Origin of the sequence: Embleya sp. NPDC059237 (assembly GCF_042754105.1) — a bacterium.
In the GTDB taxonomy this organism is placed as follows: domain Bacteria; phylum Actinomycetota; class Actinomycetes; order Streptomycetales; family Streptomycetaceae; genus Embleya.
Genome location: NZ_JBHZAE010000002.1, coordinates 115,344 through 173,014 on the forward strand (window position 1 = coordinate 115,344; position 57,671 = coordinate 173,014).

The 57,671-nt window shown below is 68.8% G+C and carries 42 protein-coding genes and 1 pseudogene (1 of these 43 only partly in view); 25 read left to right on the forward strand and 18 right to left on the reverse strand.

The genetic code is table 11. The annotated features are described in order from the left end of the window. Window positions 1–1,354: the 5' portion of an ATP-dependent endonuclease gene (locus tag ACFXKZ_RS07615; protein ID WP_379997536.1), read on the reverse strand. The gene continues 527 nt to the left of window position 1, outside the view; 1,354 of the gene's 1,881 nt are visible here — the first part of the coding sequence; the start codon lies at window positions 1,352–1,354; the stop codon falls past the left edge of the window. Window positions 1,355–1,713: 359 nt separating this feature from the next. On the opposite strand from ACFXKZ_RS07615, the gene ACFXKZ_RS07620 reads away from it, so the two are divergent. Further along, window positions 1,714–2,487 carry a DUF5131 family protein gene (locus tag ACFXKZ_RS07620; RefSeq protein WP_379997538.1) on the forward strand — a complete coding sequence of 258 codons (774 nt, stop codon included), beginning with the start codon at window positions 1,714–1,716 and terminating at the stop codon, window positions 2,485–2,487. On the opposite strand, the gene tcmP is transcribed toward ACFXKZ_RS07620, so the two are convergent. The 3 genes from tcmP to ACFXKZ_RS07635 form a co-directional block, all read right to left on the reverse strand. Next, window positions 2,468–3,592: a three-Cys-motif partner protein TcmP gene (tcmP, locus tag ACFXKZ_RS07625; protein ID WP_379997540.1), complete on the reverse strand. Its 1,125-nt coding sequence runs from the start codon at window positions 3,590–3,592 to the stop codon at window positions 2,468–2,470. The two genes, ACFXKZ_RS07620 and tcmP, sit on opposite strands and share 20 nt — an antisense overlap. Window positions 3,593–4,295: 703 nt before the next feature. Beyond that, window positions 4,296–4,631: an EthD domain-containing protein gene (locus ACFXKZ_RS07630; RefSeq protein WP_379997542.1), complete on the reverse strand. Its 336-nt coding sequence runs from the start codon at window positions 4,629–4,631 to the stop codon at window positions 4,296–4,298. Further along, window positions 4,628–5,101 carry a winged helix-turn-helix transcriptional regulator gene (locus ACFXKZ_RS07635; RefSeq protein ID WP_379997544.1) on the reverse strand — a complete coding sequence of 158 codons (474 nt, stop codon included), beginning with the start codon at window positions 5,099–5,101 and terminating at the stop codon, window positions 4,628–4,630. The genes ACFXKZ_RS07630 and ACFXKZ_RS07635 overlap by 4 nt, the downstream gene beginning before the upstream one ends. A 92-nt stretch (window positions 5,102–5,193) precedes the next feature. Between ACFXKZ_RS07635 and ACFXKZ_RS07640 the strand changes: the two are divergent. Next, window positions 5,194–5,496, forward strand: a pseudogene (locus ACFXKZ_RS07640) (NADP-dependent oxidoreductase); the annotation flags it as partial. 40 nt (window positions 5,497–5,536) lie between these two features. Here ACFXKZ_RS07640 and ACFXKZ_RS07645 read toward each other — a convergent pair. Both ACFXKZ_RS07645 and ACFXKZ_RS07650 read right to left on the reverse strand, forming a co-directional pair. Further along, on the reverse strand, window positions 5,537–6,433 hold the full coding sequence (locus ACFXKZ_RS07645; protein WP_379998663.1) for a hypothetical protein: 897 nt from the start codon (window positions 6,431–6,433) through the stop codon (window positions 5,537–5,539). A gap of 30 nt (window positions 6,434–6,463) precedes the next feature. Next, the gene (locus tag ACFXKZ_RS07650; RefSeq protein WP_379997546.1) at window positions 6,464–10,933 is read right to left on the reverse strand and encodes a caspase family protein; all 4,470 of its coding nucleotides are present in this window, start codon (window positions 10,931–10,933) and stop codon (window positions 6,464–6,466) included. Window positions 10,934–11,266: 333 nt separating this feature from the next. Between ACFXKZ_RS07650 and ACFXKZ_RS07655 the strand changes: the two genes are divergently transcribed. Together ACFXKZ_RS07655 and ACFXKZ_RS07660 are read left to right on the forward strand one after the other, a co-directional pair. Then, window positions 11,267–13,273, forward strand: a complete 2,007-nt coding sequence (locus tag ACFXKZ_RS07655) for an NACHT domain-containing protein (protein WP_379997548.1) — start codon at window positions 11,267–11,269, stop codon at window positions 13,271–13,273. Between the two features lie 126 nt (window positions 13,274–13,399). Next, on the forward strand, window positions 13,400–13,678 hold the full coding sequence (locus tag ACFXKZ_RS07660; RefSeq protein WP_379997549.1) for a hypothetical protein: 279 nt from the start codon (window positions 13,400–13,402) through the stop codon (window positions 13,676–13,678). Window positions 13,679–13,904: 226 nt separating this feature from the next. On the opposite strand, the gene ACFXKZ_RS07665 is transcribed toward ACFXKZ_RS07660, so the two are convergent. The 3 genes from ACFXKZ_RS07665 to ACFXKZ_RS07675 form a co-directional block, all read right to left on the reverse strand. Next, window positions 13,905–14,465: a tetratricopeptide repeat protein gene (locus ACFXKZ_RS07665; RefSeq protein ID WP_379997551.1), complete on the reverse strand. Its 561-nt coding sequence runs from the start codon at window positions 14,463–14,465 to the stop codon at window positions 13,905–13,907. After that, entirely contained in the window at window positions 14,369–15,190 is an 822-nt protein-coding gene (locus tag ACFXKZ_RS07670) for a hypothetical protein (protein WP_379997553.1), read from the reverse strand. Before ACFXKZ_RS07670 ends, ACFXKZ_RS07665 begins: the two co-directional genes overlap by 97 nt. 102 nt (window positions 15,191–15,292) lie before the next feature. After that, window positions 15,293–15,673, reverse strand: coding sequence for a hypothetical protein (locus ACFXKZ_RS07675; protein ID WP_379997555.1), 381 nt, complete (start codon window positions 15,671–15,673; stop codon window positions 15,293–15,295). A gap of 735 nt (window positions 15,674–16,408) precedes the next feature. Here ACFXKZ_RS07675 and ACFXKZ_RS07680 point away from each other — a divergent pair. The 6 genes from ACFXKZ_RS07680 to ACFXKZ_RS07705 all read left to right on the forward strand — a co-directional run bounded on the left by ACFXKZ_RS07680 (window position 16,409) and on the right by ACFXKZ_RS07705 (window position 24,803). Further along, a complete protein-coding gene (locus tag ACFXKZ_RS07680) occupies window positions 16,409–16,603 on the forward strand; it encodes a hypothetical protein (protein ID WP_379997557.1) in 195 nt (64 codons plus the stop codon). Then, on the forward strand, window positions 16,566–18,464 hold the full coding sequence (locus ACFXKZ_RS07685) for a Shedu anti-phage system protein SduA domain-containing protein (protein ID WP_379997559.1): 1,899 nt from the start codon (window positions 16,566–16,568) through the stop codon (window positions 18,462–18,464). Before ACFXKZ_RS07680 ends, ACFXKZ_RS07685 begins: the two co-directional genes overlap by 38 nt. A 259-nt stretch (window positions 18,465–18,723) precedes the next feature. Then, window positions 18,724–21,441, forward strand: a complete 2,718-nt coding sequence (locus tag ACFXKZ_RS07690; RefSeq protein ID WP_379997561.1) for a hypothetical protein — start codon at window positions 18,724–18,726, stop codon at window positions 21,439–21,441. Between the two features lie 554 nt (window positions 21,442–21,995). Next, the gene (locus tag ACFXKZ_RS07695; RefSeq protein ID WP_379997563.1) at window positions 21,996–22,250 is read left to right on the forward strand and encodes a hypothetical protein; all 255 of its coding nucleotides are present in this window, start codon (window positions 21,996–21,998) and stop codon (window positions 22,248–22,250) included. 884 nt (window positions 22,251–23,134) lie between these two features. Continuing rightward, entirely contained in the window at window positions 23,135–23,389 is a 255-nt protein-coding gene (locus ACFXKZ_RS07700; protein ID WP_379997565.1) for a hypothetical protein, read from the forward strand. Window positions 23,390–23,705: 316 nt separating this feature from the next. Further along, window positions 23,706–24,803 (forward strand): hypothetical protein, encoded by a 1,098-nt coding sequence (locus ACFXKZ_RS07705; protein WP_379997567.1) that lies wholly within the window; start codon window positions 23,706–23,708, stop codon window positions 24,801–24,803. Between the two features lie 133 nt (window positions 24,804–24,936). On the opposite strand, the gene ACFXKZ_RS07710 is transcribed toward ACFXKZ_RS07705, so the two are convergent. From ACFXKZ_RS07710 to ACFXKZ_RS07730, 5 genes are all read right to left on the reverse strand, one after another. Continuing rightward, a complete protein-coding gene (locus ACFXKZ_RS07710) occupies window positions 24,937–25,578 on the reverse strand; it encodes a nucleotidyl transferase AbiEii/AbiGii toxin family protein (protein ID WP_379997569.1) in 642 nt (213 codons plus the stop codon). 10 nt (window positions 25,579–25,588) lie between these two features. Next, window positions 25,589–25,912, reverse strand: a complete 324-nt coding sequence (locus ACFXKZ_RS07715; protein WP_379997570.1) for a hypothetical protein — start codon at window positions 25,910–25,912, stop codon at window positions 25,589–25,591. A 252-nt stretch (window positions 25,913–26,164) separates the two neighbouring features. Further along, a complete protein-coding gene (locus ACFXKZ_RS07720) occupies window positions 26,165–26,419 on the reverse strand; it encodes a tyrosine-type recombinase/integrase (RefSeq protein WP_379998665.1) in 255 nt (84 codons plus the stop codon). 565 nt (window positions 26,420–26,984) lie between these two features. Then, window positions 26,985–28,751 carry an alpha-L-fucosidase gene (locus ACFXKZ_RS07725; protein ID WP_379997572.1) on the reverse strand — a complete coding sequence of 589 codons (1,767 nt, stop codon included), beginning with the start codon at window positions 28,749–28,751 and terminating at the stop codon, window positions 26,985–26,987. Window positions 28,752–29,238: 487 nt separating this feature from the next. After that, window positions 29,239–30,276, reverse strand: coding sequence for a hypothetical protein (locus ACFXKZ_RS07730; RefSeq protein ID WP_379997574.1), 1,038 nt, complete (start codon window positions 30,274–30,276; stop codon window positions 29,239–29,241). 1,035 nt (window positions 30,277–31,311) lie between these two features. On the opposite strand from ACFXKZ_RS07730, the gene ACFXKZ_RS07735 reads away from it, so the two are divergent. The 11 genes from ACFXKZ_RS07735 (at window position 31,312) to ACFXKZ_RS07785 (ending at window position 49,233) form a co-directional block, all read left to right on the forward strand. Further along, window positions 31,312–31,509, forward strand: coding sequence for a DUF5988 family protein (locus ACFXKZ_RS07735; protein ID WP_379998667.1), 198 nt, complete (start codon window positions 31,312–31,314; stop codon window positions 31,507–31,509). Window positions 31,510–32,122: 613 nt separating this feature from the next. Next, complete coding sequence (locus tag ACFXKZ_RS07740) at window positions 32,123–33,973, forward strand: ATP-binding protein (RefSeq protein ID WP_379997576.1); 1,851 nt, start codon at window positions 32,123–32,125, stop codon at window positions 33,971–33,973. Between the two features lie 510 nt (window positions 33,974–34,483). Beyond that, window positions 34,484–35,959: an acyltransferase domain-containing protein gene (locus tag ACFXKZ_RS07745; protein WP_379997578.1), complete on the forward strand. Its 1,476-nt coding sequence runs from the start codon at window positions 34,484–34,486 to the stop codon at window positions 35,957–35,959. Then, window positions 35,956–42,066, forward strand: a complete 6,111-nt coding sequence (locus tag ACFXKZ_RS07750) for an SDR family oxidoreductase (RefSeq protein ID WP_379997580.1) — start codon at window positions 35,956–35,958, stop codon at window positions 42,064–42,066. Before ACFXKZ_RS07745 ends, ACFXKZ_RS07750 begins: the two co-directional genes overlap by 4 nt. 45 nt (window positions 42,067–42,111) lie before the next feature. Continuing rightward, window positions 42,112–43,125: a 3-oxoacyl-[acyl-carrier-protein] synthase III C-terminal domain-containing protein gene (locus ACFXKZ_RS07755; protein WP_379997582.1), complete on the forward strand. Its 1,014-nt coding sequence runs from the start codon at window positions 42,112–42,114 to the stop codon at window positions 43,123–43,125. An 8-nt stretch (window positions 43,126–43,133) separates the two neighbouring features. Continuing rightward, the gene (locus ACFXKZ_RS07760) at window positions 43,134–44,594 is read left to right on the forward strand and encodes a cytochrome P450 (protein ID WP_379997584.1); all 1,461 of its coding nucleotides are present in this window, start codon (window positions 43,134–43,136) and stop codon (window positions 44,592–44,594) included. Between the two features lie 10 nt (window positions 44,595–44,604). Next, window positions 44,605–45,750, forward strand: a complete 1,146-nt coding sequence (locus tag ACFXKZ_RS07765) for a Rieske 2Fe-2S domain-containing protein (protein WP_379997586.1) — start codon at window positions 44,605–44,607, stop codon at window positions 45,748–45,750. A 31-nt stretch (window positions 45,751–45,781) separates the two neighbouring features. Continuing rightward, the gene (locus ACFXKZ_RS07770; RefSeq protein WP_379997588.1) at window positions 45,782–46,675 is read left to right on the forward strand and encodes a 3-hydroxyacyl-CoA dehydrogenase family protein; all 894 of its coding nucleotides are present in this window, start codon (window positions 45,782–45,784) and stop codon (window positions 46,673–46,675) included. Then, window positions 46,672–46,992, forward strand: coding sequence for an acyl carrier protein (locus ACFXKZ_RS07775; RefSeq protein WP_379997590.1), 321 nt, complete (start codon window positions 46,672–46,674; stop codon window positions 46,990–46,992). Before ACFXKZ_RS07770 ends, ACFXKZ_RS07775 begins: the two co-directional genes overlap by 4 nt. Beyond that, complete coding sequence (locus ACFXKZ_RS07780) at window positions 46,985–48,091, forward strand: acyl-CoA dehydrogenase family protein (RefSeq protein ID WP_379997592.1); 1,107 nt, start codon at window positions 46,985–46,987, stop codon at window positions 48,089–48,091. The genes ACFXKZ_RS07775 and ACFXKZ_RS07780 overlap by 8 nt, the downstream gene beginning before the upstream one ends. 8 nt (window positions 48,092–48,099) lie before the next feature. Continuing rightward, entirely contained in the window at window positions 48,100–49,233 is a 1,134-nt protein-coding gene (locus ACFXKZ_RS07785; RefSeq protein WP_379997594.1) for an HAD-IIIC family phosphatase, read from the forward strand. On the opposite strand, the gene ACFXKZ_RS07790 is transcribed toward ACFXKZ_RS07785, so the two are convergent. Both ACFXKZ_RS07790 and ACFXKZ_RS07795 read right to left on the reverse strand, forming a co-directional pair. Further along, window positions 49,211–49,873 carry a class I SAM-dependent methyltransferase gene (locus ACFXKZ_RS07790; protein ID WP_379997596.1) on the reverse strand — a complete coding sequence of 221 codons (663 nt, stop codon included), beginning with the start codon at window positions 49,871–49,873 and terminating at the stop codon, window positions 49,211–49,213. The genes ACFXKZ_RS07785 and ACFXKZ_RS07790 overlap by 23 nt on opposite strands. 141 nt (window positions 49,874–50,014) lie before the next feature. Beyond that, window positions 50,015–50,512 carry an RICIN domain-containing protein gene (locus ACFXKZ_RS07795; RefSeq protein ID WP_379997598.1) on the reverse strand — a complete coding sequence of 166 codons (498 nt, stop codon included), beginning with the start codon at window positions 50,510–50,512 and terminating at the stop codon, window positions 50,015–50,017. Window positions 50,513–50,821: 309 nt separating this feature from the next. Here ACFXKZ_RS07795 and ACFXKZ_RS07800 point away from each other — a divergent pair, with 309 nt between their 5' ends. The 4 genes from ACFXKZ_RS07800 to ACFXKZ_RS07815 all read left to right on the forward strand — a co-directional run bounded on the left by ACFXKZ_RS07800 (window position 50,822) and on the right by ACFXKZ_RS07815 (window position 56,712). Then, window positions 50,822–53,629, forward strand: coding sequence for an ATP-binding protein (locus tag ACFXKZ_RS07800; RefSeq protein ID WP_379997600.1), 2,808 nt, complete (start codon window positions 50,822–50,824; stop codon window positions 53,627–53,629). A gap of 111 nt (window positions 53,630–53,740) precedes the next feature. Further along, the gene (locus ACFXKZ_RS07805; protein ID WP_379997602.1) at window positions 53,741–54,433 is read left to right on the forward strand and encodes an alpha/beta fold hydrolase; all 693 of its coding nucleotides are present in this window, start codon (window positions 53,741–53,743) and stop codon (window positions 54,431–54,433) included. A 323-nt stretch (window positions 54,434–54,756) separates the two neighbouring features. Continuing rightward, window positions 54,757–56,082, forward strand: a complete 1,326-nt coding sequence (locus ACFXKZ_RS07810) for a flavin-dependent oxidoreductase (RefSeq protein ID WP_379997604.1) — start codon at window positions 54,757–54,759, stop codon at window positions 56,080–56,082. Between the two features lie 156 nt (window positions 56,083–56,238). Continuing rightward, window positions 56,239–56,712 carry a SpoIIE family protein phosphatase gene (locus tag ACFXKZ_RS07815; protein ID WP_379997606.1) on the forward strand — a complete coding sequence of 158 codons (474 nt, stop codon included), beginning with the start codon at window positions 56,239–56,241 and terminating at the stop codon, window positions 56,710–56,712. Window positions 56,713–57,216: 504 nt separating this feature from the next. Here the strand turns inward: ACFXKZ_RS07815 and ACFXKZ_RS07820 are convergent. Then, window positions 57,217–57,525 carry a hypothetical protein gene (locus tag ACFXKZ_RS07820; RefSeq protein ID WP_379997608.1) on the reverse strand — a complete coding sequence of 103 codons (309 nt, stop codon included), beginning with the start codon at window positions 57,523–57,525 and terminating at the stop codon, window positions 57,217–57,219. Between the two features lie 9 nt (window positions 57,526–57,534). Further along, window positions 57,535–57,666, reverse strand: coding sequence for a hypothetical protein (locus ACFXKZ_RS07825; RefSeq protein ID WP_379997610.1), 132 nt, complete (start codon window positions 57,664–57,666; stop codon window positions 57,535–57,537). Window positions 57,667–57,671 lie beyond the last annotated feature (5 nt).

A 57,671-nucleotide genomic window follows, 5' to 3' on the forward strand; every position in this document is an offset into this window, starting at 1 on the left:
GGGTTCCCTCACGCTGCAAGATGCGGCTGAACCGGAACAGGCGGACGCTGCCGACGTTGACGATGCTCACCCCGGCCTCACCGAACGAGCGCCCCGTGGCCTTCGCCAAGGCGGGCAGAAGGAGATTCTCGGCGTCCCCTTCCACGACGGCTACCCCACGCGCGAAAAAGAGGTTCGCCTTGGTCGCGTCGAGGAAGCGGGACAGGAACGCGTAGTCGGACGCGTCGAGTTTCGTCTGCCCGGGCGTCAGGGGGAACGTGGATCCGCGTGAAACGATCGTGATGCGTTCCACGGGCAGCGAGGCGGCGATATGCGGGCTGTGCGTGGTCAGGAGGACCTGCACCGCGGCACCCGGCGCCTCTGCCTTCTCGGTGAGTAGATCCATCACCCGGCTCTGGAGTTGCGGGTGCAGGTGCGCCTCTGGCTCCTCGATGAGTAGCAGGGGAGCCATTTCGCTGTTTCCGAGCAGGAGAAGTTCGGCGCCCATGAACAAGGCGTTGTTGTATCCCAAGCCGCGCCTTGTCCACCACCTGGTGGCCGCGTCCGCAGAGAACTTGAGTTCCAGGCGTTCCAGCGCACGCGGCAGTGTGGCGTCGCTGGACACGCCGATCTCGCTGCTGAGGTCATCCTTGCCGATGCCGAACTTGCTCAGGTAGTTGTCGTTGATGTCGTCACGTACACGCGACACCGCTGGGTTGAGCCCGATGTGGTGTTCGGCTCGTTTGAGGATCCCGACCAGCGTCGTGGCGGTGTCGGCCTCCGTGTCGAAGTCGCTTTTGCCTTCTTTCCGCATTGCCGGGTAGCTCGCCAGGATTTGCGAGAGCCTGGAGTTGCGTCCGGAGCGCAGCTCGCTCTCGGCGTCTCGCAGTGGCTTGAGGTAGGTGGCCTTCAGGAGCTCTCTCGCGGCTCCGTCCAGAGCCGGGCCGTCGCCCAGGGCTCCGGTCCTGGTCGTAACAGATATTCGCGACGGCTTCAGAGGATCCATGATCTGGGCTCGCAGGGTGATGCACAGGATGGCCTCGGCCCCTTCCCGCACTGTGAGCAGCTCCAGGAAGGTGGCCTTCTCCGCGTCGCTGAGCCCGTTGAAAGTGCAGGTGATCGAGAATCCGGGGGCGCGGCCGGGTCCACAGCAATGGAAGTCGTCTTCGCCGACACGGTAGAAGTCGGCGGACGTGGTGAGCAGGCACAGTCGAACCGCGTCGACGATCGCCGACTTACCGCTGTCGTTCTCGCCGACCAGCACGGTGACGCCAGCTTCCAAGACGACGTCCAAGGCCTCATGCGCACATACACCGACATCTTCGGCACACCCGAAGATACGAAAGTTTTCGGCGCGAACTCGCGCTAAATACACCTGAATCCCCCGAGAGGCGGCCCACTACCGCCCCTCCAGGGCGTGGGTGTGCGGGTCCCATCCCGGGACTCCCCTGCCCGAGACGGCAGAGCCAAGCCTACGACGGCCCGCAACACCGAATCGCCGACCACCGTCTCTGGCGTGTCGTCATTCGCTGACGATGGCCCACCGCGCTGTGCCTCACGATGGATGTCGGCTCCATAACGGTATGGGACCCGTCTCCCTGAAACCTTGACTCGAACACGTGCGCGAGGAAGGTTGAGCGTGTCCTGAAAGCCCTTAAATCGTTGAACCATTGACCCGGGTGCTGTAAGCCGCATCCGCGACACGCAGTCACCCCGAGGGGAGACAGGGTCAACATGGCCGACCACAGCAACATCGAATGGACCGAAGCAACCTGGAACCCCACTACGGGTTGCGATCGGATCTCTGTCGGATGCGACAACTGTTACGCACTCGCCCTCTCACGCAGGCTCAAAGCCATGGGCGCGGCGAAGTATCAGAACGACGGTGATCCGCGAACGTCAGGTCCCGGCTTCGGCCTGACAACCCACACGTCGGCGTTGGACGTACCACGCGGCTGGAAGGCTCCTCGTGTCGTATTCGTGAACTCCATGTCGGACCTCTTCCACGCACGGGTCCCGTTGCCGTTCATCCGCCGCGTCTTCGAAGTCATGACCGAAACTCCACAGCACACCTACCAGTTACTCACCAAACGGTCGCGGCGGCTGCGACGCCTCGCGGACAAACTCGAATGGCCGTCGAATGCGTGGATGGGTGTGTCGGTCGAGAACGAAGCGGCCATGACGCGTATCGACGACCTTCGCGAAGTACCGGCCGCAGTCCGATTCCTCAGTTGCGAACCGCTGTTAGGGCCTCTTCCCGAGCTGGACTTGACTCACGTCGACTGGGTGATCGCGGGCGGAGAATCCGGTCCCGGACACCGGACCATGGATCCGACATGGGTTTCCGCCATTCGCGATGCGTGCCGCGACGCCGAAGTTCCCTTCTTCTTCAAGCAATGGGGCGGCCGAACACCGAAGGCGAACGGTCGCCACCTGGAAGGGGCGCTCTGGGATCAGATGCCGCGCCGGGCAACGGCGGATTCGGTACCTAAGCGACAGGCGGTCTGACGGATTCGAACGCGATGTCCTCAGGAGCATAGAAGCGGACGATACCGTCGGCGGGCCACGGGGAACGGGCTTTGATCGGGTGCACGCGGATCGCGAGACCCTCGCTAGCCAAGCCGTCCAGCGCCTCGCGCAATTGACGCTCCACGAACCCCGCCTTCAGCGTCGAAGTGATCAGGCCGCCCATGGTCTGTTCGGACCCGGCGTGGTCGCGCAGCATACGCTCCAGCTCACCGACGTAGGACTCGCCAAAAAGGTCGGGTTGGTGCAGCGTCTCTGCGGCTGCGCCGGCGCCCGTGTAGGTGTCCAGTTTCCATGTGACCGGGTTCCAGCACTTCAGGCCCGCCTCGCTATGGGTGGCCAGGATGAGGTGATAGCGCGCGGTCTGCCTGGCTACTTCAATGGCGAACTGCCCGTACAGCAGCCCCTGCGCCTCGAGGGCGCGCCCGTACGCCCGAGCGAATGCGAGCTTACGGACGGCCGCCCCCTGCGCGGGGACTGCCGATCGCCATCCCTCGCCCCCGAAGTGACGATTCAACGCCGACGGCAGACTCTCCGATTCGCAGAACCGATGCATCTCGTCGGTAAAGCAAGTGAGTACAACCTCGTCATGTGGCCCTGCCACACACGCGAGCACCGCAGAGAATGGAACGCTGTTGATTTTGAAGGGGTCCAGAAGCCAGAGCACGGGACGCCGTGGGTCCGTACCGTGCGCCACCGCAGAGAGTCGCGGCTGTTGCTCGGTGAAGACACCGGGTTCGACCACGGTGATCCGAAGCTTGGGTGAGGTGGGCAACGAGGCAATTTGACACCGGAGTTCGTCCGTCCTGTCGGCGCGCTTCTCCAGGCAGATCAGATTGAGCGCTCCGAACCGCTGAAATGCGCGGTGCTCCAGGAACGTCTTGGCGATCAGAACCGGCGAACCGGGGAGGCCGTCCTCGTAGATTCCGGGGCCTGCGAAAGCATCGACGATGGTTGCCTCGGGAAACGACTGCAGAATCTTCGGCAGCCAGCACTCCAGATAGTGCCGGTACACCAGATGCTTGACCAAGGTGTGCGGATCGCTGGCCCACACGATCTTGTCGTCAAGATCCTTCTTGCGGCTCATCTCGCCCCCACAGGTAACCCTCGGACGTGTACGGCAGCTCGCCGCAAGCCCCCGGCTGCCTCCTTTTCGTCACTCAAGGGCTCGGACGGCCATCCACCGCGTGGACTTTGAGGTTTTCTCCATCTTTACGCGCACATAACCAAACACATCGCTTGCTCGATCATCGGTCGGTGCCCGCAGCAGACGGTCGCCGTGCTGCGTCTGCCCGACATCGATGAGCCGTGGGCGCACGTGCTCACCGCTCGATGACCCGACACCGGCAGTTTGGCGACAACGACCCCGAGTCTTCCTCGTAGGTCCGCCAGACTCGGTTCTTCGGCGGACGCCGGGGCGGCAGCCGCAGCAGCCTCCGCCGCAGCCCTATTCTGCTCGGCCGGCCGGTTCAGGGCCCGCTCGGCGATCACGAGCTCCTCCCACCCGGCCTGGACTCCTGCAACTGCTCGGCCAAATCCGCAGCAAACGCGCCCAGTTCACCCCCGGCCAGCCGTGTAGCTCGAACGGGGCCGCACCCCGGCGTGCGATGGTCGCCGCGGGCGCTGGACTACGCGTCCCGGGGGCCGCCGCCCTCCCGTGGGTACACCATCCTTTCCGGCTCCGGCATTCTGTCCCTGGGTCATGCGGCAAAGAAGTGGGAGTTCGTCGCAAGCCCGGCACCTAGCGCATACGAATGAGGCGGATCACGCTGCCAGGGCGACGGCGCCGGTCAACGGCCGATCGGGTTTTCGGTGGTGTAGAGGAACCGGGTGAGCGAGCGGTCGAGGAAGTTCTCCTCGTCGGCGGCGACGGTCGTGGTGAAGGCTTCGGAGGTGAACCAGCGGGCAGTGTCGTCGAACCAGACCTCGACGACGCCGTCGTAGTAGGTGCTGCGCAGGCCGGGGATCTCGTCGCCGGTGGGCAGGAGCAGAACATGGCGCCGGATCGGCACCGCTCCGTCCGTCACGCTCGCGATCAGCGGCAGGTGCTTGTGCGTCCAGTACTCCACGAACTCCTCGTGGGTGAGGTCCGCGCGCCGGGTCAGGAAGATGCTGATCTTGATCACGGAACTCCTCGCGACAGACTTGGCCGTTCTCGGTAACTTCCCATGCCAGTCAGACGAGTTGATAGGCAGACGGGCCGCAGAGCCTGGACTCGGTGTCCAGGGGCGGCGGGTTCGGGACCGGCGTCGAGCGCGTCGAGCACCGCGCGTCGCCGTTGGCTCTCGCCCACTCGGTCGGCATGTGGGTCGGTTCGATCAGCGTCTCCCCGGGCGAGATGAGCTTGTACTCGACACGGGGCGGCGCCTCGGCGTAGGCGTGGCAGGACGAGCCCGTGCGCCTCGAGCCGACGCAGTGTCCGGGTGAGCACCTTGCGAGAGATGCCGCCGATCAGCTCGATCAACTCGCCATGGCCTACTGGGCCCTTACCGAGGCCGTAGAGCACGACCACCGTCCACTTGTCGACGATCACCTCGACCGCAAGCCGCGCCGGGCAGTCGGCGAGAGCGGTGCCGCCAGGACCGAAACCGCTCATGGCACGAACGGTACCCGCGCCGCAGGCAGCTGCCGGTTCCTGTCGGAATACCTACCGTCAATGCTCTCGCCCCTTCCAAAACCAGGAGAGCCATGCGCACCATCGCCCAGCAGACGCTCGGCGGTCCCAACCGCTCACCGTCGTAAATGCGCCCAAGCCCAGCCCCTGCCAACCGAGGTACTCGTCCGCGTCAAGGCCATCGGCTGAATCCGCTGGAGGCGCCCCTGCCTGCCAGCGAGCCGCTGTTCGTCCTCGACTGGGACATCAGCGGCGTCATCGTCGAACAAGCGCCCGGGACATGGCGGTTGGGGCCCAGGGACGAAGTGTTCGGGGTGCCGTTGTTCCCTCGGGCGGCGAGCGCGTACACCGAGCGGGTGTCGGCGCCCGCGCTGCACAACAAAGGAACTTGGTACATATCTCGGCTGGTCTGCGATGTCATGGCAGTTCAAGTCCCCGGGCAATCGCGGTGCCGGTGAACTTGTCCGTGAGGTAGGCAGTGGCCTCGTGAGCATGGGATCCGTTGTGGACGACGGCGTTGATCACAGCCTCGCCGAACCATGGACGTAGATCCTTTTCGAGGGCGACCACGTCGCCGCCGTCGGCGACATTCGTCCACGCGAGGTGCCTGCTGCCCGGCCACACTCCTCGGGGTTCCGGATCGGTTGCGACCTTCCCGAGCACTTGCCGAAACCTGCCTGGGCCCTTCGACGCGGGGGCGGGGTCAAGCCGGTCGAAGATCATCGCTGTTCCCAACGGCGAACCGAGGGTCACCAGGGCACGGACTCCATGGCCGGACAGGGAACACAACACCTCGTATGCCACGACCGACCCCAGCGAATGCGCCACCACCACACGGGTGTCTGCAGTGATCGCCGTAGCCACGCGAGCACGCGCCGCCGCGCGAATCCCGGGTTCGAGGAGGTATCGGGTGGTCTGCTTCAAATCCGACACCAGCGCACGGAGCACCACGCCTGTGAAGTAGCGGCCCTGGGGTAGGGCCCGCAACGCGGCCTGCACCGAACGGGGCGCCAAGGTGTCCGTGTCCGGCGACACCACGTGCTCATCCACTGCAGCGGCCTTCGCCCACCACGCGAACAACAACTCGGTCTCGAAACCTTCCTCCACGTCCCGAGCTCCGTACCGAGGCTCGCCGACGGCCAGGAAATCGCCCTCCGGTCGGAAAATGTCCCCGTAGAACGCCACGGCCAAGTCGCCCACCGACAGCCCTGGATGCCCGGCGCGCCGCAAGCCGTCGAGGAGAGCCGGCCGCCAGCGTACCAACAACGATTCCTCGCCCAGCAGTTGTTGACCCACACCGTGTACGGCCACCACAAGACTCAAGGAGTCCCCCATCCGATCCGGCTATCTATCTGGCCCGAGGTACACACAGCCAGCTCGTTGAGGTGTACCTGCGGAGTGCAACTGGTTGGGCCCGGGTCGAGAAGGCGTGCGGCGCCAAACGGCAATGTCGTTGCCGAAGACCGTGATCAGTTGGTGATCGGCCCCGAAGGCAACAGCCAGGCACACGGATGGCATCACAAGTCGTTCGGTATTCGAGTGGTCGCGGAGATGCCGGGCCCGAGCGATCCTGTCGGCGAAACCGGCGACGGCGACGGGGTTACCATCCAGAACCGTATGGACCGCCGACCCCACCTCAGCGATGTACCGGGCCTGGGGTTCACCGGAGAATTTGCCGGTAGGGAGGCCCCGTACTCGCACGGTGCCGTCACTGGAGCCGGTAACGACGACAGGTATGCCGTCCACGACCAGGCATGCCAGCGCCAGCACCATGTCGCTGTGTTCGGTGAGAGGTTCGCCCAACGAGACGCCGGTGACAAGGTCCCACACCCGCACGGTGCGGTCACTTGAGCCGGTGATGGCGAGGGGCATGCCACTCACGGTCACGCACGCCACCGACGTCACCCAATCAGTGTGTCCGATAAGGGGTTGACCAATGGGGCTGCCAGTAGGGAGATCCCACACGCGGACCGTATTGTCGTTGGAGCCGGTGACGGCGACGGGCCTGCCGTCCACGACCGCACAGGCCACGGCGCCCACAGGGCTGCTGTGTCCGGTGAGGGGCTTGCCAACGGCACGGCCGGTGGCAAGGCTCCACATTCGCACAGTGCGGTCAAGGGAGCCGGTGACGGCCACGGGGCTGCCGTCCACGACCGCGCACGCCACCGACGTCACCGAGTCGGTGTGTCCGGTCAGGGGTACACCGAGGGGGCTGCCCGTGGCGAGGTCCCATACACGCACGGTGTTGTCCTGGGCGCCTGTGACGGCTACCGGTCTGTCGTCCATGACCGCGCACGCCACCGATGTCACGCAGTCGGTGTGGCCGGTGAGAGGTTCGCCAACGGGGCCGCCGGTGGCGAGGTCCCAGATCCGTACGGTGCTGTCATCGGAGCCGGTGACGGCCACCGGTCTGTCGTCCACGGTCGCACCCGCCACCGACGTCACCCAGTCGCTGTGTCCGGTGAAGGGTTCACCGAGAGGGCTGCGGGTGGCAAGGTTCCAGATCCGCACTGTGCGGTCGTCGAAGCCGGTAACGGCGACGGGCACACCGTCCACAATCGTGCACGCCACCGATAACACGGTGCTGGTGGTGTATCCGGTGAGGGGTCCACCGACAGGGCTGGCAGTCCCCAAGTCCCACATCCGCACGGCGTGGTCGTCGGAGCCGGTAACGGCAACGGGCACACCGTCGATAGCCGTGCACGCCACCGCGCTCACCGCGGCGGTGTGCCCCGTGAAGGGTTCACCGAGAGGGCTGCGGGTGGCGAGGTCCCAGACCCGCACCGAGTGGTCGTCGGAGCCGGTCACGGCGATGGGGACACCGTCCATCACCGTGCACGCCACCGCGCTCACCGCGGCGGTGTGCCCCGTGAAGGCTTCACCGAGGGCGCTCCCGGTCGCCAGATCCCACAACCGCACCGTGTGATCGTCGGAGCCGGTGACGGCCACGGGCCTGCCGTCCACGACCGCGCACGCCACCGCGCTCACCGGCCGGGTGTGTCCCGTGAGTTCGCCGACGAGACTGCCCGTCGCCAGATTCCAGACCCGCACTGTGTGATCGTCGGAACCGGTAACCGCGACGGACACGCCGTCCATCACCGTGCACGCCACCGAGGTCACCCAGTCAGTGTGTCCGGTGAGGGGCTCGCCGAAGGGGCGGCCGGTGACGAGGTCCCAGATTCGCATGGTGTTGTCGTCGGAGCCGGTGACGGCCACAGGCCTGCCGTCCACGACCGCGCACGCCACCGCCCTCACGGGGCGGGTGTGTCCCGTGAGTTCACCGACGAGGTTACCGGTGGCCAACTCCCAGATCCGCACGGTGTTGTCGTCGGAGCCGGTGACGGCCACAGGCCTGCCGTCCACGACCGCGCACGCCACCGATGCCACCGATCCGGCATGTCCGAGGAGGGTGTCGCGGTGGGCCGGGCTGAGGCTGCCGCCGGTAGCGGTGGTCGGACGCCAAGTAGACGGCGGCGTATGGGCGTCGAGTGCGTCGACGACGGATTGGGCACGGTGCTGGCAGGCGGCGAGCTGGAGGGCCTGGCGACGGGTTTCCGTATCGGCGTCGCGGCGTGCGGTAAGGGCGTCGCGGTAGATCGCCGCCGCCAGGCGCGCAGGCAGCGTGCGCGTGTTGTGCAGGTGTGGGATGAGGGTGCGAGGTTGAGCGTGGACCAAGTACTCGGTGTCGTCGAGGAGCGGGTCGAGCAGGTTGGCGGCGGCGGCGTGAGCCGCGAGTTGGGCACGGGTGTAGGGGTGTGCACGGGCCCAGTCGGGAACGTCCTCAAGGGTGCGCGGTACCCGGTCGGCGAGCGTGCGGGTGAACATAGCGTGTACGGCGATGTGTTCGACGCCTTGGCGAAGGTGTTCGATGAGGGCCTGATGGTAGAGGCGGTAGACCGAGCGTCCGTTGTCGACGGTCTCGACGATGTACGAGCCCGCGTGCTCACGGAGCCACAGCAGATCGTTGTCGTCGTAGCTACGTCCACTGATGGCGGTGGCGAGGTTGGCCCACAGGTCCTCCCACGGCAGACCGCGGCCCTGGGCGAAGGCGAGGGGGCGTAGGAGGTCGACGGCGCGTGGAGCGGATGGGCCGAGGCGTTGCGTGAGGTCGGCACGCATGGCGTCACCGGCCGCATGGGGCAGTTCGGCTCGCCAGGCGTGGTCGTTCGGGTCGGGGAGGACGGCGGTGGCGGCGAGGGTGGTCGCGGTGATGCGGGCCACCAGGAACGACCTGCCTGCGGCCTCGGCAACACACCGCGCGACGGCGAGGCGATGGCGTGCTTCGTCGGCCGGATAGGGGGATGCAGGGTGGCCCTTGAGGAGGTTGCGCATGGTATAGGCGAGGAGGGCATCGGGATCGGCGTGACGTTCGCAGTCCAGATCGACCTGGTCGTCACGGCGTAGCCCCAGATGGTGCAGCAGGTGGGGGCGGGTGCCCAGGAGGAAACGGATGTGCTCGCCGGCGTCGTCGATAAGCGGGCGAAGGATGAGCGCACACAGCGTGTGGGGGGTACTCGCCTCGTCCAGCGCGTCGATGAGCACCGTGATCGGACGGGCACCATTCCTGGTGTGTGTGCGCAGTGCCTTGATCAACTCGTCGACCGGTGCGGCAGGTACGCCCGCTGCGGCGGCGATGGCGTCGAGAACCTGGTCGTCGGTGAGGTTGCGAGCGTAGACGGCGGCGTCGATCACGCCCGGCGCCGGGATGTGCTCGTCACCCAAGCCCAGGGTGTGAACGGGAATGGTGCTACGGCGTCGGGGGTGGTTGAGCGTGGCGATCAGTCCCAGCACGGCGGTCTTACCGGAGCCCGGGTCGGCGGTCACCGCCATGGCGGGCAGGCGAAAATCGACATGATCGAGCCATTCGGCGATGTCGGCAAGCGCCTGGTGACGTCCGCGGTACCACCACTCGGTGTGCTCGATCGCGCCGTGGTGGGCTTGGGCGCGCGGCAGGAAGTAGTCGAGGTACTCCGTTTCCCGCCTGCGTGTCTGCGCCTCCCGCTCGGTGCGGCAGCGGCTCGCCGTCGCGAGGTCGAGATCGTTGAGTGTGGGATCGTGGCGAGGGCTGGCGAGGAACGGCGGCGGCTCCCCGTCCAGGCCCAGCAGGGTCAGCCCCACCCGCTGGTGCCCGGGGCGTCTGGAGTCGTCGTTCATGTGACGCACGATTGCATCCAGAGGAAGGGCCTGTGGACCGTGGCCCGCAACCGGCCAGCTCTCGACAGCGCGCTCCAGCAAGAGCGGGAAGGCTCCGGTGGCAGCTTCCTCGTTCGGTTGCGCGGACGTCAACAGCGCCACCCCGGCCCCGGGAGTCACAGCCCACCGGGGATTCATCTTCTCCAGGGCCGCTGCGGCAAGTTCGTGTCCGCCGCGTCCGGAGTAGCAAGTGTCCAGCATCAGCAGCAGCCGTCGCACCGGCGTGCCGGCCAGAATCTTGCGGGCCAGGGCCGAAGTCTGCAACGCATCGGGTAGGTCGTCGGGATCGGTGTCGTGCATGCACAACACGTGCCCGCCACCGTCCTCCTCGTCCAGGATCGCCCCATGTCCGCCGATGTATACCGCAATCAGATCGTCCGCACGACGCTCGGGAGCACGGCAGAACGACCTGATGGCACCGGTGAGTTGATCCTGCGTGGGGTCCATGCCCAACGCACTCACATGCCGATAGCCCAACCGGTCGGTAAACAACTCAACAACCCGCTCACGCGCTGCGGACAGCCCCGGGCGATCCCACCGCAGATGCGCGGGAGCCTTGGGGTATCGCGCGATCGCCGTTGCGATCAGAAACCGACCAGGCTTCCCTGTGCCGTCCGACACGCAAACCCCCGCACACGGAACTCCAACGAAGGACCACTGTAGAAGCCGACGGAGACACATGCAGAGCAACACGGAAACCGCATCGCACCACGGACGTGGAGTCTTCGAGAACGGCGCAGCACTCCACCGATGTCGTCGGCTTCTTACGGCAATTCACTCGGTCGAGCCTGTCGAAGCGCATGCCATTAGACCGCCAGGCCCAGAACGTTGCCGAACCAACTACCTGGATATCCACGTGGCGTGCATGTCAGGCGATGAGGATGGTCCACCATGGATGGTGGTGGCGGTTCGGGGCGCACGAACAAACGAAGTCGGGCCTGGCTTATTGCGTGCGTGGTGGGCACCGCCGTGTCGGCCGCCTGGGAGCTGAAGCAAGGCCGTGTCGACCTGGTCGGCATGTTGCTCACCTCCGCCGGGCTGATCGTGGCGGTGTGGTCGGGATGGCCGGCCAGGGCCGCGCTACGACACCAGGAAACCGACACAAGCCAAATGGCCAAGCGACTGGCCGATCAGATCTTGGAGGCCGAGACCCGAGAACGCGCTCGCTTGCTGGGTGATGCAACGGCGATCGATGTGCGGTTCATCCTGCGCCCCGCCCCGGCTCACAACGCAACCGGCGCCGACCCCGACGGGCAACTGAGCCGAGTCGTCGACTACTACCGCGCACTTCGCCCTGGCCGCCTTGTCATCACCGGCAAAGCAGGGTCGGGCAAGACAGTCCTGGCCATCGAACTGCTCTTGGCGCTCTTGGAGGTTCGCGGGCCCGACGACCCGGTACCGGTGCGGATTTCCCTCACGTCCTGGACGGCTCTATCCACAGACCCCGCCACATCCGCAGGCACCGGAACGGGGGACGCGGTGCGGGCCTGGATCCGGGCGCACCTGGTGGACACGATCAATCTTCCTGTCACCGCCCTCCGGGCACTGGTCGACGGGGGAATGATCCTGCCTGTCCTGGACGGCCTGGACGAGATGGATCCCACCGACCCGCCAAACCTCGCCTCTGGCGCCCCCGCCCCACAAACTCCACGGGCGAAACGAGCGTTGGAGGAACTCAACGCCTACCAGCACGGAACCAAGAGAGCGAGCCTGATCCTCACCAGCCGTAGCGCAATCTACGATGCGCTGGGTGCGCGTGCACGAGACACCGCCCGCGTCGAGATCGCCCCGCTCGGCACCGCCCGCGCCCGCGCGTTCATCTTGTCCAGAGCGGCGCACGACGACCCCCATCCGTGGCACGACGTCCTGGACGCACTCGACCTCAACCCCTCCGGGCCGCTCGCCAGAGTGCTGTCCACCCCCTGGAGGCTGACGATGGCCGTTACCGTCCACGAGCAGCGCAACGAGCACGGGGCCCTCCTATATCCTCCACGGCTCCTGCTCTCCCCCGCCCTCGACACCGAACCCGCCCTGCGCAACCACCTCATCCACCTGTTCCTCCAGACCACCGCCACCGCCAACCCCCGACCTCCGGGTGGCCCCGACCCTCACCACGTCCACGCCTGGCTCAGGGTTCTCGCCCGCTACCTCGAGGACAACACGAACAACCCACGGACTCTTCACGGACGAACCTTGTCCGGCACCGATCTGGTTCCCCACGAACTGTGGCCACTCGCCGGAGACCGCCGCGTCCGCGCCGCACACGCACTCCTCACCGGCGCGTTCGGCACGGCAGCAATCATCGGCTTGTGGATCCCCGGCGCCGGATCCACGCCGGCGGGTCGGATCGTCGCCACGGTCGCCTTCGTCCTCATGAGCGCACTCGGGGCAATCCACGCCTGGTGGAAGGTCTGGGCCGCTCCCGCGTGGTTTGACCTGGAAGGTCTCCGAACAACCAAACGCCGACGCCGAGCAGCACTCAGCCTCGTGGTCGCGCTCGCTCTCGGCTCCCTGGTGGGCCTCGAACTCGGATTCCTCTTCGGGCTCGCGGCCGGACTCGCGATCGCACTGCTCGGGTGGCTCAGGGCTGCGGCAAACGGGTCTGAGGACAATGCGACGAGACTCGTCGATCCACGGGACCTTCCCCGCGCCAACTTGGTGGTGACGCTCGTCCTGGGCCTTGTAGGCGGTCTCTCCCTCGGGCTCATTTGCGCGCTCCTCTCCGAACCCGGGTTCGGGCTCATGGTCGGCTTCGCATACGCACTCATGGTCGGCATCGCGGGCTCGCGGGGCATCGTTTTCCTGATGTGCGTGCGCCGAGGACCTCACCGATTGCCCTGGCGCCTGGGACGGTTCCTGAACTGGGCCACCGAAGCCGGACTCCTCCGCGTCGCCGGAACCGCCTACCAGTTCCGCCACCGCGAACTCCAGGAATGGCTCGCCCGCACCCCACCACCCTGACCACAACTACTCGGCAAACGCGGGTCGCCGCCTCGCTGTCCAAACCTCGGCGGCCATCTGTCGGAGGCATGGCGGCGGGCCGAGGCCCTGACCGCGACCGAACGATCCGCCGAGATCCGGCGGCGGTTGTCGGCCGACAACCCCGGTGCGTACGAGCCCGACCTGGCCCGTTCGTTGTCCGGCCTCGGAGGTCATCTCGCGGAGGTAGTGCGGTCGGCCGAGGCACTGGCCGCGGTGAAGGAGGCCGTCGAGATCTTTGGCAGGTACACGGCCGTTCAGCCGTCCGTCCTGCCGTTGTTACTTGCGATGCGGAATTGGCAGGCGGTATTGCTCGATGCTCTCGGGCGCGCGGACGAAGCAGGGGTGGTGCGTCGATGGATCGACGACAACCAGGCCCCCGCCTGATTCGCACGATTGAACAAGGCCGTCACGCTCGTACGCGGTCACTCCTGACGGGCGGGTCCGCCGGCAACGTCGGTGGTCCGGGTGCCGGCCCTGTTCCCCCGAATGTGCCGCAGCAAGACATGTAGCGCCGTGTGACCAATTTGGTCGGCCGGGGAGTCCCGTGCGCTCCAGGGCTCGCGGCTGAGCGACGTGCGTGTCACGGGCCGGAGGGGGCCCAGGCCGTGAGTCAGGGACTCTTCCATCTACGTAACGCAGCCATCCGCGCCAGCGTGTCGGGGTGCTCGGCGCCGAGCACCCGCTCGCTGTCGGCGAGCACCTGCTTCAGTAGAACGACGGCTTCGCCGGTCCGCTCCGCCTGCATGTACGAGGCGGCCAGGTGCGCCCGGGACATCAGCGTCTCGGGGTGTTCTACGCCCAGCAGTCGTTCGCGGTCGGCCAGCACCCGCTCCAACAGGGCAATCGCCTCGCCGATCCGCCCCACCTGCCCGTACGAGACGGCCAGGTTCGCCTTGGACCTCAACGTGTGGGGGTGTTCGGCGCCCAGCAGCCGTTCGCAGTCGGCCAGCACCCGCTTCTCCAGGGCGATCGCCTCGCCGATCCGCCCCACCCGCTCGTACGAGACTGCCAGGCTCCCCTGGGTAGACAGCGTGTCGGGATGTTCCGCGCCCAGCAACCGCTCGCTGTCGGCTGTCATACGCCGCCAGTGGGAAATCGAGGCACCGTGGAGTCCCGCGTCGAAGAGGCTTCGTCCGATTCGGTACAGGACCGTGTGGGCCCGGGGTTCCACAGGTGGTCGCCGGCGTATGCGGTCAGGGCCTCGGTGTTGGCGCGCAGGGCGGCGACCAGGTCCAGGTCGGTGTGGTCCTCGGCGGGCCACAGTCCGAGAAGTGCGTCGGCAATCGCACGCACGGCGGTGGAGGCTTCGGTGTCGGAGGTTGTTTCACGGGCGGCGCGGGCGGTGAGGGCGTGGATGCGTACGGCGCGGAGGTCGTTGCGGGAGTCGGCGGTGATCAGGCCGTAGCGGTGCAGTAGTCGCAGGACGGCGTGGACAGTTTCGGCGTCGACCCCGATGTCGGAGGCGCGGTGAGCGCCGAGGTGGCCGAGGACGCTCGGGTGGCTCCAGAGTGCGCGGGGGTGCCCGGCGGGATCGAGGAACGCGGCCAAGGCAAGGGCAGGGGCGGCGAGTCCGGCGGGTTCGGCGCGTTGGGCGGCGTCCAGGGACACCAGGAGGGCGGCGGCCACGGGGCGGCCGTACCGTTCGGTGTCTTCCCGCGGTAGCAGTGCATCCAAGCGGGCGGTGTCAGCGGTGAACAGGCGCAGGTACCGGGCGCAGGTGGTGTCCTCGTTGATCATGTATGCCGCGGTGTGGGCGAGAGCCAGTGGCAGCAGGCCCAACGCGTGGGCCAGGAGCGGCGTGTCCTGGTCAAGCAGGTGGGCACAGTCGGCGTGGGTAAGGCGTTCGCGCAGGTACGCCTCGGTCTCGGCCTCGGTGTAGGTGTCGACGTCGATCACGACACGGCCGCCGCCGGAGAGCAGCGCCCCGCGGCGGGTGGTGTCCAGAACCTACCCGTGGCCCGGCGGCGACGGGGTCGGTGGCCACCAGGGTTCGAGCGCTCAAGGGTCGGTGATGTCGTCGAGGACCACGAGCCAGGAACGAGGCGTCGTGGCCAGCCAGTTCACGAACGCGCGGGCGTCCTCCTCTATGTCCGAGCCCGCGGCGCCCGGGGCGGCGACCAGGCGGGCGGTGCTCGCGTAGGTGGTGATCACCTGTTCGGTATCGGCGGCGTCGACCCACAGGACCAGCTCGACGCCGTCGGCGAGGGCCCGGTGGGCGTAGGCGGCGGCGAGTTGGGACTTGCCCGTGCCGCCGCCGCCGGACAGCACCACGCTCGCGTGCTCGGCCCGGGCCCGGTCGATTCGCCCGCACAACGGCGTACGGTCCTGGAACGCCGAGGCCAACGCCGGTACGGGATGAGGCTGAAGCGGCCACCGCACCGGCTCGAGGATCCGGCGGGGGTCCGGCCACCGTCCCACGCCGACGCATCGCCGAGCCCGTCCGGCCGCGTGTTCACCGGGGTCGTCAACAACACGGCAGGGGCGAACGAACTTCGGGAATTCAGAGCTTTCATCGACACGTCGCCTACCGTGAAGACAAGGGAAAATCGGCTGGTCAGGGGCCCGAAAGCCAGTTCACGAAGTCGCGGACGGGCGTGAGGACTCGGCAAGTTGCAACCAGACCACGTCCGGCAGGAACGCCGCGCCCAAGTCGGCGGCGACGGAAGCGCTGTGGGTCTCTGTATGCGGAAAGCACGCGGCCCCGACGGCGCGCCCCGATATGCGCCGCCGGGCATGCCGCTGCAACCCCGGGGCTTGGCACGTGCGTACAACCGGGTCGCTGCAATCAACACCACACAACCGGACGATTGAGCGTCCTCGTTCTGCGGTCCTTGGCTTCGCGCACGTCCGCATCGGCGCCCCGAGGCGGGTCCGTCCGTCACCCTCACGCGGCTCAACGACTTCGTGGTCGCCGAGATTCGGGTCGACGACGGCGTCCCGCTCACCGCGGACCAGGAAAGGCTGCTCACCGCGGCGGAGTGGCGGCGTCCAGTGGGCAAGGAGCCACCGAGCGTTTCGCCCCCGGGAGTAGCCCGGAAACATCACCTCCTGAAGTCGGAGACCAAGATGTTGAATCGCCCGCCGGGCGAGTCGACGGACGTCCATCCTGGGGGCATGACGCAGTCCGCCGCCTCCGCGGCACCGCACAGCGCGCAGAGGATCACGGCACTCACGCGACGCGACATCTTCAACTACCTGAGCGGTGAGGGCGGCCCGTGGTGGGGGCGGCTCGAGGAGATCGACTTCCTGGGATCCTTACGAGTTAGACCGGTTGCCGTCTACGGACCGCCGGTTCGCAACGGCACATGAGGACATCGTCAAGCATCGGATCGACAACCCGGCGGACTGGTCCGACAACTGGGTCTTCGGGTATCCGCACTTCCGGCTTTTCGACGGCTCCGACGCGGTGCTTCTCGCCTTCCTGGCGCGGTTCGTACACCCGGAGATCCAGCCCGACGTCGACCACACCTCCCACCACGTCCAGAAGTTAAACCATCTCCTTGGACCCGACGGCTGGGCGCTCCGCGTCTTCGAGTTCCTCTCGGGCAGGCCGATCTACACACCGGCCACCACAGAGGCCACGGGCCCTCTGATGTCACTGCCGCTCGATGACGACGACACCGGCAAGCTCGACCTCGTTCTCGGGCAGACCCACAGCGTCCTCGACCGCGAAGGTGAGGACGTGGCTCGTGACCTGCTCCGCTCGTCCGTCCTGACGCTGCGCCGTGACGGCGGCGCCTTCCACCCCATGCCCGATGACAACTGGACTGCGGCCACGTACGAGGCCGTCCTCACCGTGCCTCCTGCACTGCTGCCCGCGTTCACGCAGACGGTCATCAGCGCCGTCTGGCAACGGCTGCGAACTGTACTCGCCCGACTCCGGCGCGAGGACGTGCGAGCCCTCGTGGTCGAAGGCGACGTCACGCCGCCGCCGGCCGTCCCACCGGACTGGAGGCGCCAAGCGGCCGAGCTCGACCTCCCCGTCGTACTGCGCTTCGGCGTCGGTCTCCCGAACACGGAGTTCGACGTCACGGTGCAGGACTTCTCCGATCTGGAGATTCGCGGCCAAGGGCTCCCCTACTTCTACGACACCCGCAGAGCACGTCTGATCACCGACTTTCTCCTCGACGACCGGCCCAAGGTGGCCACGCTGTGCCATGTCACTCTCATCCACAAGGACGGCGTCTTTTCGCCCCGGATCAAGCTGTGGAAGAAGGACAAGACCAAGGCTCTCCGGACAGCAGCCATGGAAGCGATACCCGACACGGAGGCTCCCCAGATCGTCAAGGCACTCGTCGACATCGGCGATGTTCACGAAAGCTTTTGGAAGGTCATCCACTTCCTCCAGAGCTGCGTCGGGCTGGATATCTCCGAGAGCAGCCTGCGGCTGGTCGTCGGCGACGAAGCCGAGCTGGCCCGGCTCCTGGCCGGCCAGGACCGTACGACGCTTCTCGAAGCCGTCAGAACCGCCGTCGGCGGCGCCCTCACGGAAGAGGACATCCGGCTGATCAGCAATCGCAAGTCGCAGCTCCAACGGTTCCGGCAACTGCTCACCGACCCGGAGTACTTCGAGCGGGAACGCCACCGGGTCGCGGGGCCGGAGGCGGTCTGGCAGAGCCTCTTCGAAGACAACCCGTGGATCTTCGGGTACGGGCTCAACCTCGTGGCCTGTGAACCATTGGACGACGGGAAGCTCGAGCGCATCACGACCGGCGCCAACATCTTCACCGGCGCGGGAAAGCGCAGTGACGCCGTCATGCGCTCCAAGGGCTTCATCAGCAGCCTGCTGCTCTGCGAGATCAAGACCCACACGACGCCTCTCCTCGCTGCCGCGCCGTACCGGGCACCGGACGTCTACCACGTCTCCAAGGACGTCGTCGGCGCAGTGGCGCAAGTGCAGAAGACCGCTCACAAGGCCCTACGACTGGTCGCCGGCGAACTGCACAGACTCTTCGAGGACGACGGCGCCCCGACCGACATCGAGATCTCCACCGTCCGCCCCCGGCAGGTGCTGGTGATCGGCAGCCTCGAGGAGCTCGCCGACCGGGGTTCGGCGAACCCGGAAAAGATCACCTCGTTCGAGCAATACCGGCGATCCATCCAGGACGTCGAGGTCATCACGTTCGACGAACTCTACGAACGGACCTGCTTCATCGTGGAAGATCGCTGAGGTATACCCCTCCACCAAATTGGTGCAGGGAACTCCGGAACGAATTCACGTGCTCCGGGCATGGCCGCCCGGGTACTTCTTCGGAGCGGGCATGTCGATGGCTCCCTTCTTGTGACCCATCGGGCCACGGAATGTCGCCTTCCGCGTCTCGGGGGGAGCCTCAGGGTCCCCGCACAGCGGCGATGCTCAATGTGTGGTTGATCGGCCGCTGGCCCTACACTGGTCTGGATAGGCTGACTGAGTGACGGATGATAGAGCCATGCAGTTCGTCGGGGATGGTATAGGCATGCCGGCGGCCGATCTCGGGTCCGTCCTTGATCCGGCGCAGCTGAACCGCATCGAATCGGTCCACCGCGGCTTCCTCTACCAGCACCTTTACGCGACGGCCTGCCTGCTTACCATGGCGGACTCCGGGGCTGGCACGTTAATCAGCGAACGCGACGAGGACATTGAGCTCCTCCTCGCCACCCGCCGTCTTTACCTGCAGGTGAAGACCAGGGGCCATGCGCTGCAGTGGGGAGACGTCAAGGGTGCTGTGGAGAGCTTCGCGGCGATCCGTGCGGAGCATGACGCCGGACGCCGCGCCGAAGAGCCCGTTTTGGTGATCGTCACCAACGCCGAGCCGGGTCCGGGACTCGCGGCGAAGACTGCGGACCCGCACTGGCCGCAGGATGTGCACATTCACTGGCCCGCCGGCCCCGGGGCCGTGACCGGCCTGCCGCCCGCCTGGACCGATCTCGCCGAAGCCATGCGATGGTGCGTGGCCGCCGCCGATCGCATTCCATTCGCTTCCCTCGCCTCGCAAACCCTGGTGGCAAAACTGGCCGCGCACGTGCAGCACCTCGCGACCGGCGCGAGTGGGCATAGGGTTTCTGCCGACGAACTGCCTACTCTCTGCGAGCAGTTCGTCGAACAGTTGCAAACCTTTCCTGTGGTGCCCACCCCGTGGTTCCCGCACCGCAACGAGCCGCAGCCGGAAAGCGAGCACCGCGTCCGTCTGCTTGTTGGACTCGCCGGCTCGGGCAAGAGCACATGGGCGGGTCGGGCCGCCGCGCATTGCTTCGGCACGGTCGTTTATTTCGACATCGCCGATCTGCCCGCCGCCTCGGTGCCAGCCTCGCTCGCCCGTGAACTGGCTGCACATCTGCTATCAACCCCCGAACGGCCCGTCGCTGGTGCGCTACTCCCGGGCGGAAGCGGCCTGGAGATCCTGGGCGCCGTCAACCTGCGGCTGGAGACCAAAGAGCTCGTCACCGTCGTCTTGGACAACGTGCACCGCCTCGCCTACGCGGACATTCGAGCTGTGCTGGACACCGCCTCCCGCCTCCGCTTCGTGCTGTTGGCTCAACCCTGGGGCGACCAGGGGTTGATCGAGGCGCACCTCGGGCGACCGGCGGAGAGCCTGTGGGGGTGGGGCCGGGACACGATCGCTGCCGTCTTCGCGTCGGCCGGATGCCCCGTGGACCATCCCACCGCCCAGCGCGTCCTAGACCTCACTGGAGGGCTTCCTCTATTCGTCGCCAACGCCGCCCAGCTCACCCGGGACGCCTACGGTTCGGATGCGCGTGCTTTCTGCACAGCCCTACAAGAGCGGCTGCACATCAGCCCGACGGCGCAGGAACTTCTCATCGGCGACACCTTCGCCCGCCTTGGCGAGCCTGCCCGGACCACTGCCGCTGTCCTGGCCTTGGCCGAAGTACCGCTCACTCGTTCCGAGGCGGACGCACTCGGCGCGGCGGCGGGAACGGCCTCGCCGACGGTTCGTGCCCGAGCGCTGCGAGAACTCGTCGCATGCGGCCTTGCGCAGTTCTTCGCCAACGGCAGGGTCAAACTCCACGATGCCGCCCGCCCCGTGGCCGGCGAGTACGCCGACGCACTGCCGTCGGACCGGTTGGACTCCGTGCGGCAGGCACTCGCGGCGAGACTCCTGGAATCGTTTGAGGAGGACCGCGACATCCGCCGATTCGGTCGGTGGCTACGGCTGCTCGTTGTCCTCGGCCAAGTCGATGTCCTGGTCGACATCGCCGGCGATGAACACTTCCGCGAGGTCGGCGTACCGGATGAACTTCAGGAGATTCTCGCCGCTGTCGCGGTGGACGAGGAACAAACCACCGCTCACCGGTTCCTTGCGTCCAGTGCCCTCGCGACCTGGAGTAACCACCAGGGAGACGCGGAAGATTTTGCGACCCACGTCGACCGAATGCGGTTGCTGGCCACGACCGGCGAGCTGGACACCTGGGCAAGAATTACCCTCGCGTTGCGACTGGTCCTGGAGGCCGGTTCGAAGGGCGACTCGCAAGCGCTGCAGCTCGCGCACCAAGAGGCCCTCCTGTTGGCTGCATCCCCGCAGGTGGACCGCATCGTCCAGTACACCTACGCAACCGGCCTCTACGCGCTCGGTCGGTACGAGAAGGCCGGAGAGGAGGCTCTGTCAGCCGCCGAGGCCTACTACCACCACCTCGGGCTTACCGTTGAGAACGTCGTCGGAATGGCTACGGCGCAGCTCCGCGCCATGGTGGCGGTCGGCGACACCTGGCAGGACGACTGCAAGCACCTCGCCGACTGCCTCGGCCTCTACGTGCGGACTTGCCGTCAGCGGTCCCAGGGATACGGCCTCGCAGCACTGCACGCCATGAAGTTCTACGGTCTTTCGGCTGCCTGGCGATCGATGGTCACCATCGGCCAGGATGCGGCCGACGATCTCGTCGAGGTTGGTAACCTCACCGGGGCACTCAAGCTGATCGACGAGTCGCTGCTGCCGCTCACGAACCACTACGCGCTGGTCGACGAGGTGATCGGCCTGCGCTCGCAACGCGCCGTAATCATCGCCTGGCTGGGAGATCCCGACGCTGCCCTGGCCCAACTCGACGTACTCCAGCAGTACGGCCTCACCGCCGAGCAGTCCCTGGATATCCGCTCGCAGCGGCGCCTCGTCGAGGCTATCGCCGGTGGGGAAGTCCGCTTGGGTGACATGTGAACGGTCTGGTCGCTGTGCCCGAGGCCGCTCATTGTGGTGGTGGGCGTAACGGGTGGGTCGCCAGTTCGGCCGATCGCGCAGCGCACAGGGACTTGGATTCGCGTTACTCACTGATAGAGACCCAGGTCGCGCAGCGTTGGCCCCGCGTACGCGGGGATGGTCCGGTGTTCGCCCGCGACGTCACGCCCGGCACGGTGTAGCCCCACGATCACAGGGGTAGCCCCCGCGGCCACGCATGCGCACCGTGCGCACCGTGCGCACCGTGCGCACCGTGCGCACCGAGTCAGTGTCGGCTCCAGCGCTCGCGGGTGAGGCGAGTCACGTTGGTATGCGCGCCTCTCACAAAGCCCTCACAGACTGGGTGTCACAAGGCGCCAAAATCCCTCATGCCTCCTGAACAGAAGCGCTTCTGTTGAGGGATTCTGGATCAGCGAAGACGCACGGAACTCCCGTTCGAGCACCGGGGGTCAAGGGGTCGCAGATCCAAATCCTGCCGTCCCGACGGTGTTCAAGAGGCGCCGACCAGGGAAAAGTCCAAGCCGAGGCCCCGCCGGATGTCTTCGCCGCTACACCTGGCCGCCCTCGGCAATGCTCACTTCCCGGACATCGACAGGACCCACACCGCCCCCGCGGTCGCCTGGGCCCCCGGGCGCGGCCTGTTCGTCTCCTACGCCGGACACCAGAAGGTGTTGTGGACACACCGACCCGGTGACGGCCTCAGCGGCTCCTGGACCGCTCCCCAAGAGTTCGGGCAGGGATACCGCAGCCTGTCGCCCGCGCTCGACGCGGCCGGCGACAAACTGGTGTGAGCCCGCGCCCGCGCCCGCACCCGCGCGGGCACCGGCACCGGCACTGCACTCCCGATGCTCTCCCTCCTCGGCTCGGCCGGCGCCGCCGCCGGTACCTTCGAATGCACCGCACCGTCCGGGGTACCAGAGGACTTCTTCGATCCCGTCGACTGGCGCGCCGGGGTCCCCCATTCACACACATCCACCCGTCGGGGTGACGGCGCAGCCTGCGTCGCCCAAGTGCGGGCACCTCGTCGTCCGGGCGGGTGAACGCCCGCGCGCCTGACTCGACTCGGAGTGGCGCGGGCCTGTACGACTACCCGAACCAACGAATCGTATGGATGAGGAGTCGGATGCGTCTTCCACTGCGTTGCCGGTCCGCTGCTGCCGCCGCGGCAACGCAGTCCGCAGTGGTGCGCTCCGCACCGGCGACAGCCGCGTCGGCCGAGGCGTGGGACAGCGGCGCGAGCGCGTGGACGCCGAGGGAACGCGCGCAGCACGCGAACGACTTGGGTGACGACCGGCTGCCGATCGCGGTGTCGGCCGTGACGAACCGGGCCAAGGCCGACGAGGACGTCCGTGAGTGGGTGCCGCCGTATCAGCCGTACGACTGCACGTACTTGGCGGACCCGGTCGCGATGAAGGCCTGTGGGGTCTCGCGGTTGACCCGGCGGAGCAGGTCGCCATCGCCGACCGGGCCGCCGCATGCCTGCGACATCGAGATCACGGTGTCCGCACGCCGGCCCCGGCGCCGGCCGCAGTCCGGCGCGCCGCAGGCCTTCGGCAGCGCTGCGGTCGGAACCCCGTCGACAGTCGGGTCGCCGGAGAACGATCGGAAGGACAGCCGTGCGCCTGCGCAGCGTCCGCGTCGCCGTCGGCTTTGCCGCGGCCGAGAAGGAGGAGTCATGACAGGTCTTGGGTCTGTGGACCTCTACAGCGAGCCCGACCAGGGCGGCGACACGGTGTCCGTGTCGGCGACCGGCGTCGGAGGAGGCCGCGCGTCGTTGAGCGAGCCGTTCACCGCCCGTTCCGCCCGGAACAACACGAGGTTCAATGCCGAGTTGTTCACCGACGACGGCGCCACACACCAGATGCCGCCGAAAGCCGCGGTGAACTTCGATGACCCCCAGCAGTTTTCGGGAGCCTTCTTCACCTCGTGAAGCCCCTTGCCACCGTGTCGGCACCGGGGCGCGCAGAAGGCGGCGTCCGCCGTCAGCAGGTGATCCGATGAGCGGTTCGGGCGGGGCTGCCCAGTGGTGGTCCCGCCCCGTGCTGTTTGCCAACGTTCAACCCGGATCACTGCCGATCTCGCGCCCCGATGGACCTCGAGCCCGGGGGCCTCGCCGATCGAAAACCCGGGCGACCCCGGGGAGCGAGAGGCGAGGACGAGCGTGTGACGGTCGACAGGGTCGCCAGGGCTACGGCAGGGCCGCTGACGGCGGCACCTTCGCCGGGATTGATGCCACCACTCACCACTTGGCCAAGGAGGACGGCATGGACCCTCAGCTCAACCCCATCCTGCTGGAACGGACAGCTCCCGTGCGGCCTGGCGTGTTCCGGATTCCGTTCACTCGACGAGTGAGCCCTGACGTGGACCGAGCCGCGACGCATCACGCGGCCTGGCTCCTGGAGCACGGAATGGTGCGCAGCCCGCGTGCCATCGAGGGCATCGCATCGTGGGACATCGCGCTGGTCTGCGGCGTCGTCCTGCCGCATCTCCGCGGCGCGGACTTGCGGCTGTGCACGGACTGGATGGGCTGGGCCATCATTTTCGACGACCTCTTCGACGGCGCCGTCGGCAGCAATCCCCGGACGGCGGCCGAGGTCATCGAGAACCTTGCCGACATCGTGCACGGCGATCCCGAGAACCCCCCACACGTCAACCACCCCGCCGAGAGCGCCCTGGTCGACCTCATCCGGCGCACCGGACAGCGCATGTCCGCCATGTGGTGCAACCGCATGTTCAACAACACGCTCGACTGGCTGACCGCCATGTCGAACGAAGCTACCCAGCGGCGCGTCCGCCGCGTGTGGACCTTCGACGAGTACATGATCCAACGACGCAACAACGTATGGGCCCGAGGCGCCCTGGACTTGGTGGAGATCGGGACGGGATACGAGTTGCCCGATGTCATCCACAACTCATGGGAGTTCGACTCCCTGCGCACCCGCACGGTCGACGGGTGCGCCTGGATGAACGACATCTACTCGCTCCCCAAAGACATCACCCGCAACGACCCCAGCAACGCCGTCCTCGTCCTTGAACAAGAGCGCAGCATGCCCCGGGCAGACGCCACTCGACACGTCGTCGACCTTACGTACGGCGCCTTGGCGGAATACCGGAAGATCAAGGCAAGCCTGCCCGCCCTCTTCGGCCACCTGGGGCTGTCAGCCGCCGAGCGCGAAGGCTGCCTCCGCTGGATGGCAGCGGTCGACCAGTTGTGGATCGGCGCGAACGACTTCCACCTGTACCACCCCCGCTACCGGCCCGAGACCATGACGAAGCCCGTCAAGGACGACTTCCTCGACGACCTCCACCTCGCGCCCGAGCAGGCGCGACGTCACACCCTGTAAAGAGTAGTTCGTCCTGCAAATCGTCTTTGGTTCCTCTCGGACGAACCTGGACCGACTCAGGCACCCGAAGAGGAAGAGCTCGCACTGTTCACCTGAGCCACACGAAGAGTGCGGCTACTCGCGCCGGTACCGACTATGCATCACTGATACGAACGGCCCACGCCTTGAGCCGCCCACGCATGGTCGTGATCTGCTCCTCGTTCACTCCGTATACCGCGTATTCGCGATCCGGCCAGCGATCGACCGCTTGGAGGGCCAGAGCGAAGTAGGGGCGGTCGAAGCCTGCGTCGTGTTCTTCGGCGAGTTCGAGGAGGCGTTCCTCGGTATAGCGGCCGGAGGCGAGAGCAGCGTCGACGTCCAGGTAGTCGCGTGGGGCCGCTCGGCCGAACAGGGTGGTGACCTTGTTGGCGACCGCGTCGTCGGGGTGGAGCACCGGGCCGATGTCGAGGTGTGCCGGTGGGCGGGATCGCCAGTCGCAGCCCATCTCGACTTTCGCCGCGCGGCCTGCCTCGTCGATCACCGTGAAGCGGGCGAACACGTCCCCGAGGAGTTCGACGTCGACCGTGAAACCGTCGGTCCGGTAGGCCATGGCCACACGATCCACCGCCTCGGCGAACGCCGTGGGGTCGGTGACGTCGGTGAACAGGTCGACGTCGTCCGAGACGCGTTCGAGGAAGCCGTGGGCCTGGACCGCATAGCCGCCCGCCAGGACGAAACCGTACGAGGCCGCGGCGGCGAGACCGACGCGGGCGAGCCTGGCGTGCAGGGGATCCATGGCCGGAATGTTATGCGGCCGCGGGGACCAGGTCCGGGAACCTCGACTCCCACATCACCCGCAGACGCAGCGGCAACCACAACCGCGACCACACATGCGCCAGCAGGTCCCCGTTCACGTGGCGACGAAGATCCTCGGCATGCATCGCCTCACGAAGCACCGTCTCGTACAGCAGACGCACATCGGCGTCGTCCGCCAGGTCGTACGACTGCTTCGGGGTCCAATCCAGGGACGTGGGCAACACGACGACACCCTCGGCCGGACCGGCCAACTCCGCGAAGCTGTCCGGCACCACATACGGCCGGACATCCGCGTACCGCACGCGCGCGTCCATGCGTCCAGTATGCCAACGGACGCCAGAGAGACCCCGCCCTGTGGACCAGTCGTGGACCACACGCCCTGCGCGAATCGTCACGATACGATGGAAATCGAACGTCGCAGCGAGCAGGCAAATGCCTCCGACCTGCGGAAACGCTCCCCTCGCCCAACTGGGGGTCAAGGGGTCGCAGGTTCAAATCCTGTCGTCCCGACGGTGTTCAAGAGGCGTCGACCAGGGCAGAGGCCCAGGTCGGCGCCTCTTGCAGGTTTAGGCCATCAGCGGGTTGGGGCGAGTGGCGCCGAAGCGTCCATGGACCGGATATGGACCAAACCTCCCCGGGACCGGCCTGAGATGGGCGCTCAGGGCCTCGCCCGCACTCGTGATCAAGTGCACATCCGGATGCAGATATCGCTGGGTCGTCATGAGCCAACCGTGTCCCGCAAGCTTGCGCAGCACGTGCACCGGAACTCCCGCCTCGGCCCTCCAGGTCAGCCCGGTGTGCCGCGATCCGTGTCGGCGCAGGTGCTCGTTATCCCGGCGCGGTGACGACCTCGTCCCAGTCCAGTGGGTGGCTCACGCAGCATGGCAGTGGTGATCCGTCCCCCGCGCGGCTCCGTGAACAGGTGGGCCATCGGATCCGTGCCGACCGAACCGATCCCGCGGAGCATCAGCGGCCGGATCTGCGGGATGCCCCTTCCGCTGCTGCTTGCCCTTGGTGCCCTTGTCCACGAGCCCGCCGGGCGAGGTGGTCGTCCGGCGGCACGGATCCGGTGTTCAGTTGCGTCCCGGTGTTCATCGAGCGTGATGCTTCGGCAAGCGCTCGGAGATCGCTCCATGCTTCCGGGTGGGCCGATACGTGGTCGTGCACCGACTTCACTCTCGGTTGCTGCTCTCTGCGGCATGGAGTCCCGCAGCGCAGGTCGCCATCGCCGATGGTCGTGCGGCGTCCGCGAGCGGACTGCTGCCGCACGAAGGTGCGGGGGCGGACGAACTCGCGTTCGACGCCCGACCGGGCTGCGAGTATGGCGAACACCGCGTCGCGCCGTCCTTCCCCGCCGTGTGTTCGTGCCGGACGCGTCCGCCCGGGTCAGTTGATGATGTGGCCGAGCACACCCTCCAGGGAATATCGACTCGGGTCCTCGCAGCGGGAGTCGGTGGTGACCAGGTGTTGGCGGGTGGTGGGGTTGAAGCAGCGGTAGAGGGGGACGGTGCCCGCGGCCGGGTCGTGGTGGACGTTGCCGAGGGGGCCTTCGAGGATGTAGCGGGTCGGGTCCTCGCAGCCGGCCTCGGTGGTGACCAGGTGGTCGTTGGTGCCTGGGCTGTAGCAGCGGTACAGGGGGACGGTGCCCGCGACTTGGTTGCGGTGGACGTAGCCGAGGGGGCCTTCGAGATGGTAACGGCTCGGGTCCTCACAGCCGGCTTCGGTGGTTACGAGGTGGTCCTGGGTGGCGGGGTTGAAGCAGCGGTAGAGGGAGACGGGTCCGGAGTGGTCGGCGACGGTAAGTTCGATGGCCGTGTCGTTGGCGTCCCAGGAGCCCGGGATGGTGAGCGTGACCCGGTTGGCGTCGCGGGTGAGCGCGACCGGTGTGCCGTCCTTGACGAGGGAGGCGGCGGCGAAGACCTTGCCGTCGCGGGGCAGGGGGAGGACGAGGGTTCGTCCGGCGGGCGGGTTGAGGACGTGGAGGTATTCGGTGCGGTCGTCGGGTGACCTGGTCGCCACGCCCCAGGGCAGGTCGGTGATGCGGGTACCGGCCCGTGTGGGGTAGGAGGTGCTGGGCCGGGTGCCGAGGACGGACCGCGCGATCGGTTCGATCCAGGCACCGACCTGTCGCAGTGCCGGCATGACGCCGGGCTCCCATCCGCCGCCGGCGTAGGGGCCGGCCGCCCAGGCCGTGCCGCCGCCGTCGGTGTTGGTGCCCGCCTGCAGGACGGTGTAGCGGAACATGCTCCGCGGCGGGTACTTCACCGAGCCGCCGGTCTCCGAGGCCCACCAGGAGGTCTCGGTCGCGCGCAGGGTCGCCGTGACGGGCTTGGCGTAGCCGGGCCACAGGTCGCCGTCGGGCTGGGCGAACTCGTTCTGGCCGAAGTACTCCTTCATGCCCTTGTCCAGGCCGTACAGGTTGCCGTAGTCGTTCTGGATGAGCACGGCGCGCGGATTGACCGCCTTGATCGTGGTGCGCAGTCGCGGGTAGTCGAGGACGGTCTGGCTGTCGCCCGCGGGGCTTGCCTCGTCCATGAACAGGCCGTCGATCCGCGCGCCGTAGCGTTGCATCAGTTCCCGGTAGACGTCGTCGACGAAGGTGTTCCATCGGGGGCGGTCGAAGTCCGTTCCCGGGTTCCAGGGTTGTTCGGGCGGGTGGGGTTGGGTGCCCCAGCCGGTCTTCTGCCGGTCGGCGGCGGTGAATTCCATGCCGTCGCGCGGGTGGGTGTAGAGGTAGACCCGGATGCCCTTGGCCTTGACGGCGGTGATCATGTCGCCGATGAGGTCGCGTTCGACGCGATGGTCGGGCAGGTCCCAGTCAAGCATCGTCCGGCTCGGGTACAGGGCCACCATCCCGGCGTGCCAGGCGGTGAAGACGACGTACTGCACCTTCGTGGCGGCCAGATCGTCGGCGAACCCGTTCGCGTCGAAGGCGTTTGCCAAAGCGTTGGAGTCGTGGACGACGACGCCGCCGGGGGTGACTGTGCGGGCGGGCACGTAGTGGACGAACAGGCCGTACTTGTGATCGAGAATGTCGGTCAACCCGTCGTCCGCGTGGGCCCGTTGCGTCGGGAAGGGCCCCACCAGGAGGGCCGTCAACAGGGACAGCGCGATGAACAGGCGTGTCGTCTTCCGCCTGCCGGATGAGTACACGCTCAGGTTCCTTTCGTGCGGTGGAGGGGCGTGCGGCCGTGGAGGACGCGGACCCGCCGGAGGTGTTCCTCGGGCACGTGCCGCGGGGGTAGGTTCCCGACCATAAACATGAACACGTTGCCCGGCGCCGTCGATTGGCTCCCTTCGGCCGACCCGGTTGCGAGTGTCGCGGCGCGCATACCCTCGACCAGGACCGAGGACGGGTACTACGTCGTGGCGTTCGTCGTCGCCGGCGACCGCGTGAACTCCTTGATCCGACAGCGGTGCGACAAGGAGCTGTTCCGGCTCTGGCGCGGCCTGTCGAAGTCCCTCGAACAGGCCGCGGACTCCCCCGCCGGTGAGCCGTTCGACGAGTGCCCTCTCGGGCCGTCCCGCCGCGCCTTCCCGGGGGCGGCCGGCGGGGCCGAGGAAACGATCTCGCCGTCCGGGATCGTCGACACGGCGCCCATGTCGCGTAGGCGTGCACGGGCCCGATCCGTCGGCTCCGCTACCACGGTTCGTGGTCGTAGATGTCGAGCCCGCCGGTGATGTCCGATCCGTCCACCCAGAACGTACCTGTGTTGCCGTACTTGTCACTCGCGACGATCTTCAGCGGCCAGTACGCCTTCAAGAGGGTTGTCGGCCCGTTCGGGATGTACCACCCGCTGCCGGTGGTGGTGGCGTGTACCCAGGTGAAGCACAGGTATCGCTCGGGGTGCTCCCGGTCGTAGATCGTCGCGTGGTCGCACCACGCGTTCACCGCGGGGAAGTTGACGATCTGCCCCCTGCCGTATCGGTCCTGCGGGGAGTGGTTGGCGGAGTCGTGCGGCTCGCGGTACCAGACATACGCGCCGTAGAAGTTGTCGCGCCCGCCGTCGGGGGTGATGTCGTAGGCGAAGAACCCGTCGTAGCCGTCGTCGGTGAAGCAGCGACTCGCCGAGAAGGAGACGAAGTCGTTCTCGTCGGCCTTCAGGCACAGGTAGTAGTTCCAGGCCTTGGTCGTCACATTCCCCGCTGTGTCGCCGGCGGCGGTGGGCGTGCGCGAGCAGTCCCATTCGACGTCCTGTCGCCCGTGGTTCACGGGTGCGCGCGGGGTGAGCGTGACCTTGCCGTGGTACGTCCCGTCCAGGGAACTCTTGACGACGTCGCCGGAGTCGGTCCGGGCTTGCACGCCGATCGACTTCGGCTCCGACCCGAACGAGCAATACACCCAGAGCGTGAGGCGCTGGACCCCGTCGTCCCGCGTCGAAGCCTCGGCATGCTCGCCCGACGCACCGGGGATCGCGGTGAACTCGCCCGCGACGTCCGTGTAGGACCATTCCCCGTAGCCCTTCCAGGCGAGCTTCGACTCGTCGACGTAGTCGACGAGCCACAGGTTCGCGAGCAGATGCTCCGGGTCGACCCGGATGGGCGCCGCGTTCTCGTCGATCGGTTCGACGACGATCGTCACGCCGATCCTGTTGCGCCCGTTCGCGTAGATGTCGCAACTCCGGTCGCCGCTCTCGAGTGTCACGGAGAGGTTCGACACGGCCGTCCAGGTCGACATTGTTTTCTCCTTCGTTCCCGTGCGATGGTGCGGTGTGTCAGCGGGTGTCAGCGAGTCCCTGGGCCGGTCCCGGGGCGTCAGGGGCACAGCGCGGCCGAGGGCCGGTTCGGGCGGATCGCAGGCTCCGGAACCGACGACGCGGTGTACACGACCGTCTCGGCCCTGACCACCGGGTTCACGGAGAAAGGCGCGGTACCTTCGCCAGTGTTGCGCCATTCGACGACCACGCGATCACGGGAACCGTGTCCGTCCCTTGGTGGAGGTACGTCCTTACCGGACGGACGGTCACCGTGACCGGCTCACAGCCGACGAGCGCGTAGGTCGCGCAGTACCAGTAGTCCGGCACCACCCGCGATGTTTCCCGCACGCCCGCCGGATCTGTTCGTGGTCGCCGAACCCGAACACCGCAATCAGATACGAGTCGATCGTTCGGGACCACCTCCCCCGGCCGTGACCCGGCACCTGCGAAGCCGGCCCGCGGTTGTCCGCACATTGAAATCCCCCATGCCGCTCCGGTTCCCCTTGCCTCTCGGGTCGTTTCGATCACCACCCATTCAGCACGAACATCGAGCCCTTGCCGCACCGCCGATCCGGCCAACCTCGTCAGCTTTTCGGCCGAGGGATCGGATGTAGGTGCACGGGAAGTCGGTCGGTTCGCACCCGACCGGGGTGCGATGCCGACCGTGTGCGAGCCGTCAGTCGAGCAGATCCCGCCGGGTCGTGCGTGTCACGCGGCGTGTACACCGGTGCTTGCGCCGTTTGTGCTGTCTTTTTCGACACAGGCAGGCGCGAAAAACGTGATCGGACGTCATCTTGCCGCTCTCCTGTCGCCGGTGCGCCCCCGATGCGTTCGTACGCCCTGTACCTGTTGCCTTCCTTGTTGTTTTCCTTGCAGGGCAGTCGGCTTTCGATCGATCTCGCCGTTTGGCGATGCATTCCAGGAGTAGCCGCGACCGAGCCGACCTCTTGCGCGTCACGTGTGATACGAGGTGGAAGATGGACGGTGGAGCGACTCCGGTGCGTTCGGGCCACGAGATGCAAGTGGCCCTGACGGGCGGGATTCTCGAGATGCCTGCGGTGCTCGTGGTGACGGGGCCGGGCATACCGGAAAAGGTGTCCGTGGAATTCCGCAACGGCCGCGAGCACTACGAATACACAGGTGGCGTCGTGGAGTTGGACGGCGTGGACCTGCCGCTCTTCCGGTGGAGCTATTCCACGAGGATCGCCGAATAGCCCCGGGGTGATCGGCTGTTCGCGCTGCCGGGCGTCGCGCCGCGCGCGATTTCGCCGCCGACGGGCCCGACGTTCCCGGGTTTGGGCAAGCTGTCGCCCCTCGGCCGCACTCCCCGAAACAGCCCCGTGTCCGGGAGTTCCAAAGACGGGAACTCACGTGTGTACCGGGCGCATGCGCCGGAGTGCAATCGCGAGCCGATGACTCTCTGCAAGATGAGAGGTACCGTGAGTTGCGAGGGGTTCATTGGGGCTCGCCGAGACGTGGGCCGCTCTCGTCGGCGTCGGCCGACCACGATCGCCCTTCGCGTCCACGAACATCCGGACCATTCCGGGGCCATGGGTGCGCCATGCCGCGTTGCGGCGCATCTCGCCCGCGCATGGCCCCTCTCCACACGGGAGTCCCACATTGCAGTGCACGTCATCCGCCGACGGACACTCGTTCCCCAGCCTCGCGCAACATCTCGAGGCGGCCCGCAACCGTGCCTTCGTCGGAAGGGCTCGGGAGCTGGCCCTGTTCCGCCGCGCGCTCGACGGTGAACCCGGCTCGTTGGCCGTCCTGTTGGTTCATGGACTCGCAGGAGTGGGCAAATCATCCCTCTTAAGGCAGTTCGCCGTGGACGCACGCGCGGCTGGGCGGACCGTGATCGAAGTCAGCGGTCGCGTCGGCTCGTCGCCGGCGGCGTTCGAGATCGCGGCGGCGGAAATGTTCGCCCACGACAACGCCGTACTGCTGGTCGACGACTTCGAACGGTGTCAGGTCCTGGAGGACTGGCTGCGGGACCACTTCCTCCCCCGGTTGCCGGTCGGGGCGCTGACCGTCTTCGCCGGGCGCAGAGCCCCCGCGCCGGTGTGGGAGACCGACCCGGGCTGGGCCGAGGTGGTACGGGTGGTGCGGCTCGAAGACCTGTCGCCCGAGGACGCCGCGGCGCTGTTGGAGTCGCGTGGCGTCCCGCACGGACCGCTGCTCGCGTTCGCCGGCGGCCATCCGCTGGCACTCGCGCTCGCCGCCGAAGTCGCCCTCCAGGCCGCCACGTCCACCGGTGAACCACCAGCGCAGGAGGTGTACGCCAAGTTGGTGGAGCACCTGGTCGGCGACCTGCCGTCCGCGGCTCATCGGCAGGCGTTGGAGGTCTGCTGCCACGCTCGTGCCACGACGGAGGACTTGCTGCGAGCGGCGCTGCCGGGGGAGGACGCGGGGCGCCTCTTCGCCTGGCTCCGTCGGCTGCCGTCGGTGGAGGCGGGGACCCTGGGCCTTTTCCCGCACGATGTCGTACGCAACGCGGTGGATGCGGACCTGCGATGGCGCGATCCCCAGTGCTACGCCGCCACGCACGGCCGGATCCGCGATCACCTGCTGAAGCGCGCCGTCGAGGCACGTTGCTCGGACCGGATCGCCGCCGTCGCCCCGATCATGTACCTGTACCGGGGTGGCGGCTTCCTGGGTGACCTCATGACGTGGCGGAGCCGAGGCGAGATCCGCGAGGCAGAGCTACGACAACAGGACCACTCGGCTCTCATACGGATGACGGAGCGGGCGGAGGGGGCACGTTCCGCCGCGATCGTTCGGTACTGGCTCGCCCGTCAACCCGAGGCTTTTCGGGTGTATCGACGATCCGACACGGAGGAAATGGAGGGGTTTTCCGCCTGGTTGACGTTGCGGGATCCGGACGAGGACGAACTGCGCGCGGATCCGGTGGCGGCGGCGGTTTGGACACACGTCCGCGCGGCGGGCAACCTCCTACCGGAAGAGTCCGCGGGGATCGCGCGATTCATGGTCTTGTCCGACCCCGTGCGGCGTCGCTCACCCGTCCTGGACCTGATGTTGTTGAGGATCGCCGCGGAAGTGCTGCTCGTCCGAGGGGCAGCGTGGTCGTTCGTCGCTTCGGCTGATCGCAACCTCTGGGCATCGACAACGGCCCATGGTCCTTTCCACCCGATCGGAAGCGGCGTTGCCGTCGAGGGAGACCCCCTTCGGATATTCGCACACGACTGGCGCGCCGAGCCCCTGGAATACGTCCTCGACCACATTGGTCCGCCCCGATCCCTGCGTACGACGGTGGAGTCGGCTGCCTGCGCGTACGAGCGGACCGCCATGGCGCGGCCCGAGTTCGACGATGCCGTCCGTGAGGCGTTGCGGTGTTGGCATCGGCCCGATGCCCTGGCTCGCAACCCCCTGTCGCGAAGCGGGGTGCTCGCCGAGGCGGGGGGTTCCCTTCGGGACGTGCTCGAACGTGCGATGGATACGCTCGGCGGCGACCCGAGGAGCGTGAAGGCACACCGCGCCCTGACCGCGACGTTCGTGGACGGGGCACCGACCCAGGAGGCGGCCGCCCGACGCGTGGAGTTGCCGTTCAGCACCTACCGCAGGCATCTCACCCTGGGGATCCGGTACGTCAGCGAACTCCTCTGGGACCAGGTAATGCGCGGTATGCCCCCAGCCGCCTCGGTCGTCACCCGGTTCTGACCTCGGTCCGGGCGAGGATCGGAGGGTGGTGGTACCGCCTTCTCGGGTGGAGTCACCAGCCTCTGCGCCCGGCTCCCCCACCGAACTCGTTTGCCGGGCAGTCGGGTCGGAGCGAACACTGGGGTGAGCAGAACCGAGCAGCAGATGAGCAGAGGATGGTCTGGTCACCTGCGGGCGGCGAATCCGAGACTGATCTCGGTGTGGGGATGGCAACCCATTCCGGTGCGAGAGACAACTCCCCGAAGGATCGACAGCGCGGCAATTCACCGTCCCTTCAAAGGACGCGGCTTCATCGATAAGACCCGGGTGCGGCGAATCACCGAAAACGGCAGGCGACCACACCTGGCGTCCGAGACGACACAGTGCAGTTTCCCGCGCCCGGCGTTCGAATATCGCACGGCGAAATGCACTGCATGTCGTCGACCTTGTCACACCACCGTGGCGTTTCAGGACTCCCGCCGGCCGCGAGAAAACGCCGGCCGTCGGACGGAAATGAGGGTGACGTACGTGATGGATTCCGTCTTTGTCATGCCCGGTACGGTGCCCGCCCCGCGCGGAGGCATCCTGAGCGATTTCCATCAACGCTACGAGACCGTACGTGAATCCTTGTCCCGGATCGACAAGGCGGCTCGGGAAATGGGGCTGCCCGAGATCAGTCCCCGGCTGATCGAGGACAACGGAACGAGCGACCGGCGCGGTCCCGAGGTGCAGTATCTGGAGATCTACGCGGTCAGCCTCGCGACCCACCACATGCTGGTCGCGGAGGGGGTTCGGCCCGTCGCGATCGTCGGGCAGAGCATCGGGGAGCTGTGGGCGCTGGCCGCGGCCGGGCATCTGGCCGTGGAGGATGCCGCACGTCTGGCCGTGGCCCGGTCCCAGGCGCTGACCCGACAGGGGTGGGGCGGCAAGATGCTCGCGGTCGGGGTCGACGGCCGCCGGGCGCAGGCGCTCGCCGGGTTGCTCGACCATCCCCACCTGGTACTGGCCTGCGAGAACGCGCCTCGGCAGAGCGTACTCAGCGGTCCCGAACCGTTGATCGAGTTCGTGGAGCGGGTGGCGGACACGCTGGGCTGGCCGAGTCTGCGGCTGGACGTCCCACATCCGACACACACGCCGGCGATGGTGCACGCGGCACGGGACCTGCGGGCGAGCGCGCCGCGCGTTCCGTACGGCACCGGGCGTTGGCGGGTGTGCTCCCCCTGGCTGGGCCGGGACGTCGGCGACGACGACCCGGTCGACCTGGTCGCCGGAGCGCTCACCGCGCGGGTCCGGATGCTGCAGACGATCCGTGACCTGCACGCGGCGGGTGTCGACGCCTTCGTGGAGTGCGGCGAATGGCCAGTAGTCACCAAGTTCGTCGAGGCTTCGGTCCCGGGGGTGCGGTGCGTGGTGCCGCTGAGCGAGGGCGATCCGTTCGCGGCGGTGCGGCCGTTGGTCGCCGACTCGTCCCACGGTGGGCTCTTCCGCGAGCGGGTGTCGGCTCCCCTGCCCGGCGGCGATGGCGGCATCACGCGGGTGAGCGCATCCGGTTCGACCGGGTCGGTCGCCACACTTGCCACACTCCCCGTCGCCGTCTCGTCGGCGCCGTCCCCGGCGATGTCTGCGTCCACGCCTCCCGTCGCCCATGTGAACCCCGTTGTCGACCCGGCGCCCACGATCCCGGCGCCCCCGGTGCGCGAGGCGGCGCCTGCCGCCACCCCGACCCCCGCTGCGCCCGCCGGGCTCGACTACGAAACGGTCCTGGACGAACTGCGCGTACTCTACGGCGACTTCCTGGGCTATCCGCCGGATCTCCTCGGCGAGGACGACGGACTCGAATCCGAGCTGGGGGTGGAATCGCTCAAGCAGGTGGCCCTCCTCGGGCGGGTCTCCGACCGGTTCGACCTGCCCGACCTGCGAGCGAACACCTCCCTGTTGACGCTCGCCACCCTGCGCCGGATCGCGGAGACCGTGGTCCGGGCCCGGGCGGAAGTCGCCGCACGATGACCGCCACCGACCACCTACGCGGCAGGGTCGCCCTGGTCACCGGGGCGGCGAGAAGTCTCGGTGCGGACATCGTCCGCCGACTGGCGAGCGACGGCGCCCACGTGATCGTCAACTACTTCCACTCCGTCGAACAGGCCGAGCGCCTTCGGGCGGAGCTGGAACAAGACGGTAGAAGCTGCGAGTTCATTCGTGCATCGGTGGCCAAGACCGGTGAGATCGACCGCATGTTCGACCTGGTGGGCGAACGACACGGTGGACTGGACATCCTGATCAACAACGCCGCCGGTGGGGCATTCCTCCCCCTCCTCGACATCGACGACACCTACTGGCAACGGGCCTGGTCCACCAATGTGATGGCGGCCTACCACTGTTCGCGCCGGGCGGCCGAGTTGATGACGGGACGGGAGAACGCGAACATCGTGTGCCTGTCCAGTGTCGGGGCCCACCTGCCGATCCCCGGATACGGCCCCGGCGGTGTCACCAAGGCCGCCCTGGAGTCCCTGGTCCGCTACCTGGCGCTCGAACTCCTCGCCCAGGGAATCCGCGTCAACACCGTGCAATTGGGCACCGTGGCAAGTGAGTTCGTCGACAATCTGGACGACCCTCCGACGGCGCTCGGCGATCCGTCGGAAACGAGCGAACTGATGAGCCGCGCCCTCTCGACACCGGAGGCCGCCACGTTGATCGCCCACCTCCTCCACCCGGACTCCGCCTTCATCACCGGACAGACCATCGTCGCCGACGGCGGCATCGCCATCGGCGGGATGCAGGGCGCCCGCCTGCACAGCAAGCTGGCGAACCGGGTGGGCGTGCCCACCCGGGGCCGACCGAACGCGGGGACGGCAACGCAGACAACGCCCGAGGCGAACAAGCCCACCTCCGAACCACCCCCGGCCGCGCGCCCGGAGCCCGTCGCCGCGACGCCGCCCCCGACACCGGCGGCCATTCCCACGTCCGACCGCACACCGCGCGCCGACCCCGAAGCAGTCGCGGTGGTCGGCCTCGGCCTGGTCCTGCCCGGCGCCAACTCCACGGAGGAGTTCTGGGATCGGCTGCGCGAGGGCACCCTGATCCGCAGCGAGCCCTCCGCTTTCGACCTGAAGCACTTCTGGGCGCCCACCCGGGAGGACACCGACGCCTTCTACGTCCGCGAGGCCGGCTACGTCCAAACCTTCGTCCCCGACCCCGCATCGATCGTCGAACCGCACGGCAACGTCGACCACCCCGGATGGCCGCGTACCAACCGGTGGTTGCGGCACTGCGCCGTCCGGGCCCTGGCGGGAGTACGCCGACACTCGACGGACCGCTGGTTCGTCGCGACCACCGGCATCCACGACCAGACGGGGCTCGGCCCTCAGGCCGTCGTGCTCGGCGACGAATACCGGCGCATGGTGCGCGAGGCGATTCCCGCCGACCAGGAGGGCGACTGGTTGGCCGAGTTGGCCGATCACGCCATCAACACGCATTACGCCGGTGACGGCGGAAGCCCGCAGGCGTACCTGCCCGCGTCCGTCTCCCGCAACGCGCTGCGCGGACTGATTCCGGACGACGCTCAACACCTGACCCTGGATTCGGCGTGCGCGAGCGGCCTGTTCGCCCTCGACGCGGCGGTCAAGGCGCTGCGCGACGGCTCGTGCGACGTGGCGTTCGCCGGGGGCACCGCGGTGGTGGAGCCGATCGGGTTCACCCTCTTCTGCCGAGCCCAGGGCATCTCGATGAGCGGCAACGTACGCCCGTTCGACCGGGCGGCCGACGGGACCGTGATCGGCGAGGGCGCGGTCATGCTCGCACTCAAGTCGTACGCGCGGGCCGTGGCGGACGGCGACCGGGTGCTCGGTGTGGTGCGCGGCAGCGGCCTGGCGGCCGACGGGCGGGGCAAGGGCATTCACGCCCCGGCCATGCGTGGCCAGGAATCGGCGATCGCCCGGGCCTGGGCCGACGCGGGCGTGGAGGCCGACGACGTCGACTGGATCGTGGCCCACGGCACCGGCACGCCGGTGGGCGACGAGATCGAACTGCGCTCGCTGCTCTCCCGGTTGGGTCCGCGGGAACGGGCGTGCCTGGTGACGTCGAACAAGCAGGTCTTCGGCCACACCGGGGTCCTGGCGGGCCTGGTCTCGGTGGCCCACGCGCTGGTCGCGTTCGAGCGCGAGGCGATTCCCGGGCAGTGCGTGGTCACCGACCCGCACCCCGTGCTGGGCGACGGCTCGCGCCTGACCGTACCGCTCGTGGACGCGCCATGGCCGACGGACCACGCACGACCGCGTGTGGTCGGCGTGTCGGCGTTCGGCCTCGGCGGCGCCGACGCACACGTGGTGCTCTCTGATCGAGTACCGCCGGCCGCGCCCGCGACTCGGCGCGGCGGGGCGGACATCGCCGAAACGGAGGACATGGTCGTCGTGGGCTGGAACGCCCACCTGCCCGGCCTGGATCCCGCCGATGTGCCGGCCTGGCTCACCGGCGGCGCCTCGCGGCCGGACGCCGGCTTCGGGCTGCCGTATCCGCTGCCGTCCCCGCGCCAGGTGCGTATCCCGCCGCTGACGATGCGGCACATGGACGCCGCGCACCTGATGACGCTTCAGGCTCTCGGCCCGCTGCTGGACCGGCTCGGCGAGCCGGGCACCCACCTGCGGCCCACGACCGCGATCATCGTCGGATCGTCGCTGCCGACCACCCACAACACCCGGGCCGCACTGCGGGTACACGCCGCCGAGTGCGCCACCGCGTTCGACATCCTGCCGGACCACGCGCAGGCACGGCGGCTGAAGGAATACCTCGCGAAGGGGATGGCGGAGGCCGCGGGGGTGATTCCCGGCGACTTGAACGAGGACGACTTCACCGGCGCCGTCTCGTGCATCCTGTCCGGGCGGGCCGCGAACTACTACGACTTCCGGGGCATGGGCACCAGCGTCTACGCGCACCGGGACTCCGCGCACACCGGCGTCGACGTGGCCCTGCGCCAACTTCGGCACCGGGCCTGCGACCTGGCCCTGGTCGGCGCGGTGTGCCTGCGTCCGATCAGCGGCTGGGACCACCACCTCGCGGGCTTGGTACCGCACGGCCGATCCATCGCGGAGGGCGCCGCCGTGCTGGCGATCGCCAGGCGCTCCACGGCACACGAACACGACCTGCCGATCCTGGGCGTGCTCTCCACCGCGCTCACCGGCGACGACGCCACCGCGACTCCCGCGCACGCGCTGCCCGTGTTGGCCAACGCCGGGCACACCTACCTCTCGCTCGACGCCGTGCTGGCGATCCTGGAGGCCGTCGTCACCGGATCCGGCGCCGTCGTCGCGCCGGCCGCCCCCGGATCGCCGCCGATCCGATTCACCCCGCCGGCCGGCCCGGAGCGGGTCGGTCCGCCCCGACGTGCCAAGGAACGGGCCGACGGTACGGGGGCGGAATACCTTACGCCCACCCGGGTCGAACCGAAGGAGCGCACCCAGACGGCGCCGCTCGCGCCGAAGGCACACACCGCTACCGGCCCGGGCGCACCGAACCGACACACCACACCCCCCGACCCGGTCACGCCGGTCGCACCGGTCGCGCAACACCCCGAGGCATATCTCGGCCGCCGCCAGACCATCCGCCTCGTCCCCACCACGCCACCCCCCGCGGACGCGGCCATGCCGGCCGTCCCACCGGGGACCGTCGTCATCACCGACTCCCCCGACCTCGCCGCAGCGGCGACCGGCGGTCCGGACGTCGCGGTGTGGGCCCCGAGGCCGGGTATCGGCGCCACCACCCACGTACCGCCCGAAGACGCGGCCGGCGCCCTGGCCGACCTGCCGTTCGTCCCCCGCCACATCCGGATCCTGACCCGCCTGCCCCACGATGACGGCGGCCTCGACGGCGACGGCACCGACGACGCCGAGATGGGCCGGATGGAGGACCTGCAAGACCTCACGTTCACCACGGTCCAAGCCGCACTGCCCGCACTGCGCAACGGCGGCTCGCTGGCCGCCGTCCTGCTGGGCGCGATACCGGACGACCTGCCGTCCCCGTCGAGCGCGCTGATCGTCGGTCTCGTCCGCTCGGTGCGCGCCGAGATCCGCCAGTGCGGCGGCGTCGCCCTGCTCACCGACGCACCGGACGCCGCCACCGCCCTGTCCCGGCTGGCGCGGGCGGCCGGCGCCCAGGTGCCCACCCACACGCTGGCCTGCCGGGCGGGCACCTGGCTCACGATGGCGGTCGTCGACGACGCCGCCGCACCGACCCTGAAGGCGCGGGCCCCACTGCCGCCCGGCGCGGTCGTGGTCGCCTTCGGCGGCGCCCGCGGCATCACCCCCGAGATCATGCATGCGCTCGCCCGCACCGTCGACCGACCCCACGTGTACGTCGTCGGTCGCACCCCACCCCCGGAACCCGGCGAAACACTCCCGCCGCAGGCCGAGTTCATCGTCGCCGGACGCCGCGAACGCCCCGACGCGTCGGTGGGCGAGCTGCGCGCCCTGTACGACAAGGCTCAGGCGCGCCTGGAGGTGGGCCGCACCATGCGCCGGTTGGCCGACCTGTGCGGCGCCGACCGGGTGCACCACCGCGTGTGCGACGTCCTCGACGCCGAACGCACCACCGCCGTCCTGAGTGAGGTCCTGGACCGTCACGGGCACATCGACCTGCTCGTCAACACCGTGCTGGAACTGCGTTCGCGCGCGCTGCACGCCAAGACCCTCGCCGACTTCCGCGCGGTGCGGGCCACCAAGGCGACCGGATACCGCAACCTCAAACGCGCCCTGGCCGGGCATCCGCCCCGCACGTGGGTCAACTTCAGCACCCTTGCGGCACTCGCGCCCGCACCCGGCGACGTCGACTACTGCACCGCCAACGAATACCTCGCGTACGCGAGCGCCCGGGCTCGTCGCCATGCGCCGAACGACCGGCACGAGTTCGCGATCCTGTGGAGCGGCTGGCTCGAAGCCGGCGTGGCCAGCAGTGTCACCATGCGCGAAACGCTCAAACGCAACCGTATGGACGCCTACATCGACAACGCGCTGGGCTGCGCCCAGTTCCTCGCCGCCGTCACCCGCCCCCCGGCCGACGGAGTGACCTTCTTCGTCCGCGAGGACGAGCGCACCCTGCTGCACACACGCGGAATCGCCGCGCACGGGTCACCCGACTGCCTTCGTATGCCCACCCCCGACGTGCCGCCGCCCGCCGTGCCGGATCCGGCCGTGCGCACACCGCTGCTCGACGGCGTCCTCCATCGCGGCACGAAATGGATCGTCCTGACCAAGACCTGGGAGCCCCGCACCCTGGCCGAACGCGACGGCCGTTGGATGCGCCACCACCGGGTCAACGGCGAGTACACGCTGCCCGGCACGTTCACCCTCGAAGCCGCCGCCGGCGCGGCCTCGTTGTTGTGCCCCGATCTCGTGGTCACCGGATTCCGCGACCTGCGCTGCCACACCTCGATCACGGTCGGGCTCACCGGGCCGCGGCGCACCGTCGCGGTCGAGGCCCGGGTCACGAGCCGGCACCGGGACCACGCCGAAGTCGCCGTCCGTATGACGACCCACCGCGTCGGCCGCAACGACCGGGTCCTGCGCTTCAACGACCTGCTGTGCGAGACGAAGGTCAACCTGGCCCGGCGATATCCCGCCCTCGCCCCACCCCCGGACTGCTCGGCGCACCACCCCGAACCCGACTTCGCGATGCCCGTCTACACCCCCGACCCGCCGATCTCGCTCACCGGCCCCTTCGCCGGCACCCGCGACCACGCCCGGGGCCCCGACGGGAACAGCGCCTCGTTCGGCTTCGACCACGTCACCTGGGCGCCGGCTCTGTCCGACGCGATCGTGCCCGCCATCCTCCTGGACGCGATGGTGCACCTGCTCCTGCTGCCACCCGCCGGCGAACTCCCGCCCCGGGTCGGCCCGATGGCCGGCCTCGGCGAGGTCGACCTCGGCGGGCCGGGCAACGACTGCCGACTCGGTGCGGCACACCCGACCATCCGGCTGCACTGCGACTTCTCCACCGGGATCCTGACCGCCGCCACCGCCGACGGCCACACGCTCGCCCGGATCGCCTCGGTCAGCGCACACGACCCCGACCACAGCGGCGAACTCGTCCGACCCCTCGCCGACACCCGCCGATCGATCGATGCGTGACAGCCGATTCCCGAGAGCCGATTCGTGACAGTCGAGGAGACATCGATGTTGTGGCAGGACATCACGATCGCGGGCACCGGCGCCTGGATCCCACCCATCGTCCCCGTACCCGATCCACGCGACGCACCCGTCGTCGAGCCCCGTCCGGCCACGCTCAACGGATTCACCTCGGCCGCCATCGCGACCGATCACACGCCGACGCACATGGCCGCCCGCGCCGGCCTCAAGGCGCTGCGCCACGCCGACGTCGCGCCCGCCGACCTCAGCGCGCTCGTGCACGCCAACTTCCAGGACGAGGACCACTACACACCCGGGACCTACCTGTTGCGCGTGCTCGGCGGAGCGCACACCGTCGGCTACGAGTTGTGCGCCGCCAGCGACGGCGGGGCCGCCGCGCTGATCGCCGCCGCCGAGCACCTCACCGCCCGGCCCACCGCGAAGGCCGCGCTGGTCACCGCCGGTGCCCGATTCCCGGAACAACGCTGGGGCGGCGCCCGGGAGATGGGCTACGTGGCCGGCGACACGGGCGCCGCCGCCGTGCTGACCCGAGGCACCGGCTTCGCCCGGCTGGCCGCGACCGCGCAGGCCGTGGAGCCGCGCCTGGAGGTGCTGACCCGGGCCGGGACGGGCCACGCCGGCGGCGGTCGGCCGTTCCCCATCGAGGACAGCGGGCTCATGCCGCACATGGACACGCTGCAACGCGCCACCCGCCGTTGCGTCGAGACCGTCCTCGACGAGACCGACACGAAGCCGGGCGACGTCACGCACGTGGTGGCCATCGCGATCGGGTCGATCGTGCTCGATCTGGTGCTCGCCGGGTCGCCGCTGGATCTGCGCTGCGAGGACACCAGTTGGACCTTCGGTCGGCACCTCGGCCATGCCGGGCCGTGCGACATCCTGCTCGGCCTCGACCGGCTGTTCCGCTCGGGGACCGCGCGAGCCGGCGACCGCGTCCTGGTGCTCAGCTTCGGGCTCGGCTTCCGCTGGACCACCGCCCTGATCGAGGTCACCCGCGACACCACCCCCGCGGCACCGGCCGCTCGGACACGCCCGGAATGAGGTCGTCCATGCCCACCACCGGTACCACCACCGTCGCGGCCATTCCGCTGGCCCCGCGTGCCCTGCCGCTGCTGGGTCACGCGCTACCGCTGCTGCGCGATCCGCTGGCTTTCATCACATCGCTGTCGGGCTACCGCCAGATGGTCCGCATCCGGCTCGGCCCCAGCTCCGCCGTGATGATCTGCGACCCGGGACTGACCCGGCAGGTCTTCCTCAACGACCGCGTCTTCGACAAGGGCGGCGCCATCTACGACCGCATCCGCGAGGTCATCGGCGACGGCCTGTCCACCTGCGCGTACCCCCTGCACCGGCGTCAGCGCCGACTGTGCCAGCCGTCCTTCCATCCCACCCGACTCACCGGGTACGGCGCGGTGTTCGCCCGCGCGGCCCAGACGAAGGCGGCGACCTGGCGCGACGGCGACGTCGTCGACATCACCCAGGAAATGATGACGCTGACCACACGCGCCACCATGGAGACGATGTTCAGCGGCGCCCTGCCGGAGGAGACCATGCGGCGGGCCCTGACCGACACCTCCACCGTGGTCAGCGCGTTCTTTCGCCGGATGATGACGCCCGCCCTGCTGCGCGGGCTGCCGACCCCCAAGAAGCGACGCTACGACGAGGCCCGACACCGACTGTCGGCCACCATCGAGGAGATCATCGCCGAGCGCCGCGCCGACCCCACCGACCACGCCGACCTGCTCTCCGCGCTGATCGGCGCGGTCGACGAGGAGAGCGAGGGCGGCGAGAAGCAACTCAGCGACACCGAACTGGCCGACGAGGCCTTGACGTTCTTCCTGGGCGGGATGGAGACCACGGCCATCACCCTCGCCTGGGCACTGCACCTGCTCGCCGACAACCCGCACGTACAGCGCCGCCTCCAGACCGAGACCGACGAGGTCCTGGCCGACAACGGCGGCACACTCCACGCCGGACACCTGCCCTCGCTCGGCCTGGCGAGCCGCGTCGTGACCGAGACGCTGCGGCTGTATCCGCCCGCCTGGATGATGACGCGCACCCTCCGCGAGGACGCCGAGCTCGGCGGAGTGCGCTTCAAGGGCGGCAGCACCATCGTGCTCAGCCCCTACCTCCTGCACCGCCGATCCGACCTGTACTCCGAGCCCGACCGGTTCGACCCGGACCGCTGGCTCGGGGCCCAGCCCGACCGGGCCACCTACATCCCCTTCGGTGCCGGCCCCCGCAAGTGCATCGGGGACCAGTTCGCCCTCACCGAGGCCATCCTCGCGCTGACCGCCATCGTCGCCCGCTGGCACCTCGTCCCGGTCGGCGACGAACCCTTCCGCCCCAAGGTGGAGACCAGTCTCAGCTCGCGCGGACTGCACCTGCGCCTCGACGCACGCCGCGCGAGCGACACCGTCACCGCCGAACCGCGCGCGCACGCGACGCGGTCCGCGGCCACCCCGCCCCCCACCACGCCGGGCACCGGCGGTTGCCCCATCGACCACTAGGAGCGATGCCATGAGGCCTCATGTGAAGCCACTGGTCAAGGGGCTTCTGCGGGCCCGCCGCGTCGGCACGTCCGGAGCGGCTCCGGCCGATACCCTGCACGCCCCAACCCGCCCGCACCCGAACGGCTGGTTCTGCCTGGCCTTCTCGGACGAGGTGCGCCCCGGCGCCATCACCACCCGGGCGCTCGCGGGTGCCGAAGTGGTCCTGTACCGCACCACCAAGGGCGTGCTCCGGGCCGTGCACCCGCGCTGCCCGCACCTGGGCGCGCACCTGGGGGTCGGCGGCTCGATCGAGGGCGAGGACATCGTCTGCCCCTTCCACCGCTTCGCGTTCGACCCTGCCGGCACCTGCGTGCGCACCGGCTACGGCCGGCTGCCCCCGAAGGCGTCGCTGACCCCGTACCCGGTGTGCGAGGCCAACGGCTCGATCTACGTGTGGCGGCATGCCCTCGGCCTGCCGCCGCAGTGGCGGGTGCCGGTGTTGCCCATGGACGACCGGCAGCCGTACAGCCACGACACGTTCGACATCGCCGGGCATCCGCAGGACGTCATCGAGAACGCCTTCGACTGGGGCCACCTGCCCGCACTGCACGGTCTTCAAGATCTCGACATCGACGGCAAGCCGATGCCCGGGGAGCCGGTCGCCACGGTCACCGCGACCGCGCGCGGCACCGTCATGCGCGGCTTCCGCCAGTCGTACACGCTCACCGTGATCGGCCTGGCCACCATCGCGGCCCGTACGGTCCTGCCGCGGGGCGCGGGCAACCTCCACGTGATGCTCCACGCGACGCCGACCACTCCCGGGCGCATCCACCTGCGCTTCGGCACGAAGCTGGAACTGGGCCGCGTGCCCGGCCTGCCCGAGAGCATCGCACGCGCGGCCACGATGCCCGTCGCGCGACTGGGCAGCTCGTTGATCCAGCGGCTGGCGAGCCTGGACACCGGAGCCGACCTGCTGATGTGGAACCACCAGGAACACGTCGAACAGCCGAAGCTCGCCAAGGGCGACGGGCCCATCGGCCGATACCGGTTGTGGGCACAGCAGTTCTACGCCGGCGTCGAGGGTGTCCGGATGGAGACCGAGGACCCCGAGGGTATCGACGCGAAGCTCGCGGGCGCGGACCCGAAGCCCGCGGACGGCCTCGTGTCCCCGTAACCGGCCCGGCCGGGACCGAAAGAGAGACGACATGGCAGCGGAGAACGGTACGCCGGAGATCGGGCGACGATTGGCCGTCGTCGGCGCGGGGGTGATGGGGTCGGGCATCGCCGCGCTGGCGATCGGGCACGGGGTCGCGGTGTCGCTCGTCGATCCGGACCGACGCCGACTGGACGAGGCCCCCACGCGCATCGATCGCATGGTGCGCATGGCCCGACTGATGGACGCGCTGCCGGACGGCGCGGGCACGGGCGTTCTCCTCAGGGCAACCTCCTTCACCGAGGCGACGACGGCCGACGCCTCGGCCCCCGGGGCGGTGATCGAGGCGGTCACCGAGGACGCCGACGCCAAGGCCAAGGTCCTCGCGGAGGTGTCCGCACTGGTCCCTCCGGGCACCCCGATCATCTCCAACACGTCCGCGATCCCGATCGACGAACTGGCCCGGGCGGTGGCCCGCCCGGCGGATCTGATCGGCACGCACTTCATGAACCCACCGCACCTGATCCGCACGGTCGAGGTGATCCGGGGCACGCACACCGGCGAGGCCACCATGCACGCCCTTCGCACCCTGCTCGCCGCGCTGCGGCGGGAGCCGATCGTGGTCGAGGACGCGCCGGGGTTCGTGACCAGTCGCATCCTGCACCCCATGATCAACAGCGCGGTCCGGGTGGTGGCGGCGGGCACCGCGAGCGTCGAGTCGGTGGACCGGCTCATGCAGGGGTGCCTGGGCCACCCGACGGGCCCGCTGCGCACCGCGGATCTGATCGGACTGGACAACCTGGTCGACTCGCTGTGGGTGCTGCACGACCGGACCGGCGACGAGGAATGTCGCCCCTGCGAACTGCTCCTCGAGATGGTGCGCACCGGCCGACTCGGCCGCAAGAGCGGGCACGGCTTCTACCCATACGAGGGAGAACAGGCATGACTGTGTCGTCCGAATCGTTCGAGTCGCCCGATCCGGCGCCGCCGGAGCCCGGCGTCGACCGGGACGGCGTCGAGGCGGAACTGCTGCGCTTCCTGGCCCGGCACACGGGGCGGGCCTGGACCACCGACGCGGACGTCTTCGGCCCCGGGGGCCTGTCTTCGCTCTTCGCCATGGAGCTGGTGGTGTATCTGGAACGGACGTACGACATCGCCATCCGCGGCGCCGATCTGCGGATGGACAACTTTCGCACGGTAGTGCGCATGGCCGAACTCGTCGAACGACTGCGGCAGTCGGTCCCCGGAGGCCCCGGTGCGTGAAACCGTCGGCGCGGCGGCCTCAACCGTCACCGACCTGGTCGGTGACCGGGCGGGCGACTGGGACCGCGCGGGCCGACTCCCCGACGACGTCATCCGCAAACTCGGCGCGGCCGGCCTGCTCACGGTGCAGATTCCACAGAAGTACGGCGGTTTGGGGTGGTCGAGCACGGACGGCGGCGAGTTCACCGCGCATGTCGGCAGTCTGTGCGGTTCGTTGCGCAGCGTGCTGACCTCGCAGGGCATGGCCGCGTGGACGATCGAACGGATGGGTGATCCGGCGCAGGCGGCGGAGATGTTGCCGCGGTTGGCCTCGGGTGACACGGCGGCGATGGCTTTCAGCGAAGTGCAGGCGGGCAGTGACCTGTCCGCCGTCGCGACCACCGTCGCCGTGGACGGCGACGGCGTGCTGCTCACCGGCCGCAAGAAGTGGGTGACCGCGGCCGACCACGCCGATGTGTTCCTGGTCGTTGCCCGGATGGGTGAAGGCGGAGCCGTGGTTGTGGTGCCCCGGAACACCCCCGGGGTCCGGATCTCCCGGGTGGCCGACCCGCTGGGTTGTCGGGCGGCCGGACACGCGGAAGTCCGGTTCGACCGGGTGCGGTTGCCACTGGAGAGTTTGCTGGGCGGTGGGTGTCAGCCGTTGTCCCTGCTGGTGACGACGGCTCTGGCCTATGGTCGCGTCTCGGTCGCCTGGGGGTGTGTGGGCATCCTGCGGGCCTGTGTGGCGGCGGCCGTCGGACACGCGCTGTCTCGGGAGCAGTTCGGTCGGCCGCTGGCGCAACATCAGTTGGTGGCACGGCACTTGGCCGAGTTGTGGACCGCCGAGCAGGTGGCGACCCGGGTCTGCGAGTACGCGAGTCGTTGCTGGGACGAGCACGCCTCCGACCTGGCCGCGGCCGTCGTACTGGCGAAATACGTCGGGGCGGAGAACGCGGTCAAGGGCGCGGCGGCGGCCGTTCAGGTGCTCGCGTCGGCCGGGGTACAGGACGGTCATGTCGTCGCGCGGGCGTACCGCGACGCCAAGCTCATGGAGATCATCGAGGGCAGCAACGAGATGTGTCAGTTGATGTTGGCCGACCATGTGCTGGGTCGGCGGTGATCCCGATCATGGCCGTCGACGAACCCGGCTCATTGGAACCGGACATGCCGCCCACGCTGGTCAAGTGCCTCGTCTGGGACCTCGACAACACGCTCTGGCACGGCACGTTGCTGGAGGACGAGCACGTCGTCCCGTTCCCGGCGATCCGCGAGGTGATCGCCGGCCTGGACGGGCGCGGCATCCTGCAGTCCGTGTGCAGCCGCAACGATCACGACCCGACCTGGGCCCGGCTGCGGGCACTGGGGATGGCCGACTGGTTCGTCGTGCCGGAGATCGGCTGGGGGCGCAAGTCGGAGGGTGTTCGGCGGATCGCCGAGCGGCTGGGGTTCGCGCCCTCCGCCATCGCCTTCATCGACGACCAGCCGGCCGAGCGGGCCGAGGTCGCCCACCACCTTCCGGACGTACGTTGCTACCGGGCAGAGGATGCCGCGACGCTGCTCGATCGGCCCGAGTTCAGCCCGAGGACGGTGACCGTCGACGCGCGCCGGCGCCGGACGATGTACCGGGCCGGGGTTCGGCGCACGGACGAACGCACACGATTCACCGGCTCGCACGAGGACTTCCTGCGCTCGCTGGAGATGGTGATGCGCATCGGGCGGGCCACGGAGGAGGAGCTGTCCCGGGTCGAGGAGTTGACGCTGCGCACCAGCCAGATGAACGCGACGGGGGTGCACTACCCCGACGCGGCGCTGCGCGCCCTCCTCGACGATGCCCACCACGAGGTTCTGGTCACCACGCTCACCGACCGCTTCGGGCCACACGGTGCGGTGGGCGTGGTGCTGTTGCGGAAGCATCCGCGTGTGTGGCGTCTCAGGCTGCTCGCCACCTCGTGTCGTGTGGTGGCGTTCGGTGCCGGCACGATCATCCTGAACTGGCTGGTCGACCAGGCGGCCCGGGCCGGTGTGCACCTGCTGGCGGACTTCCGCGCCACGGACCGCAATCGCATGATGGAGGTCGCCTACCGGTTCGCCGGTTTCGACGAGTCGCCATGCCCGTGTGGGGACGGGGTGGTCGAGCGGGATTTCACCGAGGGCGTTCAGGTATTGCACCTCGTAGCCGGGGCGCGGCCTGCTCCCGAGACGCTTCGGCTGATCGCACCGGACCTCACCGAGAATGCGGTCACCTCCGGCGGACCAGGGTGATGCCGTCGGCCATCGGGAGCATGCAGATGTCGACCCGTCGGTCGTCCCGGATCGTGGCGTTGACCTCCCGGACACCGGCGGTGTCCGGATCCACAGCGAGGGGATCGACCACCCGACCGAAGAAGAGCGTATTGTCCAGCACCAACAATCCACCCGACCGAACCAAGTGCAGGGCGAGCTCGTAATATCGCGGATAATTCGCCTTGTCGGCGTCGATGAACACGAGACCGAATTCGCCGGACCGGCCCTCGGCGATCATTTCTTCGAGAGTTTCGATCGCCGCGCCGATACGAACCTCGATGCGTTCGAAAACGCCCGCCCGCCGCCAGTATTCGGCGCCGATCTCGGGCCAGCGCGCGCTGATTTCGCAGGTGACCAAGCGCCCGTGCGAGGGCAGCGCGCGCGCCATGCACAGGGTGCTGTACCCGGTGAAGGTACCGATCTCCAGCACCTCCGAGGCACCCGTCACCGCGACCAGCATCGCGAGGAACTGCCCCTCCTCGGGCATGACCTGCATCGTTTTCCCGGCGGGTAGCTCCGCGGTCGTCCGTCGCAGGTCGCGGAGAATATCGTCTTCCCTGAGTGAGAACTCCCTGACGTATTCGCGAAGTTCCGGTCCGCCGGTGATCTGATCCGCCATACCGAAAACTCTAGATGACGCTCCGGTGCCGATTCAATACGCCATGTCATATCGTCGATCGGCGCGCGCTCCGTGCAGTGTCCGATGTCTGGTCCACTTTCGGGGTGGCGCCCCGGCCCACGGGGGCCGGGGCCTTTTTCGTCAGCCGTTGGTGAGCGGGTGCAGGTAGAAACTCTCGTTCGGGGCGGCGCGGTTCCCCCATTGGTCGCCCCACTGGACGACCCAGGCGCCGTCGTTCCGGTTGTTGCCGGCGATGTTCGCGTAGAGCCCGGTGGCGTTGTTGCGGAGCATCGTCAGGTTGGGCATGCGCGGGTTCGGGTGTTCGAGGGTGAAGTTCTGGGTGTCGCGCTGGTTTCCGCCGGAGCCGGGAACCCCGTCGATGTCGTGGCAGTCCCAGATGTTCAGGTGGTCGCCCCAGCCGGACTGCTGTCCGCGGTTGACGTCGAGGCACTTTCCGTTGTCACTGCTCATGATTCGGTACATCGGGTGCCCGGTCGAGGTGGACGTCCCGATGGCCTGGAGGCGCCGGCGCTGATTGGCCGCGCCGTTGTCGTGATAGGTGATCACGTGTGTGCCGTTGGTGTCGTTGCCCTGGAAGACGTCGAGGAGGCAATCGCTGTTGTCGGCGTGGATGGTCAACTCCGGTGGCAGGGCGCCGGCGCGCAGGGATTGCGGGGCCCGGCCCGTCGGGAGTGTGGCCGTGTCGCGCCGAGGCGGGCGGGCTCGCCGCCCATCGCGAACGACACTCCGGTGCACGAAGAACCGATCATTTTGTCGTCGAAACAGGTGAACGCCGAACTCGTGCCCGCCGCAGGCATCCTGTCGATGTCGGCCACGCTCCGGGCGACACTCGCAGGGCACGCCGTGCTCGCGATCGGCCGCGACGTGTGTCGGCGGGGCCGCACGCGTGTTCGGCGTCGAAAGCAACGGGCTTCAGGAGGTGTCGTCATGCGCGACCACACCGGCGACCACACCCGGTTCGGCGCCTCGGCCGACGGCCGGACGTCCGACGCGGGAGACGGCGCGTTGATCGGCCGCGAGGCCGACTTGGCGCGGCTCGACGCCTTCCTGACCGATGTCGGGCACGGTGGCGGGTCGTTGGTGCTGCTCGGAGAGCCGGGCGTCGGGAAGACGACACTGCTCACGGCGTTCGCCCAGCGGGCCGAGGCGGCCGGGATGCGCGTACCGCACACGGTCGGCGTGCAATACCGGGCACGGACCGGATACGGGGCGCTGCGCCGGCTGCTGACCTCCACTCCCGACGTGCGGGCCGGGATCGCCGGTATACCCGTGCTCACCGCGGCGCTGGACCTGGAACGGGCCGCCGCTCCCGGGCCGGAGGCGGTCTGCGAAGCCGTGGTGTCGCTGCTCGCGGATCTTTCCCGCGACCGGCCCACCGTGCTCGTGCTGGACGACGCCCAGTGGCTGGACCCGGCCAGTGCCGTGGTGCTCACGCAGGTGGCCCGCCGCCTGGCGGGGGTCGGGGCGGGCCTGGTCTGCGCGGTCCGGATCGGCGACGAGGGCTTCTTCGACCATGGCGGCCTGCTGCTCCACGAGTTGGGCCCGCTCACCGAGGCCGCGTCCGAGGAACTCCTCTCCCGTCGCTTCCCCTCGCTCGCTCCGCGAGTGCGCCGACGCCTGATGGCCGACGCCGAGGGCAACCCGCTCGCGTTGCTCGAACTCCCGGCCGCCCTCACCGACTCCCAGCGCAGCGCCGGCCGAGCCCTGCCGAGCCGCATCCCGCTCAGTCGACGGCTTCGGTCGACCTTCGCCTCCCGGATCACCGTGTTGCCGGCAGCCACCCGACATCTGCTGCTCGTGGCGGCCTTGGAGGGCAGCGGCAATCTCCTGGTGGTGCGCCGGGCGGTGGCGGGACGCTGCGATCTCAAGCATCTCGCGCCCGCAGAGCGGGCCCACCTCGTCCACGTCGACGACATGACCGGACGCCTCGGATTCCGGCACTCGCTCATTCGCTCGACCGTGGTGGACCTGTCCACCAGCGACCAGCGGCGCAGTGTGCATCGCGCGCTCGCCGAGGCATGGGCCGGGGTTCCCGAGCAGCGTGTCTGGCACCTGGCGCAGGCGGCGGAGGAGCCCGACGAGCAGATCGCCGCGCTGCTGGAGGAGACCGCGGACATCAGCGCCCGCCGTGGCGACGGGCCGGGCTCGGTGGCCGCGCTGGTCCGCGCCGCCGACCTGAGTCCGGCAACGGCCGAGCAGGCTCGGCGGCTGGCCAAGGCCGCGTACGTCGGTGCGAACATCACCGGCGACCTGCGCGACGTACCCCGTCTGCTGGACCATGCGCGTCAGGCCGACCCGGACGCCGACTCATTGGCGGCCACGGTGGCCGCCGCGATGTATCTGCTCAACAGCCACGGCGATGTCGACACCGCGCACCGCCTGCTGTCCGGCGCCATCGCGCTCCAATCCGAGCCCTACGACCTGGCCGACCCCACCCTGCTCGAAGCGCTGTCGACCCTGCTCATCGTCTGCGTCTACGGCGCCGGGTCACGGCTGTGGGCGGCCTACGACGCGGCGCTGGCCAAGTGCACCTCGGTCCCGGACACACTGCGGCTGCTGCGGGCCACCTTCGCCGACCCGGCCCGGGCGTGCCCGGGCGACTGGGCCCGGCTCGACGCCGCCGTCGCGGCCCTGGTCGAAACCTCCGATCCGGTCCGGATCGTCCGGATCGGCACCGCCGGGGCCTACGCCGACCGCCTCGGCGCCATGGAGGAATCGCTGTTGCGCACCGCGCGGGGTGGACGCGGCGGCGAGAACAACTTCCCGGCCATCCAGGCCTCGTTCCTGTGGGGCAGCCACGCCTGGCTCACCGGCCGGTGGGCCGAACTGCGCGACGTGGTCGGCAACGGGCTGGCGCTCTGTGCGGAGTTCCACTACCCGCTGCGGTCGTGGACCGGAGAGTTCGTCCTCGCGTGTGTATCTGCGGCGTGCGGCGATTACCCCACCGCCCGCGCCCTCGCCGACCGGATGGACCAGTGGGGCGGCTCCCGGCGCGCGCACGCCATCACCTGCTATGCCGCGCACGCCAAGACGATACTCGCGCTCTCCCGGGGCGACTTCGAGACGGCCCACCACCACGCGTGCCGGATCTCGCCCGCCGGGACCCTCGCCCCGTTCGTCGGACACGCGCTGTGGGCGATCCTGGACACCGTCGAGGCGGCGGTGCGCACCGGCCGGCACGACAGGGCGCGCGATCACGTCGCGGCGGCCCGAAAGGCGGGACTCGACGCGGTCTCGCCGCGCCTGCGCATCGTCCTGCGCGCCTCCGCCGCCTTGGCGTGCCGGAACGACGCCAAGGCCCTGAGGTGGTTCGCCGAGGCCCTGGCCGACGAGGATGCCGAGCGCTGGCCCTTCGAGCACGCCCGCATCCGGTTGTACTTCGGCGAACGGCTGCGGCACGGTGGCGCACTCGCCGCGGCTCGGCAGCACTTGGCCACGTCTGCGGAAACCTTCGAACGGCTCGGCGCGACGCCCTGGGCACGACGCGCGGAACAGGAACTGCGGGCCTGCGTCGGTGATCACCTCGCGGGCTCGCAGGATGGCGCGCTCACCGCTCAGGAGTACCGGATCGCGAGCCTGGCCGCGACCGGCCTGACCAACAAGCAGATCGGCGAGCGGCTGTTCCTGTCCCCGCGTACGGTCTCCTCCCACCTCTACCGGGCCTTCCCCAAGCTGGGCGTGACCTCTCGGGCCGGGCTGCGCGATGCGCTCGACGGCACCGTGCTACCGAGGTAGCCCTCGATTTGCGTCAAATGACGCAAGAGGCCACGCAGTTCGCGCTCCTACGTTCGGTGCCACGGGCTGGGTCATCCGCGTCATCAGCCCCGCAGGACTCGGGAGGAAACGATGAGCGACAACGCATCGCGGGGGAACGTCGTCCTCGTCCACGGCGGCTTCGTGGACGGCGCCGGCTGGCAGGGGGTGTACGAGGCCCTGACCGAGGACGGGTACAACGTGGCCGTCGTGCAGAACCCCACGTTGTCGCTGGACGACGACGTGCTCGTCACCCGGCGGGTGATCGACGCGCAGCCGGGACCGGTCACGCTCGTCGGTCATTCGTACGGCGGCGCGGTGATCACCGAGGCGGGCAACCACGACAAGGTGACGGCGCTGGTGTACATCGCCGCCTTCGCCCCGGACAAGAGCGAGTCGGTGAACACCCTGATCGCCGACCCGCCGCCCGGCGCGCCGGTACCGCCGATCCTGCCGCCGGTCGACGGCTTCCTGCTCCTGGATCGGGAGAAGTTCCCCGAGTCCTTCGCCGGCGACCTGTCGCTCGCCCAGGCGCGGTTCCTGGCCGACTCGCAGGTCCCCTGGGGCGTGGAGGCGCTCGCCGGCGCGGTGGCCACCCCGGCGTGGCGCACGAAGCCGTCCTGGTACCTGGTCGCCTCCGAGGACCGGATGATTCCGCCGCCGGCGCAACGCGCCATGGCCGAGCGGATCGGCGCGGTGACGGTCGAGGTGGCGGGCAGCCACGCGATCTACGTCTCGCAGCCCACGGCCGTCGCCGACCTGATCAAGCAGGCCGCCGGCTCCTGATTCGACGCATGTACATCCCCCGGCCGCCCACCGTGCCGGCCTGCCCCGGCCGATGCAGCGGGCGCCGCATGTCCCGTTCACCAACCCCGACGGCACCACCGGAACCGACCTGTACGTCCGGCCGGACAAGGTGGGCGCGGTCTTCGCCGGCGATCTGTCGAGGACAGCGGGTCCGGCTGATCGCGGCAGAGCAATGGCTGTTCAGCGCCTCCGCGTTCGCCGACATGAGCGGTCCTGCCGTGAACGAGCGCAGTCGGCGTCCCAGCCGGGTTCCTGCGGATGAACTTCCATGACAGCGGCGGCGAAAGGCGAGGAGCGGGCGGATGAGGGTTTCCATCGTCGGTGGTGGGATCGCCGGGCTGACCTGCGCGCTGAGTCTGCACGCGGCCGGGTTTCAGCCACGGGTGAGCGAGGCGGCGCGAACCATCGAGGCGGTGGGTGTGGGAATCAACCTGCTGCCGCACGCCGTTCGGGAACTCGCCGAGTTCGGTCTGGTCGACGAGTTGGCCGCCATCTCGGTGCCCCCGCATCGGTTGGCCTACCACGATCGGGCGGGTGAGCCGGTGTGGACGGAGCCGCTCGGACTGACGGCGGGCTACCGGTGGCCGCAGTACTCCGTGCACCGCGGCCGCCTGCACCTGATGTTGCTGACGGCGGTACGCGAGCGGCTCGGACCGGACTGCGTCCGCACCGGCCTGGCGTTCCGAGACTTGGAGCAGACCAGGGATGGCGTTCGGGCCCACTTCCTGGACCGGATGAGTGGCGCGCCCACGGTGGAGGACGCCGACGTGCTGATCGGCTCCGACGGCATCGACTCGGTGGTCCGTGCCCGGCTCCACCCGGACGAGGGCACGTCGCGCTGGAACGGCGTGCACATGTGGCGCGGAGTCGCCCGACATCCGCACATCCTCGACGGACGTTCGATCGTGGTGGCCGGCGGCACTCCGGGGGCGAAGTTCGTCGCCTATCCGATCGAGGACCCGCCGGCCCCGGACGGCGACGCGCTGTTGAACTGGGTGCTGGAGGTACGGCACGGGCGGTCCGCCGAGCCCCTGGACCGCTCGCACCGTCGCGTCACCACGGCGGAGGCTCGCGCCGGTCTGGCCGACTGGAGCCTGCCATGGATCGACCCGGCAACACTGGTCGAACGCTCCTCGACGATCCTCGAATATCCGATGCTCGACCGCGACCCGCTGCCGCGCTGGAGTTTCGGACGCGTCACCCTGCTCGGCGACGCCGCACACCCGATGTTCCCGATGGGCATGAACGGCGGATCGCAGTCCATCGTCGACGCACGCGTCCTCGCCTGGTGCCTGGCCCGCGACCATGACCCCGTAGCCGCGCTCAACCGCTACGACCACATGCGTCGACCGGTGGTCAACGCGATCGTCCTGGCCAATCGGAACCTGGGACCGGAAGAAATCATCGCGCGCGCCGCCGAACACGGCGGGCCGCTGCCCGTCGCCCGAGCGGAGCGGATCGCGAACACCTACAAGGAGTTGGCCGGCACCACGGTGACACAGGTCAACACCCACCCATCATGGACGATCCCGCTCCACGCCCAGAATCCAACCCACCCAAAAACAAGCGAACCGTCCACCACAGACGCTATCGAACTCCCCACAGCACCACCGAGAACGAAGACGTAGCCAATCGATACCGACCTCGTCGATCGCAAACCGCGTCCGCCAAGTCACCCACATCCCCGGGGTCCGAATCCTCCCGATCCGAGCGCGTCCCAACCCGGAATACCGCATCCCAACCTCGAACTCACCTTCCCCTACCTACCCTCCGGAGCCACCTCGGTGGTCGGCGGCAACTGGTACGAGATCGTGCGGCTGTCGTTCGGCCGCACCCTTCCGGTGATGGGCGACGTCATGGGACACGACGTCGACGCCGCCGTCACCACAAGCACCGACCGCACGGCGCTGCGCCGTGTCGCCGCAATGGACCTGCCCGGCACCGAACCCTCCACCAACTCGACATCATGGAGTCGGCTCGCCCCGCGACCCGTGTCCTCCCGAGACCGTCCCATCGAACGCGTCGAGATCCCCAGCAGACCAACCCTGGGTACCGACTTCGACGGATACGAGCAAGTCACCCGTGACCTTCTGCCCGAGGAGATCCTGCTGCTCTACACCGACGGCCTGGCCGAGCGCCGGGACCAGGACATCGACGAATCACTCGCCCGAATCGCGGTGCTCCGGCTGCCCACCACCGGCGCGCTCGACGACCTGCTCGACGCGGTCCTCCGCGGATTGGCCCCGCACGCAGGGTAGGACGATCCTCGCCGCGCGGGTCCGTTCCAGATGAACCACACCCTCGACGGCCTCGCCGCAAGTCGCTCGCGCGTACCCCGTGCACATGCGCGTCCACAGTCAACAGGCGGGGCATCCACGCGAGTCGGATGGCGCCGACACCAGTCTCGGAAGGCCCCGGCCGCGTCGTCTTCGAACCTGGCGCCCTCTGAGCAAACAAGCCCTCGATCTGGCGAGCACGGTCAGCTTCAAAGCTCCTCAACTCCCACACCCTGGGGACCGTTTGGGGACCACACGCTATACGCAATACAGCACGATATAGCGAAAAGGGAACGTCATATCGAACAACGAAAAGCCTCTGACCTGCGAAAATGCCCCATCTCCTTGACTGGGGGCCAAGGGTCGCAGGTTCAAATCCTGTCGTTCCGACGGTGTTCAAGAGGCGCCGGCCAGGGCAAAAGCCCAGATCAGCGCCTCCTACCGGTTTAGACGACTCACCGGTTGGCGGATGCCTCCAAACCCTCTTTAGAGGCCGTAGCGTTCCGCCCGCTCCGGGGCGAGCACGTCAGCCGGCCACACCCCGTCCGCCTCCGCGAGTGCCTCCAACGCGCGCCGCAGCGTCTCGCCAACCGGTTCGGCGCGGTCGAGTGTCCGCACCGCCGCGAGCACATGCGTCGAGTCCGCCCGCTGCCGACCACCACGGCGCACCGGCCCGGCCTCGACCAACCGGTCGACGAACAGCCCCAACAGCCGGTCCGCGCGGTCCCCTTCGGCAACCCGGTCGCGGAACTCGATCAGGACCGAGTGGTCGAACCCGGGATCGTCCAACTCCAAGCCGAGCGCCTACTTCCAGCCGATGCGGCACCGCACCGCCTCCGCGGCCTGCCGGTCGGTCAGGTTCTCGGTGAATCGCAGCACCGACACCAACGCCGCCCGCGCCGGTGACAGCCCCGGCGCCCGTCTCGCGGGAACCAATCGGC

Bases quoted from the DNA above. Each gene is read 5' to 3' on its own strand.
- ACFXKZ_RS07785 (WP_379997594.1), top strand. From the start codon at position 48,100: ATGGCCGTCGACGAACCCGGCTCATTGGAACCGGACATGCCGCCCACG.
- ACFXKZ_RS07700 (WP_379997565.1), top strand. From the start codon at position 23,135: ATGACAGGTCTTGGGTCTGTGGACCTCTACAGCGAGCCCGACCAGGGC.
- ACFXKZ_RS07710 (WP_379997569.1), bottom strand. From the start codon at position 25,578: ATGGATCCCCTGCACGCCAGGCTCGCCCGCGTCGGTCTCGCCGCCGCG.
- ACFXKZ_RS07790 (WP_379997596.1), bottom strand. From the start codon at position 49,873: ATGGCGGATCAGATCACCGGCGGACCGGAACTTCGCGAATACGTCAGG.
- ACFXKZ_RS07810 (WP_379997604.1), top strand. From the start codon at position 54,757: ATGAGGGTTTCCATCGTCGGTGGTGGGATCGCCGGGCTGACCTGCGCG.
- ACFXKZ_RS07690 (WP_379997561.1), top strand. From the start codon at position 18,724: ATGCAGTTCGTCGGGGATGGTATAGGCATGCCGGCGGCCGATCTCGGG.
- ACFXKZ_RS07775 (WP_379997590.1), top strand. From the start codon at position 46,672: ATGACTGTGTCGTCCGAATCGTTCGAGTCGCCCGATCCGGCGCCGCCG.
- ACFXKZ_RS07695 (WP_379997563.1), top strand. From the start codon at position 21,996: ATGTCTTCGCCGCTACACCTGGCCGCCCTCGGCAATGCTCACTTCCCG.
- ACFXKZ_RS07800 (WP_379997600.1), top strand. From the start codon at position 50,822: ATGCGCGACCACACCGGCGACCACACCCGGTTCGGCGCCTCGGCCGAC.
- ACFXKZ_RS07680 (WP_379997557.1), top strand. From the start codon at position 16,409: ATGACGCAGTCCGCCGCCTCCGCGGCACCGCACAGCGCGCAGAGGATC.
- ACFXKZ_RS07735 (WP_379998667.1), top strand. From the start codon at position 31,312: ATGCAAGTGGCCCTGACGGGCGGGATTCTCGAGATGCCTGCGGTGCTC.
- ACFXKZ_RS07805 (WP_379997602.1), top strand. From the start codon at position 53,741: ATGAGCGACAACGCATCGCGGGGGAACGTCGTCCTCGTCCACGGCGGC.
- ACFXKZ_RS07635 (WP_379997544.1), bottom strand. From the start codon at position 5,101: ATGAGCGGTTTCGGTCCTGGCGGCACCGCTCTCGCCGACTGCCCGGCG.
- ACFXKZ_RS07745 (WP_379997578.1), top strand. From the start codon at position 34,484: ATGGATTCCGTCTTTGTCATGCCCGGTACGGTGCCCGCCCCGCGCGGA.
- ACFXKZ_RS07755 (WP_379997582.1), top strand. From the start codon at position 42,112: ATGTTGTGGCAGGACATCACGATCGCGGGCACCGGCGCCTGGATCCCA.
- ACFXKZ_RS07765 (WP_379997586.1), top strand. From the start codon at position 44,605: ATGAGGCCTCATGTGAAGCCACTGGTCAAGGGGCTTCTGCGGGCCCGC.
- ACFXKZ_RS07715 (WP_379997570.1), bottom strand. From the start codon at position 25,912: ATGGACGCGCGCGTGCGGTACGCGGATGTCCGGCCGTATGTGGTGCCG.
- tcmP (WP_379997540.1), bottom strand. From the start codon at position 3,592: ATGAGCCGCAAGAAGGATCTTGACGACAAGATCGTGTGGGCCAGCGAT.
- ACFXKZ_RS07730 (WP_379997574.1), bottom strand. From the start codon at position 30,276: ATGTCGACCTGGACGGCCGTGTCGAACCTCTCCGTGACACTCGAGAGC.
- ACFXKZ_RS07760 (WP_379997584.1), top strand. From the start codon at position 43,134: ATGCCCACCACCGGTACCACCACCGTCGCGGCCATTCCGCTGGCCCCG.
- ACFXKZ_RS07750 (WP_379997580.1), top strand. From the start codon at position 35,956: ATGACCGCCACCGACCACCTACGCGGCAGGGTCGCCCTGGTCACCGGG.
- ACFXKZ_RS07620 (WP_379997538.1), top strand. From the start codon at position 1,714: ATGGCCGACCACAGCAACATCGAATGGACCGAAGCAACCTGGAACCCC.
- ACFXKZ_RS07770 (WP_379997588.1), top strand. From the start codon at position 45,782: ATGGCAGCGGAGAACGGTACGCCGGAGATCGGGCGACGATTGGCCGTC.